The sequence below is a fragment of the Pedobacter chitinilyticus genome (assembly GCF_003313385.1).
In the GTDB taxonomy this organism is placed as follows: Bacteria; Bacteroidota; Bacteroidia; order Sphingobacteriales; family Sphingobacteriaceae; genus Pedobacter; species Pedobacter chitinilyticus.
Genome location: NZ_QMHN01000004.1, coordinates 463,902 through 521,572 on the forward strand (window position 1 = coordinate 463,902; position 57,671 = coordinate 521,572).

49 protein-coding genes and 1 tRNA gene (2 of these 50 cut by a window edge) are annotated in these 57,671 nt (G+C 39.5%); 36 read left to right on the forward strand and 14 right to left on the reverse strand.

Going from position 1 to position 57,671, the window contains the following annotated elements; all coding sequences use genetic code 11:
* From DUT70_RS14680 to DUT70_RS14705, 6 genes are all read left to right on the forward strand, one after another.
* On the forward strand, positions 1–199 hold the 3' end of the coding sequence (locus DUT70_RS14680) for an FKBP-type peptidyl-prolyl cis-trans isomerase (RefSeq protein ID WP_113648097.1). The gene continues 815 nt to the left of window position 1, outside the view; 199 of the gene's 1,014 nt are visible here — the last part of the coding sequence; the start codon falls outside the window, past its left edge; the stop codon is at positions 197–199.
* A gap of 105 nt (positions 200–304) precedes the next feature.
* Positions 305–1,072: a TatD family hydrolase gene (locus tag DUT70_RS14685; protein ID WP_113648098.1), complete on the forward strand. Its 768-nt coding sequence runs from the start codon at positions 305–307 to the stop codon at positions 1,070–1,072.
* Positions 1,073–1,387: 315 nt separating this feature from the next.
* Positions 1,388–1,765 (forward strand): GxxExxY protein, encoded by a 378-nt coding sequence (locus DUT70_RS14690; RefSeq protein WP_113648099.1) that lies wholly within the window; start codon positions 1,388–1,390, stop codon positions 1,763–1,765.
* A 623-nt stretch (positions 1,766–2,388) separates the two neighbouring features.
* Positions 2,389–3,405 carry an asparaginase gene (locus DUT70_RS14695; protein WP_113648100.1) on the forward strand — a complete coding sequence of 339 codons (1,017 nt, stop codon included), beginning with the start codon at positions 2,389–2,391 and terminating at the stop codon, positions 3,403–3,405.
* A gap of 226 nt (positions 3,406–3,631) precedes the next feature.
* A complete protein-coding gene (locus DUT70_RS14700; protein ID WP_113648101.1) occupies positions 3,632–5,047 on the forward strand; it encodes an MBL fold metallo-hydrolase in 1,416 nt (471 codons plus the stop codon).
* Positions 5,048–5,178: 131 nt separating this feature from the next.
* Entirely contained in the window at positions 5,179–6,156 is a 978-nt protein-coding gene (locus tag DUT70_RS14705; RefSeq protein WP_113648102.1) for a YpdA family putative bacillithiol disulfide reductase, read from the forward strand.
* A 97-nt stretch (positions 6,157–6,253) separates the two neighbouring features.
* On the opposite strand, the gene DUT70_RS14710 is transcribed toward DUT70_RS14705, so the two are convergent.
* A complete protein-coding gene (locus DUT70_RS14710; protein ID WP_113648103.1) occupies positions 6,254–7,333 on the reverse strand; it encodes a TlpA disulfide reductase family protein in 1,080 nt (359 codons plus the stop codon).
* Between the two features lie 389 nt (positions 7,334–7,722).
* Between DUT70_RS14710 and DUT70_RS14715 the strand changes: the two genes are divergently transcribed.
* From DUT70_RS14715 to fabG, 4 genes are all read left to right on the forward strand, one after another.
* Positions 7,723–8,598, forward strand: coding sequence for a carbon-nitrogen hydrolase (locus DUT70_RS14715; RefSeq protein ID WP_113648104.1), 876 nt, complete (start codon positions 7,723–7,725; stop codon positions 8,596–8,598).
* 154 nt (positions 8,599–8,752) lie between these two features.
* Positions 8,753–9,106 (forward strand): four helix bundle protein, encoded by a 354-nt coding sequence (locus DUT70_RS14720; RefSeq protein ID WP_113648105.1) that lies wholly within the window; start codon positions 8,753–8,755, stop codon positions 9,104–9,106.
* Positions 9,106–10,224: an agmatine deiminase family protein gene (locus DUT70_RS14725; RefSeq protein ID WP_113648106.1), complete on the forward strand. Its 1,119-nt coding sequence runs from the start codon at positions 9,106–9,108 to the stop codon at positions 10,222–10,224. Before DUT70_RS14720 ends, DUT70_RS14725 begins: the two co-directional genes overlap by 1 nt.
* Positions 10,225–10,310: 86 nt before the next feature.
* A complete protein-coding gene (gene fabG, locus DUT70_RS14730; protein ID WP_113648107.1) occupies positions 10,311–11,054 on the forward strand; it encodes a 3-oxoacyl-[acyl-carrier-protein] reductase in 744 nt (247 codons plus the stop codon).
* Between the two features lie 46 nt (positions 11,055–11,100).
* Here fabG and DUT70_RS14735 read toward each other — a convergent pair whose 3' ends face one another.
* Entirely contained in the window at positions 11,101–11,838 is a 738-nt protein-coding gene (locus DUT70_RS14735) for a L,D-transpeptidase family protein (protein ID WP_113648108.1), read from the reverse strand.
* A gap of 496 nt (positions 11,839–12,334) precedes the next feature.
* Between DUT70_RS14735 and DUT70_RS14740 the strand changes: the two genes are divergently transcribed.
* Both DUT70_RS14740 and DUT70_RS14745 read left to right on the forward strand, forming a co-directional pair.
* Entirely contained in the window at positions 12,335–14,419 is a 2,085-nt protein-coding gene (locus tag DUT70_RS14740; protein ID WP_113648109.1) for a hypothetical protein, read from the forward strand.
* A gap of 2 nt (positions 14,420–14,421) precedes the next feature.
* The gene (locus DUT70_RS14745) at positions 14,422–15,033 is read left to right on the forward strand and encodes a trimeric intracellular cation channel family protein (RefSeq protein ID WP_113648110.1); all 612 of its coding nucleotides are present in this window, start codon (positions 14,422–14,424) and stop codon (positions 15,031–15,033) included.
* A 359-nt stretch (positions 15,034–15,392) separates the two neighbouring features.
* Here DUT70_RS14745 and DUT70_RS14750 read toward each other — a convergent pair whose 3' ends face one another.
* The 3 genes from DUT70_RS14750 to eno all read right to left on the reverse strand — a co-directional run bounded on the left by DUT70_RS14750 (position 15,393) and on the right by eno (position 17,639).
* Entirely contained in the window at positions 15,393–15,893 is a 501-nt protein-coding gene (locus DUT70_RS14750) for a hypothetical protein (RefSeq protein ID WP_113648111.1), read from the reverse strand.
* 40 nt (positions 15,894–15,933) lie between these two features.
* Positions 15,934–16,233, reverse strand: coding sequence for an FtsB family cell division protein (locus tag DUT70_RS14755; RefSeq protein WP_113648112.1), 300 nt, complete (start codon positions 16,231–16,233; stop codon positions 15,934–15,936).
* Between the two features lie 110 nt (positions 16,234–16,343).
* Positions 16,344–17,639 carry a phosphopyruvate hydratase gene (eno, locus tag DUT70_RS14760; RefSeq protein ID WP_113648113.1) on the reverse strand — a complete coding sequence of 432 codons (1,296 nt, stop codon included), beginning with the start codon at positions 17,637–17,639 and terminating at the stop codon, positions 16,344–16,346.
* A 430-nt stretch (positions 17,640–18,069) separates the two neighbouring features.
* On the opposite strand from eno, the gene DUT70_RS14765 reads away from it, so the two are divergent.
* The 5 genes from DUT70_RS14765 (at position 18,070) to DUT70_RS14785 (ending at position 21,211) form a co-directional block, all read left to right on the forward strand.
* The gene (locus DUT70_RS14765; protein WP_113648114.1) at positions 18,070–18,417 is read left to right on the forward strand and encodes a hypothetical protein; all 348 of its coding nucleotides are present in this window, start codon (positions 18,070–18,072) and stop codon (positions 18,415–18,417) included.
* A 50-nt stretch (positions 18,418–18,467) separates the two neighbouring features.
* Positions 18,468–19,031, forward strand: a complete 564-nt coding sequence (locus DUT70_RS14770) for a YeeE/YedE family protein (RefSeq protein WP_113648115.1) — start codon at positions 18,468–18,470, stop codon at positions 19,029–19,031.
* 2 nt (positions 19,032–19,033) lie between these two features.
* Complete coding sequence (locus DUT70_RS14775; protein ID WP_113648116.1) at positions 19,034–19,468, forward strand: DUF6691 family protein; 435 nt, start codon at positions 19,034–19,036, stop codon at positions 19,466–19,468.
* Positions 19,468–20,205: an SDR family NAD(P)-dependent oxidoreductase gene (locus DUT70_RS14780; RefSeq protein WP_113648117.1), complete on the forward strand. Its 738-nt coding sequence runs from the start codon at positions 19,468–19,470 to the stop codon at positions 20,203–20,205. Before DUT70_RS14775 ends, DUT70_RS14780 begins: the two co-directional genes overlap by 1 nt.
* A 544-nt stretch (positions 20,206–20,749) precedes the next feature.
* A complete protein-coding gene (locus DUT70_RS14785) occupies positions 20,750–21,211 on the forward strand; it encodes a hypothetical protein (protein ID WP_113648118.1) in 462 nt (153 codons plus the stop codon).
* Between the two features lies 1 nt (position 21,212).
* Here DUT70_RS14785 and DUT70_RS14790 read toward each other — a convergent pair whose 3' ends face one another.
* A complete protein-coding gene (locus tag DUT70_RS14790) occupies positions 21,213–21,899 on the reverse strand; it encodes an RluA family pseudouridine synthase (RefSeq protein WP_113648119.1) in 687 nt (228 codons plus the stop codon).
* Between the two features lie 207 nt (positions 21,900–22,106).
* Positions 22,107–22,922 carry a 3-methyl-2-oxobutanoate hydroxymethyltransferase gene (gene panB, locus DUT70_RS14795; protein WP_113648120.1) on the reverse strand — a complete coding sequence of 272 codons (816 nt, stop codon included), beginning with the start codon at positions 22,920–22,922 and terminating at the stop codon, positions 22,107–22,109.
* Between the two features lie 342 nt (positions 22,923–23,264).
* Between panB and carA the strand changes: the two genes are divergently transcribed.
* From carA to DUT70_RS14825, 6 genes are all read left to right on the forward strand, one after another.
* Positions 23,265–24,377, forward strand: a complete 1,113-nt coding sequence (carA, locus tag DUT70_RS14800) for a glutamine-hydrolyzing carbamoyl-phosphate synthase small subunit (protein ID WP_113648121.1) — start codon at positions 23,265–23,267, stop codon at positions 24,375–24,377.
* Positions 24,378–24,611: 234 nt separating this feature from the next.
* The gene (locus tag DUT70_RS14805; protein ID WP_113648122.1) at positions 24,612–25,376 is read left to right on the forward strand and encodes an ABC transporter ATP-binding protein; all 765 of its coding nucleotides are present in this window, start codon (positions 24,612–24,614) and stop codon (positions 25,374–25,376) included.
* Between the two features lie 40 nt (positions 25,377–25,416).
* Entirely contained in the window at positions 25,417–26,508 is a 1,092-nt protein-coding gene (locus DUT70_RS14810; protein ID WP_113648123.1) for an ABC transporter permease, read from the forward strand.
* Positions 26,509–26,572: 64 nt separating this feature from the next.
* Positions 26,573–27,133, forward strand: a complete 561-nt coding sequence (locus tag DUT70_RS14815) for an NADPH-dependent FMN reductase (RefSeq protein WP_113648124.1) — start codon at positions 26,573–26,575, stop codon at positions 27,131–27,133.
* Between the two features lie 130 nt (positions 27,134–27,263).
* Positions 27,264–27,337: transfer RNA gene (locus DUT70_RS14820), tRNA-Pro, on the forward strand.
* A gap of 270 nt (positions 27,338–27,607) precedes the next feature.
* On the forward strand, positions 27,608–28,630 hold the full coding sequence (locus DUT70_RS14825; RefSeq protein WP_113648125.1) for a site-specific integrase: 1,023 nt from the start codon (positions 27,608–27,610) through the stop codon (positions 28,628–28,630).
* A gap of 446 nt (positions 28,631–29,076) precedes the next feature.
* Here DUT70_RS14825 and DUT70_RS14830 read toward each other — a convergent pair whose 3' ends face one another.
* Positions 29,077–29,754: a GNAT family N-acetyltransferase gene (locus DUT70_RS14830; protein ID WP_113648126.1), complete on the reverse strand. Its 678-nt coding sequence runs from the start codon at positions 29,752–29,754 to the stop codon at positions 29,077–29,079.
* A gap of 160 nt (positions 29,755–29,914) precedes the next feature.
* On the opposite strand from DUT70_RS14830, the gene DUT70_RS14835 reads away from it, so the two are divergent.
* Both DUT70_RS14835 and DUT70_RS14840 read left to right on the forward strand, forming a co-directional pair.
* On the forward strand, positions 29,915–31,021 hold the full coding sequence (locus DUT70_RS14835) for a sensor histidine kinase (RefSeq protein ID WP_113648127.1): 1,107 nt from the start codon (positions 29,915–29,917) through the stop codon (positions 31,019–31,021).
* The gene (locus DUT70_RS14840; protein WP_113648128.1) at positions 31,011–31,763 is read left to right on the forward strand and encodes a LytR/AlgR family response regulator transcription factor; all 753 of its coding nucleotides are present in this window, start codon (positions 31,011–31,013) and stop codon (positions 31,761–31,763) included. The genes DUT70_RS14835 and DUT70_RS14840 overlap by 11 nt, the downstream gene beginning before the upstream one ends.
* A gap of 189 nt (positions 31,764–31,952) precedes the next feature.
* Here DUT70_RS14840 and DUT70_RS14845 read toward each other — a convergent pair whose 3' ends face one another.
* Positions 31,953–32,762, reverse strand: a complete 810-nt coding sequence (locus tag DUT70_RS14845) for a universal stress protein (RefSeq protein ID WP_113648174.1) — start codon at positions 32,760–32,762, stop codon at positions 31,953–31,955.
* A gap of 487 nt (positions 32,763–33,249) precedes the next feature.
* Between DUT70_RS14845 and DUT70_RS14850 the strand changes: the two genes are divergently transcribed.
* Genes DUT70_RS14850 through DUT70_RS14860 form a run of 3 tightly spaced genes read left to right on the forward strand, consistent with a single transcriptional unit; the run spans position 33,250 to position 38,968 of the window.
* Positions 33,250–34,362 carry an efflux RND transporter periplasmic adaptor subunit gene (locus DUT70_RS14850; RefSeq protein WP_113648129.1) on the forward strand — a complete coding sequence of 371 codons (1,113 nt, stop codon included), beginning with the start codon at positions 33,250–33,252 and terminating at the stop codon, positions 34,360–34,362.
* Between the two features lie 35 nt (positions 34,363–34,397).
* Positions 34,398–37,553 (forward strand): efflux RND transporter permease subunit, encoded by a 3,156-nt coding sequence (locus DUT70_RS14855; RefSeq protein WP_113648130.1) that lies wholly within the window; start codon positions 34,398–34,400, stop codon positions 37,551–37,553.
* A 2-nt stretch (positions 37,554–37,555) separates the two neighbouring features.
* A complete protein-coding gene (locus DUT70_RS14860) occupies positions 37,556–38,968 on the forward strand; it encodes an efflux transporter outer membrane subunit (RefSeq protein WP_113648131.1) in 1,413 nt (470 codons plus the stop codon).
* A gap of 345 nt (positions 38,969–39,313) precedes the next feature.
* Here the strand turns inward: DUT70_RS14860 and DUT70_RS14865 are convergent, their stop codons facing one another.
* Entirely contained in the window at positions 39,314–40,273 is a 960-nt protein-coding gene (locus DUT70_RS14865) for a bifunctional helix-turn-helix transcriptional regulator/GNAT family N-acetyltransferase (protein WP_113648132.1), read from the reverse strand.
* Between the two features lie 287 nt (positions 40,274–40,560).
* Here DUT70_RS14865 and DUT70_RS14870 point away from each other — a divergent pair, with 287 nt between their 5' ends.
* The 3 genes from DUT70_RS14870 (at position 40,561) to DUT70_RS14880 (ending at position 45,217) form a co-directional block, all read left to right on the forward strand.
* Positions 40,561–42,546: a DUF1800 domain-containing protein gene (locus tag DUT70_RS14870; protein ID WP_113648133.1), complete on the forward strand. Its 1,986-nt coding sequence runs from the start codon at positions 40,561–40,563 to the stop codon at positions 42,544–42,546.
* Between the two features lie 8 nt (positions 42,547–42,554).
* Positions 42,555–43,826 carry a DUF1501 domain-containing protein gene (locus DUT70_RS14875; protein WP_113648134.1) on the forward strand — a complete coding sequence of 424 codons (1,272 nt, stop codon included), beginning with the start codon at positions 42,555–42,557 and terminating at the stop codon, positions 43,824–43,826.
* A 134-nt stretch (positions 43,827–43,960) separates the two neighbouring features.
* On the forward strand, positions 43,961–45,217 hold the full coding sequence (locus DUT70_RS14880) for an alkaline phosphatase family protein (RefSeq protein ID WP_113648135.1): 1,257 nt from the start codon (positions 43,961–43,963) through the stop codon (positions 45,215–45,217).
* A 433-nt stretch (positions 45,218–45,650) separates the two neighbouring features.
* Here DUT70_RS14880 and tnpA read toward each other — a convergent pair whose 3' ends face one another.
* Entirely contained in the window at positions 45,651–46,112 is a 462-nt protein-coding gene (gene tnpA, locus DUT70_RS14885; RefSeq protein ID WP_113648136.1) for an IS200/IS605 family transposase, read from the reverse strand.
* 111 nt (positions 46,113–46,223) lie between these two features.
* Here tnpA and DUT70_RS14890 point away from each other — a divergent pair, with 111 nt between their 5' ends.
* Positions 46,224–47,813 carry a S10 family peptidase gene (locus DUT70_RS14890; protein WP_113648137.1) on the forward strand — a complete coding sequence of 530 codons (1,590 nt, stop codon included), beginning with the start codon at positions 46,224–46,226 and terminating at the stop codon, positions 47,811–47,813.
* 585 nt (positions 47,814–48,398) lie between these two features.
* Positions 48,399–49,364 carry an acetyl-CoA carboxylase carboxyltransferase subunit alpha gene (locus tag DUT70_RS14895; protein WP_113648138.1) on the forward strand — a complete coding sequence of 322 codons (966 nt, stop codon included), beginning with the start codon at positions 48,399–48,401 and terminating at the stop codon, positions 49,362–49,364.
* Positions 49,365–49,730: 366 nt separating this feature from the next.
* Here DUT70_RS14895 and DUT70_RS14900 read toward each other — a convergent pair whose 3' ends face one another.
* Complete coding sequence (locus DUT70_RS14900; RefSeq protein ID WP_113648139.1) at positions 49,731–52,850, reverse strand: glycosyltransferase family 117 protein; 3,120 nt, start codon at positions 52,848–52,850, stop codon at positions 49,731–49,733.
* A 378-nt stretch (positions 52,851–53,228) separates the two neighbouring features.
* On the opposite strand from DUT70_RS14900, the gene DUT70_RS14910 reads away from it, so the two are divergent.
* From DUT70_RS14910 to pth, 3 genes are all read left to right on the forward strand, one after another.
* Complete coding sequence (locus DUT70_RS14910; protein WP_113648140.1) at positions 53,229–54,170, forward strand: ribose-phosphate pyrophosphokinase; 942 nt, start codon at positions 53,229–53,231, stop codon at positions 54,168–54,170.
* Positions 54,171–54,250: 80 nt separating this feature from the next.
* The gene (locus DUT70_RS14915; RefSeq protein WP_113648141.1) at positions 54,251–54,832 is read left to right on the forward strand and encodes a 50S ribosomal protein L25/general stress protein Ctc; all 582 of its coding nucleotides are present in this window, start codon (positions 54,251–54,253) and stop codon (positions 54,830–54,832) included.
* A gap of 142 nt (positions 54,833–54,974) precedes the next feature.
* Positions 54,975–55,535, forward strand: a complete 561-nt coding sequence (pth, locus tag DUT70_RS14920) for an aminoacyl-tRNA hydrolase (RefSeq protein WP_113648142.1) — start codon at positions 54,975–54,977, stop codon at positions 55,533–55,535.
* Between the two features lie 6 nt (positions 55,536–55,541).
* Here the strand turns inward: pth and DUT70_RS14925 are convergent, their stop codons facing one another.
* Together DUT70_RS14925 and DUT70_RS14930 are read right to left on the reverse strand one after the other, a co-directional pair.
* Entirely contained in the window at positions 55,542–57,131 is a 1,590-nt protein-coding gene (locus DUT70_RS14925) for a response regulator (protein WP_113648143.1), read from the reverse strand.
* 10 nt (positions 57,132–57,141) lie between these two features.
* Positions 57,142–57,671, reverse strand: the 3' portion of a protein-coding gene (locus DUT70_RS14930) for a CheR family methyltransferase (RefSeq protein ID WP_113648144.1). It continues 292 nt past the right edge of the window; the window shows 530 of its 822 coding nt (coding positions 293–822); its start codon lies beyond the right edge, outside the window; it ends in the stop codon at positions 57,142–57,144.

The following is a 57,671-nucleotide window of genomic DNA, read 5'->3' on the forward strand; positions in this document are numbered from 1 at the left end:
AGGTGGTAAAGTAACGGCTATCATCCCTTCTAAATTAGGATACGGCGAGCAAGGCGGCGGCCCAATCGGACCTTTTAGCCCATTGGTATTCGAGATTGAAGTTATAGATGTGATTAAACCAAAGGCAGGTGCTACCCCTCCTCCAGCGCCAGTTGCCCCTACAGCAGGTCACTCTGCGAATGATGGTCATAAGCACTAATCAAAATATTGAATAACATAGAAAGCTGTCCTTCGGGGCGGCTTTTTTTATGCCCAAGTTTTTCTTCCCCTAACAACAAACCAACCAATCAGCTATCTTTGTGCCATGTTACTTACCGATACCCATACGCATCAATACTACGAGAAAGATTTAGATAAACGAGCAGCACAAATGCAGCGCTGTTTTGAAAATGGCGTAAAACGTCTGTTTTTGCCCAATGTAGATGTGGCTTCCATTGCTATGATTGACGAGATGACAAAAACTTATCCCGAAAACTGTTTTGCTATGGCGGGGCTTCATCCCTGCGATGTAAAGGAAGGCTATCAAGACGTGTTGGCAGAAATTTACCAGAGCATTGCTGGCCGAGAAATCTATGCCATTGGTGAAATTGGTATTGACCTTTATTGGGATAAAACAACATTAGCTATTCAACAGGACGCTTTTAAACAGCAAATAGAATGGGCTAAACAATTGGATTTGCCATTTGTGATTCATTGTCGCGAAGCTTTTGACGAAGTTTTTGAAGTGTTGGAAGCGTGCAGACACGATAAAATGTGTGGTATTTTTCACTGCTTTACCGGCGATTTGGTACAGGCCAACAGAGCCATCGACCTCGGGTTTTATTTAGGCATTGGCGGCGTGCTTACCTATAAAAAAGCTGGTTTAGATTTAGTTTTGGCTGATGTTCCTATAAAGCATGTCGTACTCGAAACAGATTCTCCATATTTAGCACCTGTTCCTTTTAGAGGTAAGCCAAATGAAAGTAGCTATTTGGTGCATATTGCTCAAAAAGTGGCTGATGTTTACGGAATAAGCATTGAAAAAGTAGCTGAGGTTACGACAGAGAATTCCAGAAAAATATTCGGGATTTAATCTTTGCGTTCTTCGCGTCGCTCTTTTATTCTTTGCGTTAATCTTGTTTTTCTTCGAGGTTAAATTTTACCGCAAAGGTTTTTTTAAGTTTTCGCAAAGAATCGCAAAGATGAAATTGAGAAAAAGAGTAGGTTGATTGTTTGGGAAACGTAGTCTTCGCATTCATAGCGTAATTCTTAATTTCTTAGCAGTTAAAACTTATTTTTCTACATATCTAAATTTCTAACTAAAACACGTTGAGTCTCTCGTAAAGCATCATAAAGTTTTTTATTAATCAACAAAAAGCTAAATTTACTTACCTAACTATGAAATACTATGGAAGTAAATGAGCTATCAAATGTTGTAATCGGTATGGCTATTGATGTGCATTCAGCACTCGGGCCAGGATTGTTGGAGAACGCTTATCAAGAATGCCTCTTCTATAAAATTCAAAAAGAAGGTTTCTATGTTGAGAAAGAAAAACCAATACCCTTGGTGTTCGAGGGGATGAGGCTAAACTGTGGCTATAGAATTGATATTTTGGTTGAAAACAAATTGGTTTTAGAACTGAAAAGTGTAGAGAAACTTTCGGACTTACACCTCGCTCAAACGCTTACTTATCTTAGATTAGGTAATTTCAAATTAGGGCTCTTGATGAATTTTAATTCTTATCTACTGAAAGATGGATTAAAGCGTGTGGTTAATAATCTTTAGTTTTCGCATTCTTGGGATATCTTTTTTATTCTTGCAGTTAAAATCAAATAAAAAAGGCTTTCTAATTGAGAATAAATTTACCGAAGATTTTTTGAAGTTTCGCAACGTGCCGCAAAGGCTGGATTGGAAAGTAGGGTAGATTAATTCTTAGTAATTCTAGTCTTTGTGTTCTTCGCATAACTCTTACTTTTCTTTGCGGTTAAATCCTATTTTTCTTGACAGTTAGTTTTTTACCGCAAAGTTTTTTGAAGTTTTCGCAAAGGGCCGCAAAGGTAGGGTTAGAAAGTTGAATCTCAAGAATTTTAGTCTTTGCGTTCTTAGCGTATCTCTTAATTTCTTTTCGGTTAATAAATTTCTCCTACCTCGACACAACCAATTGCTAGTGTTTTGTGCTTTAGAGCATTTGTTTTTGGTTCCTCCTGGTCGCTTTTAGTTTCTTTTATCTGAACTAATACCACTAACTGCCTATAACCAGTTACGGATTTCTGCATAAATAACCCATCTGTTTATGCATTTCTCAATCTATTGTCCAAATAGTTAATTATTTGATAAATATTTTTTGTGATTTAAAAAGCTGTGCGATTGTTGTTTAATTTGTAAAACAAAACCATAGCTGTACTTTAATGACCAAGATACTTATCATCTACACAGGTGGAACCATAGGAATGGTAAATGATGCTGCAACAGGCGCCTTAATTCCATTCGATTTTGAGCAGATTAAAGATAATGTTCCCGAGCTTGCTCGATTGAACTACCAGCTATCCGTACACTCCTTTAATCCAATTATTGATTCGTCTAATATGCATCCCAGCCACTGGAATGTGATTGCAGAACTGATAAGGGATAATTATGAAGAATTTGATGGCTTTGTGATTTTACATGGTTCAGATACCATGTCTTTTACGGCATCTGCATTAAGCTTTATGCTTAAAAACTTGGCTAAGCCAGTCATTTTAACAGGTTCTCAATTGCCTATCGGAGAAATTAGGACTGATGCCAAAGAAAACCTGATTACTGCCCTAGAAATTGCAGCAACCAAAGCAAATGGAAAAGCGGTAGTGCCAGAAGTATGCATCTATTTTGATAATCAGTTGTTTCGAGGCAATAGATCTATCAAATTCAATACGGAAAAATTCGAAGCCTTTCGTTCGCCCAATTATCCAATTTTGGCCGAAGCAGGGGTTCAACTGACCTTTTTTCATAAAGAAATTCTTCCTGTTCCCACCGAACCTTTTTATATCCAAACTAAATCTGATGCGAACATTGGTGTGCTGAAAGCTTATCCTGGAATGACGGAGGAAGTAGTGATGGCTGTAACGAAGTCGAAGGTAAAAGCCATTGTATTGGAAACTTTTGGGTCAGGAAATACGACTACGACAGAGTGGTTTGTTAATGCTTTGGCAGATGCGATCAAAGATGGGAAAATTATTGTCGATATCTCGCAATGTTTAAGAGGGTCGGTGCAGTTAGGTATGTACGAAACCAGTAGCGAGCTTAAAAAAATGGGTGTGCTAAGTGGTTATGATATGACTTTTGAAACAGCGGTAACCAAGTTGATGTATCTTTTGGGAGCTGATTTAAGTGCCGAGGAAATTAGACGACAAATGGAAACCCCTATTGCGGGAGAGTTGACAAATTAATTGCCTTCTCTGTGTTTTAAGATGTTTTGAAGTTTTTAATCCTATTGACAGCGAAAGTATGTCTTTTTTGAACATCAATCTTCGGACTTCATTCTATTAGCTTTTCTGACTCTCAAAAAGTAAAACTTCTGCAATTATGACCATCATCATTCGATAAACAAAGCATTAATCTTATTTTTGTTTAGGATTGGCAGGCAAATTGCCCATCCAACTTATACTTATAAAAATGAAGATAGAACAAATTTACACTGGATGTTTGGCCGAGGCGGCCTATTACATTGAGAGCAATGGCGAAGCAGCCATTATTGATCCGCTCCGAGAAGTAGCGCCTTATTTAATAAAAGCATCCCAAAACGGTGCTAAAATAAAGTACATCTTCGAAACCCATTTCCATGCCGATTTTGTGTCAGGTCATGTTGATTTGGCCGAGAAATCAGGAGCGACCATTGTTTATGGGCCTACTGCAACCACTTCTTTCGAAGCACATATTGCTACCGATGGAGAACAGTTTAAAATAGGTGACTTAACCATTACCGCTTTACATACGCCAGGTCACACACTCGAGTCAACCACTTATTTATTGACCGATGCGCAAGGTAGAAATCATTGCATCTTTACAGGGGATACCCTTTTTATTGGCGATGTAGGTCGACCAGATTTGGCACAAAAAGGAACGCTTACCATGGACGACTTGGCAGGTTTACTTTATGATTCGCTGAATGAAAAAATCAAGCCGTTAGCGGATGAGGTAATTGTTTACCCTGGTCATGGTGCTGGGTCTGCTTGTGGTAAAAATATGAGTAAGGAAACCTTTGATACTTTAGGCCACCAAAAGCAGGTAAATTATGCACTAAAAGCGGCAACCAAAGAGCAGTTCATTAAGGAAGTGACCGATGGTATTTTGCCACCTCCACAATATTTTGCCAAAAATGCAGCCATGAATAAAGGTGGGTACGAAAGTATCGACGAGGTTTATGAAAAAGGACTTAACCCGCTGTCGCCTCAAGCTTTTGAAGATTTGGCGAACCAAAGCGGTGCATTGATGCTAGACACACGTGATCCACAGGTTTTTGCACAAGCTTTTGTACCGAATGCCATCAATATTGGTTTAAATGGTCAATTTGCACCTTGGGTAGGCGCATTAGTTCCAGATTTAAAGCAAAATATTTTGTTGATTACCGATGAAGGTAAAGCGGAAGAAGCGATTACCCGTTTGGCACGTGTAGGTTACGACAATACCATTGGGTATTTGGAAGGTGGTATTCAAGCATGGAAGGATGCAGGAAAGCAAATCGACCAAGTAACTTCTATTTCTGCAGCCGAATTTGAACAAGCTTACCAAGAAGACCAATCTATTTTAGCATTGGATGTGCGTAAGCCGGGAGAATACGAATCGGAGCATTTAGAGTTTACACATTCTCGTCCGTTAGATTATATTAACGATTGGACTCACGAAATAAACGACGATAAAGATTATTATATCCATTGTGCGGGCGGTTATCGTTCCATGATTGCAGCATCTATCTTAAAAGCTCGTGGTATTGATAAGGTGATAGATGTAGCAGGAGGTTATGGTGCGATTAAGAATACATCGTTGAAAAGAACCGATTTTGTTTGCCCAAGCAAGCTGGCGAAAGCTTAAGCTATTTCGTCATTGTTAGAGGCTAAGCCTCGTAGGTTTAAAACGGCGTAATCCTGAAACCTACGAGGTTTTTTAGCAATTGCAATAAAACAAGTCCGCCGTAATCAAGTTTAATTTAAAAGAATCATCACTTGGCTAAATCAGATACACAACATTTCGAGGTCTTAATTATCGGTGCTGGACCAATAGGTTTAGCCTGTGGAATTGAAGCACAAAAGGCAGGGAAAAGCTATGTCATTATCGACAAAGGTACTTTAGTGAATAGCCTTTACAATTATCCCGTGTTCATGACTTTCTTTTCTACTTCTGAACGGTTGGAAATAGGAGGAGTACCTTTCGTAAGCATTAGTCCAAAGCCAAACCGAAATGAAGCGTTGGAATACTATAGGCGTGTAACGGAAAAATTCCAGCTGAATGTAAGGTTGTTTGAAGAAGTGTTGAGCTGTAGAAAAGAAGATGATATATTTCAAATAGATACTTCTAAAGGAGTTTACACTGCCAACTATGTCATTATTGCTACTGGCTTTTATGATGTTCCCAATTTGATGAACATTCCTGGTGAAGATTTGCCGAAAGTTATTCACTATTATAAAGATCCACATTATTATGCTTTTAGCAAGGTTTTGGTCGTTGGAGCCAATAATTCATCCGTGGATGTTGCTTTGGAAACTTTTAGAAAAGGTGCTGAAGTAACTATGGTCATCCGTGGTAATGATATGGGCCCGAATGTGAAATATTGGGTGCGTCCTGATATTAAGAACCGTATCAAAGAAGGATCTATTAAAGCTTATTTCGAAAGCAATTTGAAAGAGATCAAAGAACAAACGGTAATCATTTCTACACCAGATGGTGAAGTGGAAATTGAGAATGATTTTGTGGCTGCAATGACAGGCTACCAACCTAATTTTAAGTTACTAGAAAAATTGGGGGTTACCTTAGATGAAAACCAAACGCCAATCCATCATACAGAAACGATGGAAACCAACCTTTCTGGTTTATATTTAGCTGGTGTGGTTTGTGGTGGCATGGACACCCACAAGTGGTTCATTGAAAACTCCCGTATTCATGCAGAGCAGATCATGAAGGATATTGTTGCTAAAGCTAGCTAACATTTTCATTTATGTAGGCCTTCTTTGCTGTCATTCAGAGCGCAGCGAAGAATCTCATAGTTCTAGGATTCTTCGCTCTGAATGAAAAAGCATGATTCTAAGGCAAAAGGTCTGCTAATTTAGCTGTAAGCGCTTTTCCTCGAAGGTTCTTTGCGATAATAATGCCATTCTCGTCAATAAGGAAGTTGGTAGGGTAGGCATTAATGCCATAAATTAAACCTGCTTCATTTTTATCCCCTTTTAAGTCGCAGACATTTTCCCAAGGGAGCTTGTCATCTTTGATCGCTTTTAGCCATTGCGCTTTATTATTGTCTGCAGCAACGCCCAAAATTTCAAATCCTTTTGCTTTGTAAGCGTTGTAGGTTTTCACCAGTTCGGGATTTTCTTCTCTGCAAGGACCGCACCAAGAACCCCAAAACTCAAGAAGTATGTATTTCCCTTTAATATCTGATAACTTTACTTTTTTTCCGTCTGTATTTGCCTGTTCAAAATCAGCGTATTTACCACCAATTTTCACCTCTTGGCTTAGTGTCAAAAAGCTGTTGATATTTTTTGCATAAGTGGTTTTTTGAATGGAAGGTGTAAATAACTGATAAATGTTTTTGGTTTTTTCTTTCCCCCAAGTAGTCGAATATACATCCGTAATATTAGCAATGATTAATGAATTGGGATGGTTTTTTGCGTAATTAAAGTAAGCAGTGTATTCTTCGTGCTTAATATTTGCAATTTGTTTTCGAAGCTCGCTTTTAAGGCTAGGGTCTGTAGTTTTACTGAAAGCGGTTCTTAGACTGTCTTCTTTAAGGCCAATCGGTTGAATTATTTTTTGGATTTCTTCGTTCTCTGTTTGTGTAGCCGAGCCTTTGATGATTCCTTTTTTGAACTCTCCACCTTTAAGAATCATCGTGATGTTTTTGTTTTCAAGCCAGAAAAAGACATAGTTGGTATAATTTTTTGTAAGCAATACTACTTGTGTTGCGGGCTCGGCAAGTTTGCCTTTTAAGGTGAATTTTCCGTTTGCCACTTGTGTAGAATCGATCATGTCTTGAGGAGAACTTAGTTTTAAATAAAGCCAAGTCCCGTTTTCGAGACCTTCAACAGTGCCTTCAATTTTGAAGTTTTGGGCAAATGCGATAATGTTGGCAAATAGTAGGAATGTGAGTACGATGGTCTTATTCATTTTAGAGGTTTTTTATCTTAAAGAAGGTTAATGGATAAAAATGTTGCACGGCTTTCTGTCTTTCCATAAAAATATGAAATAGTTTGGGTTTGATGTAATAACGGTTGTCATATAAACGGGATTGCAGCGAAAATACTTTTTGTGGTGGTGCGAGGAGAGAAACCCCATAGGTTTTTAAAACCTATGGGGTTTGAGCAATGCGGGTGACAAAAAGATTGTAGCGTAAAGCCCGGCTTTCGGGAGTGCTTTGTACAGGCTTTGCTTTTCTAAAAAATATCGACGTTTTTGCCTAACTTTGCGGCTCGAAAATGGTTTAAGGTATAAGGTTTAGGGGATAAGGTTGGACATCATGTCTCAAATCTGATATCCTAATACTCAAATCTAAGAATATGAGCAAAGTAAAAGTAGGCATGGTGCAGATGAGCTGTACCGCAGATAAGCAAGAAAATTTAGATAAAGCTATTGTGAAAGTAAGGGAAGCGGCTGCAAAGGGCGCTCAAATTGTGTGTTTGCAAGAGCTTTTTACGTCATTGTATTTTTGTGATGTAGAAGACTATGATAATTTTGATTTAGCGGAAGCCATTCCAGGTCCTTCTACCGATGCTTTGCAAGTAGTGGCTAAAGAATTGGGAGTGGTGATTATCGCTTCGTTGTTCGAGAAAAGAGCTCAAGGTTTGTACCACAATACTACTGCGGTTTTAGATGCGGATGGTAGCTATTTGGGTAAATACCGTAAAATGCACATCCCTGATGATCCTGCTTATTACGAGAAGTTTTATTTTACTCCTGGCGATTTGGGTTACAAGGTTTTTCAAACCAAGTTTGCTAAAATTGGCATCTTAATTTGTTGGGACCAATGGTATCCTGAAGCCTCACGTATTACCGCTTTAATGGGTGCCGAAATTATGTTTTATCCAACAGCTATTGGTTGGGATACTACACAGGACGAAGAGACGAACAAAGACCAATACAATGCTTGGCAAACCATCCAACGTTCGCACTCGGTAGCTAATGGCTTACCTGTAATTAGTGTAAATCGTGTAGGTTTTGAGCAAGAAGGTCGTATGAAGTTTTGGGGCGGTAGTTTTGCAACCAACGCACAGGGCAAGTTGCTATACCTAGCTTCACACGATAAAGAAGAAACAGAAGTGGTAGATATTGACCTTACACAAAGTGACTATATCCGCAAACATTGGCCTTTCTTAAGAGATAGAAGAATTGATTCTTATCAGCCGATCACGAAGAGATTTATCGATGAAGATTAGTGGTTAGCCGGGAAGTTTATAGTTAGGAAGTCGGAAGACTATAGTCAGGAAGTCCGAAAGATTATAGTTGGAGAGTTGGGAAGATTATAGTTGGGAAGTCCGAAATAGTTTTTCAAGACAAAGTTGTATCTTCATTTCATCTAAAATACAACCTATGTCATTTAAATTTGAAAAACTAAAGGTCTGGCAAAAAGCTTTGGACTTAGCTGACGAAATTAACCAACTGACTAAAACATTTCCTAGAGAAGAAATTTATATCCTAAACTCACAAATAAAAAGAGCTGCAGACTCAATTTCACTAAATATTGCAGAAGGAAGCACAGGGCAAAGTAATGCTGAATTTATAAGATTTCTGCGTTACGCATTAAGGTCTAATATTGAAGTTGTTGGTTGTTTGCATCTCGCTAAAAGAAGAAAATATATATTAGAGGACCGTTTTGTTGAACTTTATTCTTCTTGTGAAGAAGTGCTAGTGATGATAAATGGTCTTATAAAATCATTAAAGTAATGTCTGATAATATTCATCATAAATCTGATACTCATCTCCATCACACTAAGTCTTCCAGACTTTCTGACTTTCCGACTTTCCAACTTTCTGAAACACCAAAGGCAAAAGGCTATGCGTTTCCTGCGGAATGGGCTAAGCACGAGGCAACGTGGTTAAGCTGGCCGCATAAGGAAGCTTCGTGGCCTGGGAAAATAGACACCATTTACGAGCCCTATTGTCTGTTCATTAAGGCGGTTGCCAAAGGCGAAAAAGTACGAATTAACGTAAAGGATGAGGAAATGAAAGCTTTTGCTATTTCGCAATTAGAAAAAGTGAGGGCTGATTTGAATCAAATTGAGTTTTATTTTAACGAAACCAACGATGCTTGGTGCCGTGACCATGGTCCTGCTTTTGTATTAAAGGGAAATGAGAAAGCGGTGGTAGATTGGGGTTATAATGCTTGGGGAGATAAATATCCTCCCTACGACTTGGATGATGTAGTGCCGACCAAAATTGCTAAGCATTTCAACTTGCCTTTATTTACGCCTGATATTGTAATGGAAGGTGGTTCGGTAGAGTTTAATGGTGCTGGAACTATTTTAACGAGCGAAGCTTGCTTGCTGAACGAGAACAGAAACCCTCATTTAACCAAAGAGCAAATAGAAACCTATCTGATGGAGTTCTATGGCGCATCGCAGATTTTATGGGTGGGCGATGGCATTGTAGGCGATGATACCGATGGCCATATTGATGATATCACTCGTTTTGTAAATGAAGATACGGTGCTAACGGTTGTCGAAAGTAATCCTTTGGATGAAAACTACTTGTTGTTGAAAGAGAATTTGGAGCGCTTAAAGGAAATGACTTTGCTAGATGGTAGAAAGCTGAACATCATTGAGCTGCCAATGCCGTCACCAGTGATTTATGAAGACACCAGATTGCCTGCCTCATACGCCAATTTTTACATTGCAAATGCTGCGGTAGTGGTGCCAACCTTTAGAGATGTAAATGATAAAATTGCTTTAGATATTATACAAAAAGCATTTCCAGACCGTGAGGTAATTGGAATTGATTCTACAGATATTATTTGGGGCTTGGGCAGCTTCCATTGTTTAAGCCAACAAGAACCAGCTGTTTAGTTAGTAGTTTGCCCAAGCAATTAAGCAATACAACAATTGAACAATTTGTTAACTTTATAAGATTAAAACTTTACAACATTTCATAAATGAAATTACTAGAAGGAAAAACAGCACTGGTAACAGGTGCATCAAAAGGAATAGGTAGAAAAATTGCCGAAGAATTTGCGAAGCAAGGTGCTAATGTTGCTTTTACCTATTTGTCATCAGTAGAAAAAGGACAAGCTTTGGAGCAAGAACTGCAAAGCTTTGGAACCAAAGTAAAAGGATACCGTTCTGATGCTTCTAAATTTGACGAAGCAGAGCAATTAATCAATGATATTGTAGCTGATTTTGGAACTATTGACATCGTGGTAAACAACGCTGGTATTACTAAGGACGGCTTGTTGATGCGTATGAGTGAAGAAAATTGGGATGACGTAATGAACGTTAACCTAAAATCGGTATTTAATGTAACCAAAGCTGCCTCTAAAGTGATGATGAAAAACCGTAAAGGTGTTTTCATTAACATGAGCTCGGTGGTAGGCGTACAAGGTAACGCTGGACAAGCCAACTACGCAGCTTCTAAAGCGGGAATTATTGGTTTTACCAAATCAGTAGCTAAAGAATTAGGTTCACGTAATATCCGTGCTAACGTAGTTGCTCCAGGTTTTATCAAAACTGAAATGACCGAAGTATTAGACCCTGCAGTAGTTGCTGGTTGGGAAAAAGATATTCCATTGAAACGTGCTGGCGAAACGATAGACATTGCTAATGTTTGCGTTTTCTTAGCATCGGATATGAGTGCTTACGTTACAGGACAAACACTTTCTGTTTGTGGCGGAATGCTATAATCAAAGCGTTAAAGAATAAAGGTAAAGTCCCGCACATGCGGGACTTTTATTTTACCACATAATTTCCACCAACTTGTCTCACCTTAGGCAAGGTTTTATGTTGCTCAAAATGCAGATAACCTGTTTGAAGGATTTTCCATAGTGCCAAGTTCTGAGGATATTTGGGTCCGTATTTTTCTAAGTTTGCCTTAGTCATTCTAAACGGAAAGATATTGACAGGAATTTGAGTCTGCCCTTGGTCTTTAGCTTCCATTGCCAACAAATACACTTCCTTAATTTTATCATCCGTTAAAGGGATACAACCTACAGTAACACAATCTCCATGGATATAAATATCTCCCCCAGTTTTTCGGTCTTTTCCCGTTCTTGCCTTATCAACTCCATTTGGATAATCTACACCTAACGACAAATGGAAATTACTCATTGGGTTAAATACATTAATGTAATAATAACCTTCTGGAGTCTGTAAGTCGCCTTCCACAATCTTTGGACCCAATATCCCCGAGCGTGCACAAAAAGGGTAGGTTTTAAACAAACTAAAAGTAGATTGATTTTTTCCTTTTAACCACAACTCTACCTTGCCCTCACCTTTATAAGCAGCAATGTACAATTGGTAGCCTTTATCAAAGCCAGCCTGTTTTAAATCCTTTTCTAAAGATGCCCATTTTAAATCGTAAGCGGCCTTAACCCGTTCAAATTTTAGTTGCTGTTGTTTAAAGCCTTTTTGCGCAGAGGTAGAAAAACTCATGAGGATAACTAAAGTAAAAGCAATTATTGATTTCATTTATGTCTGTTGATTTGTATGCAATTTACAATTTTAGTTGTTTAGTTTGCTGAATGGTTGGATGTTTAGCCTTTAGCCTCCACACTGTTCCCCATTATATATTTGTCGCTCATTTCGAGCCTAAGCGAGAAGTCTAAATTTATCTTTGGAAGCGCAATAGTCTAGCTGCTATCCTCCGCCAGTCCAGCTTTACGCTCCAATCTTTTTGACCGCTTGCCTGTCATTCCGAGGAACGAGGAATCTACTTCTGATGTGCAAAAACTTACAGATTCTTCTCCCGAAACCTCGGGATAAGAATGAAAGTAAAAGAACAAAAAGTATTTCCGCTGCAATCTGGGCTATTGAACCAAAAACATTACACAGCAGTTCCAAACCTTTGCTCCCTGTCTCTTCAATCTTTAGTCATTGCTCCTTGTTCTTTATTCTTCAATCCTTGCTCTTTTTCACTTTTCCCTTTTAATTTTTGACTTAATGTAGCATCTTTACGGTTAAGCATATGGCAAATTTCCTGTCTTTTTCAACCTTTCTTATTTTTATCGGCTGTGTTGGCCTGGGCGTCCTATATGCATGGATTTTGTATGGGACTAACAAAAGCCTGGGTAAAAAAACTCGTAATACTTTAGCCTTGGCCAGAGCTTTGGCAGTAGCCATTCTTGCCTTTTTACTATTTGCACCTTTAGTGCGCAGGGTTAGCCATACGCCCGAAAAACCAGTGATTGTTATTGCAAATGATAATTCCATATCGGTTAAAGCGATACAACCTACTGGTTTTAATGCCAAAAAATATGAAGAGGATTTAAAAGCTTTGGCTGCCAAGCTTGGAGAAAGATATGAAGTGAAAACTTATACTTTCGGTGATAGCGTAAAATCGGGATTTGAATTTACAGGTACTCATCAGGTGACTAACGGAACAACATTGGTCAATCGTTTAAATGATGAACTTTTGAACCGAAATGTAGGTGCCATCATCATCGCCAGCGACGGTATTTTCAATAGGGGAGGGAATCCTTTATACGAACTCAATAAGATTAAAGCACCAGTTTATACCATCGCCCTTGGCGATACCATTCCAAAGAGAGATGTGTTAGTGGCAAATGTCAACTACAACAATATCGTTTATCTGGATAATGAGTTTACTTTAGATGTACAGGTACAGGCTTTTGAAAGTAGGGGAGAAAACACCAAACTATCGGTGCTGGAAAACGGTAAGCAAGTAGCCGAACAAACCATTGACATCAACAATGCTAGTTTTGTAAAGGATGTACAAATCAAACTAAAAGCCAATAAGGTTGGCGTTCATGCCTATACCATTAATCTTGCTACGGTTAAAAACGAAATTACCACGAAGAACAACAGCCAAACTATTTTTGTGGAGGTGATGGATGGTAGACAGAAAATTTTGTTGGCATCAGCCTCGGCACATCCAGATTTGGCTACTTTAAAACAAGCCATCGAGCTCAATCAACATTATGAAGTAACCCTTGCTTTGACGGAGGAACTGGAAAAAGTAGATTTGTCCAAATACAGCCTGGCAATCCTTTATCAACTGCCAGCATTAAACTATTCGGCAAGCTCGTTAATTAGCAAATTGCGTGAACAAAAAATAGCAACGTGGTATATTGTAGGAGCACAAAGTAACCTTTCGGCTTTTGGTCAAGTCCAACAACAGGTAAGTTTTGCCAGAGCTACTGGAAGCTTGCAGGAGGTGTTTCCTTATTATCAGGAGAATTTTACTAGCTACAGCCTCAATACCGAAGCGTTAAAACAGCTTGAAACGTATGACCCTCTATTGGTCCCTTTTTCAAATATAATGATTAAGGGAAATTACGCTGCGGTATTGAACCAACGCATAGGCAAGGTAAATACACAAAGTCCGATGTTGTTTTTTGCAGAGGATAACGGAAAGAAAATGGGCTTTTTAATTGGTGAAGGACTTTGGAAATGGAAGTTAGAGGAAGCCAAAAATGAAAATAGCTATCCCTTGGTAGCAGAGCTGATTTCTAAAACCGTACAATATTTATCTGTAAAGGATGATAAAAGAAAGTTCAAGGTTTACACCAGCAAAAGTACTTTCGAAGAAAATGAGAGCGTAGTGCTTAACGCTACTTTGTATGACGATGCTTTTGAGCCCGTAAACAATTCCGAAGTAAAGGTGCAATTGAAAAATACCGAAGGAAAGGTTTACAACTATACTTTTTCAAAAATGGGTAGCGGTTATCAGTTAGATGCGGGAAATTTACCTCAAGGCAACTATTCGTATATCGCCTCTACCAGTTTGGGCGACAAAAAATATACCGCCAATGGTGCATTTTTCGTAAATGCAATGATTAGCGAATATCAACAAACTACGGCCAACCATCAGTTGTTAAACACCATGGCCCAACAAACACAGGGCAAAATGTATATGCCTGCCAACTTATTGGATATTGCAAATGAGCTCGAGAAAAGCGGGCAGGTAAAAACCATTACTTATGAGGATAGAAGATATGAAGAGATGATTAACCTCAAATGGATTTTTGCCCTTATCTTACTTTTGTTGAGTGCAGAATGGTTTTTCAGAAAACGTAACGGCGAAGCATAGGCATGAATATTGACACCACCGACGTCATTGAGGTATTGGGTACCATCTCTTTTGCCATATCGGGCACTTTTGCGGCGGTACAAAAGCGTTTGGACCCTTTCGGAGTACTTATCATTGCTTTTGTAACCTCTATTGGCGGTGGTACCGTGAGGGATTTGTTGTTGGGTGATACGCCTGTAGCCTGGATGCGGGATGTAAACTACTGTCTACTTATATTAGTCACTTCTATTCTGACTTTGTTTTTCAAACACCACATTAAGAAATTTAAGGTGACGTTGTTTTTATTCGATTCCTTGGGTTTGGGCCTATTTACTTTGGTGGGCGTTCAAAAAGGAATAGTTTTTGGTTTGGAACCAGGAATGTGTATTGCCTTGGGAACCATTACGGGTTGTTTTGGCGGGATTATCAGAGATACGCTGTTAAATACCATTCCGCTCATTTTTAGAAAAGAAATTTACGCCACAGCCTGTATTGCAGGTGGGGCTTTATATTTTGGCTTGCTTTATTTCGGCCTCGCAGCAGATATTGCCAAAATTGCGGTGATTGTATTCATCGTTACCCTTAGAATTTTGGTGGTAAAGTATAAGCTGGCCCTGCCAAGATTTGGGTATTAGTGCAGTTCTTTCAATTTCCACCTTGTGGAGAACCGTAGCTCAACGAAGTTAAATCTTAAATATAAAAGTAATTTGCCTATAGCAATTCCAAAGGTCTCTCTCCCGAAGGCTCGGGACTGGCACGGTCGAGGTGACGACATAGGAACGGTAGATGACTTGAACAGAAATCTGAAGGATTTCAATCCTTATAGCACAAATGTTACAACTCCTACAGAATCGAATCAGCATTAATCAGTTTTTTATAAAGATTTGACCTTTTCGAGGTCTTAAAAAGAGATAGGATAAAGTCCAAAGATCTCTCCCGAATGCTTGGGATCAAGCTTAGGTGAAATGACGGAGGGTATGCTTGGGCAGAAGATTTACGGATAAAGATATTCCTTCAGCTTGCCATTTTCAGCGGCATCATATAACTGCCACAATTCCTTAGACCAAGTTTTTTTATCACTTTGTTGGTACAAGTAGGGCAACGCTAATTGCATAGCACCTAAAGCTTGTTCCTGTTTTTGCTTTTCGGTTGGATGCGCTAGGGAAAATTTTGTTAAAGCAGCCATATACATTAACAAAAAATCAGCATCAGCATTGAAGAAACTGGTTTCCCTTTCCTCTAAATAAAAAACATAATCAGGAGTACCATTCATCCAATCTACCAAAAACTTGCCCGCCTCATTCCTAGATTTATTTTTCTTTTGCAAAGGTGTTTGGAAAAGATAATCTACTACTTTAATCACAGTAGACTCTGCATGCTTGTAACTTGCTCGTTTGTTTAGCTTAACATTTTTAAGGTTGGGAAGTTCTTGCCCGAAGCTCGAGGCGGCTTGAAAGCTGCAGAAAAGGAAAATAAGTAAGAAGGTTTTCCTCATGAGGTTTGGAGTATTTTAAGACTAAAATAGCAAAAAGGGATTACTTTTTTGCTTCTTCCCTTACAATTACAAAAACATCTTCATTTGCTTTTTTCATGAAGTATTTTTCGCGGGCAAATTTTTCGGCACTGTTTAAGTTGCTGTCCAATTCCTTTAGGTCTTTTTTTACCAAGGCAATTTCTTTGGTGTAGAAATCTTTCTCCTGTTGAAGCTTTTTAACCTGAACGCTATACTCGTATTGTGCTATGATATCGTTTTTGTCAAAAAACAACATCCAAACTGCAAATGCAGCAATGGCAATAAAATACTTGTTACGGAAAAGGTCTATTAATCGCTTCATATGCTACAAAGATAGCTTAAAATAAAAAACATCCGAAGTTTTTAAATCTTCGGATGTTTTACAAATGGAGTTTTCAACTTGTTAACACCTTATTGATGTTGAGTTGATTTTTATTTTTTAGCGAATTTGAAGTTCTTGCCGATGAATTTCGCAGCATCACCAAGTTCTTCTTCAATACGCAACAATTGGTTGTATTTTGCAATCCTATCTGAACGAGAAGCAGAACCAGTTTTGATTTGTCCACAATTTAAAGCTACTGCTAAATCAGCAATGGTTGTGTCTTCAGTTTCACCAGAACGGTGGCTCATTACCGAAGTATAACCGTTGGTTTGTGCCAAGCTTACTGCATTAATGGTTTCTGTTAATGAACCAATTTGGTTTACTTTTACCAAAATTGAATTTGCAGTGTTGGTATCAATACCTTGTTGTAAACGTTTAACGTTAGTTACAAATAAATCGTCACCTACTAATTGAACGCGATCACCAACTTTGTCGGTTAAGCTTTTCCAGCCATCCCAATCGTTCTCATCCATTCCATCTTCGATAGAAATAATTGGATATTTAACGGTTAAATCTGCTAGATATTTAGCTTGTTCTTCGCTAGAGCGGATTACACCTGTAGCGCCTTCAAATTTAGTATAGTCGTATTTTCCGTCTTTGTAGAATTCAGAAGAAGCACAGTCTAATGCTAGGCAAATTTCCGAACCTGATTTGTATCCAGCTTTTTCGATGGCTTTTAATACCGTTTCGATGGCATCTTCAGTTCCTTCAAAAGTAGGTGCAAAACCACCTTCGTCACCCACAGCAGTAGATAAACCTCTATCGTGCAAAATCGCTTTCAAGTTATGGAAAACCTCAGTGCCCCAACGCAAAGCTTCAGAGAAAGAAGGAGCGCCAACAGGCATAATCATAAATTCTTGGAAAGCAATAGGTGCATCAGAGTGTGAACCACCATTGATGATGTTCATCATTGGAATTGGCAATGTGTTCGCATTAACACCGCCAATGTAACGGTATAAAGGTTGACGGCTCTCTTTTGCAGCAGCTTTAGCTACCGCCAAAGAAACACCTAATATGGCATTAGCGCCCAGATTTCCCTTGTTTTCGGTACCGTCTAGGTCTATCATTAACTTGTCGATTAAATTTTGCTCAAAAACATCTACTCCCTGCAAAGCTTGGGCAATTTTGGTATTTACATTTTCTACCGCTTTTAAAACACCTTTGCCTAAGTAGGTCTTCTTATCTCCATCACGTAATTCAACCGCTTCATATTGGCCAGTACTTGCGCCAGAAGGAACAGCTGCACGACCCATAAAGCCGTTTTCTGTCATTACTTCTACTTCAATAGTTGGATTTCCTCTAGAATCGAGGATTTGTCTTGCATGGACATCGATTATTAAACTCATTTTATACTTGTTTTGAATTAAAATTACCCTTAGTGTAAAAAGTACAATTAGCTAGGGGTTTTTCAAAGTTATAACATTTTTTAAACTTACCTAATCAATTGGTTATATTTTTTGTGGGAGCAAAGGGTATAAAAAAGGCAGCTACCCTAAAATAGCTGCCCAATGCATAGGTAGACGAAAACTACTGAATATCACCTTTCTATGTGAATTTGAAGGTGTTCAAATTGCTGATACAACTTGTATGTTTTGCTCGTCTTTAAATGGTTTGGCAACAGTTGGAGAACTGTTGATACTACAAAGGTCGTTTTATTGAAAAGACTACTCGTATGTTAATCGTTTATAAACGTTTATATTCGAATAAACCCAGCTACGGCACAGCAGGACCAAAATTTATTCGTAGTTTTATTAAATGTAAAAAGCCGATAAGCCTATGATTCGATTTTGCTTAGATTGCCATACCGAAATTAAAGGCCGTGCAGACAAGAAGTTTTGTGATGACCAATGTAGAAACAACTACAACAACAGACGCAAAAGTGTGGACGGCGAGTTTGTAAGGAAACTAAATCAGATTTTAAATAAGAATAGAAAACTTTTACGAGAAGAAATTGCTAACGGACAATCGAACGTGAAGCGGGAAACCTTGGCCAAAAAAGGATTTGATTTTGATTATCATACGCACTATCATCTTAGTGACGCAGGTAAAGTGTATATTTTCTGTTATGAATACGGATATACCTTAGCTGGCGATGATGAAGTGATTCTCATGAAAAAGGAATAATTCTTCGTGATTTGAGGGGTTTGCTAACTTTGTTAAAAATTACCTCAATTATGTTTGAATTGATTAGACAGCCCTGGCCCTGGTATGTAGCGGGGCCTTTGATTGGGCTTACTGTTCCAGCTTTACTGCTGTTAGGGAATAAATCGTTTGGCATTAGCTCTTCGTTAAGGCATATCTGTGCCGCTTGTATCCCTGCCAATATTTCATTTTTTAAGTACGATTGGAAAAAGGAAGCATGGAATTTATTCTTTGTGGCTGGTATTTTGGTTGGTGGTGTTGTTGCTGCCCATTTTTTGGCCAATCCCAATCCTGTACAGGTTCATCCCAAGCTGGCTAATGAACTGGCCTCTTATGGGGTGGATAATTATAACCAGCTGGTTCCAATACAATTGATGAACTGGACTTCCTTATTTACCTTAAAGGGGTTTTTGCTGATGGTTTTCGGTGGTTTTTTGGTGGGCTTTGGAACCCGATATGCTGGGGGCTGTACCAGCGGCCATGCCATTATGGGGCTGTCTAATTTGCAATGGCCCTCATTAGTGGCCACTATTTGTTTTATGGTGGGCGGTTTTATCATGGCCAACTTATTATTGCCAATTATTTTATCGTTATAGGTATGGAACATAGAAGGTCAAAAGGTTGGGGCAATTTGAAGTATTTGATACTGGGGACATTGTTTGGGATGGTTTTTGTAAAGGCTGAAATAGTGAGCTGGTTTAGGATACAGGAAATGTTCAGATTGCAATCTTTTCATATGTACGGCGTAATTGGAAGTGCCGTTGTGGTTGGAATGTTGTCGGTATTTATCATCAAGAGATTTAAAATAAAGAGTTTAAGTGGTGAGCCAATTACCTTGCAGCCAAAGCAATTTAATAAAGGGCAAATATATGGTGGCCTATTATTTGGTTTTGGATGGGCGCTTACTGGAGCTTGTCCTGGGCCGCTATTTGCACAAATTGGAACAGGCGCCACGGTGGTTGCAGTAACTTTGTTGAGCGCTATTGCTGGCACTTGGTTTTATGGTTTAATCAAAGAAAAATTACCTCATTAATGGAACAAATTTTAATTATTACTGGAGGAAGTAAAGGTATTGGTAGAGGTATTATTGAAGCTTATTTGGCCAAAGGCGTACGTGTTTTTTCGATAGCACGAAGTGTGGATGCGGAACTTAGTGCTAAAGGCGTTACTCAAATTTCGTTTGACCTTACCAAAACAGAACAGGTGGAGCAGCAGCTTGGGGCTATTTTTGAACTATTGAATGCAGATGAAATTGTTAAAATTACTTTGGTAAACAATGCTGGTACTTTGGGAGAAATAGCGCCACTTGAGAAACTGGAGGCGAAAGTGATTGAACAGGTATTTAAACTGAATACGGTAGTGCCGTATATCTGTAGTGCGGCTTTTGTTAGGCTTACTCGTGAAATTTCTGCAGAAAAATCTATCCTAAATATTAGTTCGGGTGCTGCATTGAAGCCTTATTACGGTTGGTCTACTTATTGCGGTAGCAAAGCAGCGTTAAATATGTTGACGCAAAATTTGGCCTTGGAACAACAAGACCTTACTAATGGGGTAAAGGTATTGGCTATTGCGCCTGGAGTAGTAGATACTGATATGCAAGCGCAAATTCGTAAAAGTGATAAGGATGATTTTAAAGAAGTGGAAAGATTTGTAGCGTTGAAAGCAGATGGAGGGTTAAATAATGCCGCTGCGGTAGGAGAAAGCATTTATCAAATGGATCAGGACAAAACCATTGCCAGCGGTTCGATTTTAAGGGTAGAGGGTAAATAACGTGAATTCCAGTTAAGGAAATGCTTTCTACGCATCATAACAGGTTTTAGGCCAAAAAAATCAGTTTTTACTACTATGCATGGTTCTGTCGCTTCGCGGACAAACTTTTATCAAGTAGTTTTTATTGTTTTATTTGTCTTGATGCTTTCGCAGGCTCAGGTTTCCTGTAGATGAAAGAAGTATGCAAAAAAATCCACGGCTGCACCCTGTTCTATTAAAGGAATAATTAAGGCCAATTGGTGCATGCCGAACAGGCCAAGGCCGATTTTAATAGAACGAAGAGGCTTTGCTGAGGCTGGAGATAATGAAAAATTACAAAACGCTTCCAGACTCATGTTAATATGAATTTAGTTGGCGGCTAGAGCATGGTGTCTGCTGGCTCCCTCCGATTTGTCAGAGAGAGTGCGTGACGGAATTCCCCTCTCCCAGAGGGGTGCCCAACGGGCGGGGTGTTTATTGCCATAAGTACAACCCTGAAATTAATAAACCCCAATTGAAACATTTTACGGTTTTTGATGTTCTGTTACCACTAAAACTGAGATAAATGATGAAAGTTGTTATTGGACTATCAATGCTCGCTTGCTTAGGTGCATGTACGCAAACGACCAAGGTTACTGGCGATAAGGCGAAAACAGATTCGGTGGCAAATATTCCCGTGGCAGAACAAACATGCTATGCTTATATTAAAGGCAAAGATACCGCTGAACTTACTTTGATTACAACAGGTATAGTTTCAACTGGAGAGTTGAAATACAAGTGGTTTGAGAAAGATAAAAATATAGGGACGATTGAAGGCGAGATGCATGGTGATACCTTAATTGCGGCGTATACTTTCGATTCTGAAGGACAAAAGTCGGTAAGACAAGTAGCCTTTTTGAAAAAAGGGAACCAGTTTTTAGAGGGCTTTGGTGACGTGGAGGAGAAAGACGGAAAAACGCTTTTCAAAGATTTGAAGAAGCTAGATTTTAGTCCATCGATGGTGTTTGAAAAGGTAGCCTGCAAATAGCTTAAAATTTCTCGAATTTTTCCCAAAAGCCATCTTTAGGTAGCTTGGCAAATATTTTTACGGGCTCTTTTTTTACGGGATGTATAAATTCCAATTGGCGGGCGTGCAGGCAAATACTGCCTTTTTTGCTTCCTCGTGGATAACCGTATTTATTGTCACCTACAATAGGGCAGCCCATGTTAGAAAGTTGAACCCTAATTTGGTGCGAACGTCCAGTAAGTGGATTTACCCTTAATAAATAATAGCCGTCAAGCTCGGTTAATAATTGATAATCTAGTTCGCAGTATTGGCTTCCTTTTACTTGGTGGTCGTAGGCGGTTACCACATTTTTCTTAGGATTTTTAATGAGCCAATCTACGAGTTTTCCTTGTGGTTTGGCAGGTTTTTTTCGCACTACAGCAAAATAAGTCTTTTTAATTTCGCGGTTTTTGAAAATGGCGTTCATCCTATCTAGTGCCTTGCTGGTTTTGGCAAATAGGATTAATCCGCTTACGGGCCTGTCTAAACGATGTACTACTCCTAAAAATGCACCTCCCGGTTTATCGTATTTGGCCGCAATGTATTTTTTAACTTGCTCATCCAGAGGCTCGTCGCCAGTTTCGTCAACTTGTACAATATCTCCAGCTCTTTTATTAACGGCAATTAAATGATTGTCTTCGTAAAGGATGTCTGCGTCGGTAATGGCCATTTTAGTGGGTAGTAGTTAGTTTTTAGTAGTTGTGTTTGTGGTCTAAACCCGATTGAAGTGGAAACACTTTTTGTCGTATCCTTCGACAGGCTCAGGATGGCAATAACAAAAAGGTTGGAACAAAAAGCGGGACTGATTTTACCGATAAGCATTAAACCTACTTTTCAAAAAAGTCTTTTTTCTTTGCTCCTTTATCCTTTCTCCAATCTAATATTGTTCTTTTTCGTTAGGGAAATCGTTCGCTTTTACATCGCTGATGTATGATTGTGCCGCTTCTTTGATGCCTTCGTACAGGTTAAGGTACTGGCGTAAAAAGCGAGGTCTGAAACCTTTGGTTAGGCCAATCATGTCATTTACCACCAATACTTGACCATCGCAATGTGGGCCGGCGCCAATGCCAATGGTAGGGATTTGTAGGCTTTCTGTGGCTTCTTTGGCCAGTTTAGCGGGGATTTTTTCGAGTACAATGCCGAAACAGCCAGCTTGCTCTAGGGCCAGCACATCTGTTTTAAGTTTGTTGGCTTCGGCTTCGTCTTTGGCTCTAACGGTGTAAGTTCCAAATTTATAAATGGACTGTGGGGTAAGTCCCAAGTGCCCCATTACAGGAATGCCAGCGGTAATGATGCGTTGAACGGATTCAACAATCTCAATGCCGCCTTCGAGTTTTACGCCATGTGCGCCTGATTCTTTCATGATGCGAATGGCCGAGTTGAGGGCTTCTTTTGAGTTGCCCTGATAGGAACCGAAAGGTAGGTCGACTACTACAAAGGCTCTATGTGCGCCACGCACCACTGACTGGGCGTGGTAGATCATTTGATCGAGGGTAATGGGCAAGGTTGTTTCGTGTCCGGCCATTACATTAGAGGCCGAGTCGCCCACTAATAAAACATCTAGGCCTGCGTCATCTAATATGGTGGCCATAGAATAGTCGTAAGCGGTAAGCATGGCAATTTTTTCTTTGCGCTGCTTCATCTCTTGTAAAATATGCGTGGTTACACGCTTTATTTCTTTGTTTACCGACATGATTTTTGTTTTAGTGCACACAAAATTAGGGTTTATTTTTTAAAAAAGTGGTTAGTCACTAGTGGCTAGGGGTTAGGTACTAGGTATCAGTTATATAGTGCTTATTATCTGTTGAATGACTGATCAATTAATCCATTTCAACGATTAACCGATTAGCGATCTTTAGGCTTCATAAATTTTTTGAAAAAAATCTTGAAAAAAGCCATGTAAAAGACATACCTTTGTACTCCGAAATGAGAGAGTTCAAACAGCAGGTTTTATCATCTAGGAAAAGCGGCATGTCCGTTAAAAACTCTCTTTCTTTATTGTCTTTTTTTATCCCCAATTTTTATTGTAATTTAAATGACTAACTACACTAAGTTACCAGCGATTTTGTTATTAGCCGATGGCACCGTATTTTATGGCAAGGCTGCTGGAAAAATAGGAACTACTACTGGTGAGATCTGCTTCAACACAGGTATGACAGGTTATCAGGAAGTTTTTACGGATCCTTCTTATTTCGGGCAAATTATGGTGACTACCAATGCACATATTGGTAATTACGGTATGCACCGCGATGAGGTGGAATCTGACGGAATTAAAATTGCGGGTTTGGTCTGCAAAAATTACAACATCAACTATTCAAGAAAGCAAGCTTCGGAATCGATCCAAGATAGTTTCGAGAGTGAAAACATTGTTGGTATTTCTGATATCGATACACGTGCTTTAGTGCGTCACATCCGTAACAAGGGAGCAATGAATGCCATCATCTCTTCGGAAATTACAGATTTGCAGGAGTTGAGAAAGAAATTGGAAGAAGTACCGCCAATGGATGGTTTAGAGCTTTCGTCGGTAGTATCTACCAAAGAGGCTTACTACTATGGTAATCCTGAAGCACCAGTTAAGGTAGCAGCTTTGGATTTAGGGATTAAAAAGAACATCCTTCGTAATTTTGATGACAGAGAGATTTATGTAAAGGTATTCCCTGCTAAAACTACTTTCGAAGAAATGAATACTTGGGGTGCTGATGGTTATTTTATCTCTAACGGCCCTGGTGACCCTAGTGCCATGCCTTATGCGATTGAAACCGTAAAAGCAATTTTGGCTGCGGATAAACCATTATTCGGAATTTGTTTAGGTCACCAATTGTTGGCAGAAGCTAACGGTATTGGTACCATGAAAATGTTTAACGGTCACCGTGGTTTAAACCACCCAGTAAAAAATATTATTAAAAATCACTGCGAGGTGACTTCTCAAAACCACGGTTTTGGTGTGATTCCTGAAGAGGTTAAACAATCGGACAAAGTGGAGATTACCCATATTAACTTGAACGATGACTCGATTGAAGGTATCCGTGTGAAAGGCAAAAAAGCTTTCTCAGTACAGTACCACCCAGAGAGTTCACCAGGTCCACACGATTCTCGTTACCTTTTTGATGACTTTTTAAGCATGATTAAGGGCGATTTAGTTTGGTAATAACTGGCTAAAGGGTAGAAGGCCAAAGTTGATAAGGCATTTTACCATATCAAATAATAAGAGGATGTTTGTTGAAGCAAGCATCCTTTTTAGTTTGAAGGAGTTCCCCCAACAACTATGCGACCAAAAACTAAACTACCAATCACCGAGTTAATTCATCATTTCATCCTCATAATTATTCCAATTAGCGGAAAAACATTTAGCGTTTAGCGCAAGCTTCTTACTTTTATATTGATGACAGACAGAAAAGCAATTATTAGCGTAAGCAATTTGGTAAAGCATTACGACGACTTCAAAGCGGTGCAAGGCCTTTCGTTTGAAGTTTATGAAAACGAAATATTTGGTTTGCTAGGTCCTAACGGTGCTGGTAAAACTACCACCTTGGAAATTATAGAGACCTTGCGCAGCAAAACCAGTGGTGAGGTTACTGTTGATGGTTTGAATATTGATACGAATGCCAGTGCCATTAAGCAAATTATTGGTGTGCAGTTGCAAGCCGCAGGTTATTATCCAAACTTGAACTTGGTAGAGCTATTGGAACTTTTTGCAGGTTTGTATGGTGCCAACATTAGCCCAATGGAGATGTTAGCCAAAGTGAACTTGCAGGAGAAGGCCAAAGCAAAATATAAAGAGCTTTCTGGTGGACAGAAACAGCGGTTTTCTATTGCTACTACACTCATTAATTCGCCAAAGATTATCTTTTTGGATGAACCTACTACAGGATTGGACCCGCAGGCCCGTAGAAATTTATGGGATTTGATTAGCGAAATCCGTAACAGTGGAACTACCGTAGTATTAACCACGCACTATATGGATGAGGCGGAACAGTTGTGCGATAGGGTAGCCTTTGTGGAGGCGGGAAAAATAATTGCCTTGGATACGCCTGATAAACTGATCGATAATTTAATTGCCAGCGGTTTTGAACGCAAAAAAGAAGTGAAAGCTGCGAATTTAGAAGATGTTTTTATTAGCCTTACAGGCAAGGAGTGGAGAGAATAATAAGAAGTAAAGAGTTTAAAGTAATAAGTTAAAATAGGATATGTCCCAACCTTATAATCATACAAAAGCTACCTTGGCATTGGCCAAAGCAAGTTTCAGGTCTATTACACGTAGTCCTTCGGCAGTGATTTTTACACTCGCTTTCCCTTTGATATTCATTATCGTGTTTGGCTTTATCGGTGGTGGCGGAATAAAGCTGGACGTAGCGGTAGCACCTGGTTCTGATTTGAATAATCCAGTGATTAACGCCTTGGAAAAAACAAGTGTGATTCGCTTAACCAAAAATGACACGCAGGAAAATATTGATAAAAGCTTGGAGAAAGGGGCTTATGATGCACTGATTAGCGTAGAGAAAAATCCCAACGGTTTACCGGCTTATTTTACCAATGTAAAATATACTTCGGCTTCGTTAACCAACGGTAATGTCCTACGGTCGGTGCTGAATGATATTGCCCACCAATTAAACACGGTGAACCAAAAACCAGCCGTTACCGAAATTAGAGCTACTACTGTTACTGGTCGATTACACCGCACCATTGACTTTATTTTGCCTGGACAATTGGGCTTTTCATTGTTGAGCACAGGCGTTTTTGGTACGGCGTTCATCTTTTTTGCTCTAAGACAAAACTTGGTGATCAAACGGTTTTTTGCCACGCCTGTTAGACGTTCGAGCATTGTTTTGGGCGAAGCGATTGCCCGTATCGGCTTTGCTTTGTTGGGCGCTTTGTTCATTATCCTGATCGGCCACTTCTGCTTTAATTTTACTTTGATTAACGGAGCGCTTACGGTATTGAACATGTTGGTGTTGGCCACTATAGGGGTCATTGTTTTTATGGGTTTTGGTTTCGTAGTCTCTGGCTTGGCTAAAAGTGAAAGCACCATTCCGCCTATTTCTAACATCATTACCTTGCCACAGTTTTTATTGTCGGGTACTTTCTTTTCCATTAATGCATTTCCAGCTTGGTTGCAACCTATTAGTAGGGCCTTGCCTTTAACTTATTTAAATGATGCCATGCGTAAGGTAGCTTTTGAAGGAGCTAACCTTTGGGATGTAAAACAGCAAATCTTAATTATGTTGCTTTGGGGCATCGGAATTTATGCCGTGGCGGTAAAAACTTTTAAGTGGGAGTAAGTTTTAGCAAACAACCCACGAGATATTTGGTTAAATTAGCTGTCTACTGTTAATTCAAATTCAAATGTCGAAAATTGCCATTATCTCCGCGAGTGTTAGAAAAGGCCGCAAAAGCCATAGTGTCGCCTTGTACTTTAAACGTTATTTAGAGGAAAGACAACTGGGTGAAGTCACTGTCCTAGATTTAGATGCTTATGATTTCCCACTTTTTGAGGAAAGATTGCGCCTTATTGAAAATCCTACGGAACAGATGTTGTCGTTTGCCAAGCAGATTGAAGAAGCCACTGGGGTAATTATTGTAACTCCAGAATACAATGGTGGTTATCCTGCTAGTTTAAAGAACGTAATTGATTTGTTATATAATGAATGGAAACGTAAGCCTGTAGCTATTGCAACGGTTTCGGCAGGAGCTTTTGGCGGTTCGCAGGTGATTACTTCGCTGCAATTCAGTTTGTGGAAAATAGGCGCTTTAACGGTTCCAGCTATGTTCCCTGTACCTACTATTGATAAGACCTTTAATGAAGAAGGTGTACCTGCTGATGCAGAGGCGATGGATAAGAAAGCAGGGGTTTTCATCAACGAGCTGTTGTATTGGATCAAGGCGAAACAGGCAACAGAAGCTTGATTTTAGTTTTTAGTGGAGATAATTAAAACATTTTTTAAAATGGTTTGCATCGTGTCTTAAAATGTTTATCTTTGCAACCTCATCAGGAAACCCTCGGGTTAAATGATAAGAAAAAAGGTGATACCACCATCGGGGTGTAGCGTAGCCCGGTATCGCGCCACATTTGGGATGTGGAGGTCGTAGGTTCGAATCCTGCCACCCCGACTTATTAGATGTCGAAATCTAGCAAAAACCCTCTAAATATTAGTATTTAGGGGGTTTTTCATTTTTAGTCAAGTCAATTGAAGGCATAAAATAGCATGTAATTTATGCCCTATTCTACACCCTGTTTTAATCTTGTATTATTGTCTCTGGTTTGATATAAAAATCTGTTTATCAATTGTTTAATTATTAATTGACCCCGTTTGATGTTTTTTGACATCGCATTTGAAAATGCCCCAAAATAGGGCATAAAATGGGCACAGAAAAAGAGGTATGAAGACACAGAACACATTCTCTGTATCGTTCTTTCTGAAAAAGGACAAGGAAAAAAATGGCGTAGCTCCATTGTATGTAAGAATTACGGTAAACGGAGGCCACGCGGATTTGGCAACCAAGCGTAAGATGCCTGTTGGAAAATGGGACCAAAAGTCCCAAAGTATGTCGGGGAAAACCGCGGAGGATAACTTGACAAGAGACGAGATCAGGTTGTTGGGTATAGAGATTAGTTCCGCCTATGAGGAACTGAGAAGAGACAGGGGAGAGCTGACTGCCGAAGCGGTAAAAGCAAAAGTTGAAGGGACTGAAATAGCTCCCTACACCTTGATGTTCCTGATCGATTACCATAACGAGGAACTCAAACAATTATTGGAAGAGGGAACGATGAAAAACTATCGGACTACCAAGCGGTATCTCACAGAGTTCCTGATTACCAAATGGAAAAAAAAGGATATCCTGCTAAAGCACGTAGATAATCTTTTCATAACGAACTTTGGACTTTTCCTTTCGAACAGAAAGCCTGATAAAGGGCAGCGTCCTTGTTCGAATAACTCCGTGATGAAGCATATGGAACGCCTCAAAAAGATGATAGGGATCGCTTTGGAGAATAAGTGGATTAGAGAAAATCCATTTCAGCATTTCAAAAGAAAGATGATTACCAAGGACCGTAACTGTCTAGATACTTACGAACTGGATAGGTTGAGGAATTTAGAATTGAGAAAAATAGGTGTTGGTACGGTAAGGGATATGTTTCTGTTTGCTTGTCTAACAGGGCTTTCTCCATGTGACATTACAAGGTTCAATAAAGATCATATCACAAAGGATGTTAATGGTGAATATTGGATCGAGATGTACAGGCAGAAAACAAAACGTTTTACGGAACGCAAGTTCAATGTGCTTCTTTTGCCGGAAGCTTTGGAGATCATTTCAAGGTACAAGCGTAATCCAGCTGCTTTAGCCAATGGCACTGTATTCCCCTATTATACTAATCAAATATTGAACAGATATCCTCCAATATAATAAGTATTCGCCACCTTCATCTTTCACCTGTAATGGTTACTGGTCATGAGCTTACTCGGTAAGCCTGTAATGCACCACTATCAACGTTTTAACCTCAATTTTAATAAAAAAATACAGCTTTGAAAAAAGGCGAAATTTATCATGACAGATTAGTGCCGCATCTTTTATCAAAAACATGCGCATGTTTTGCTAAAAACTACGTTAGGTTTTACCCAAAACTACGTTAGGTTTTCCCCAAAAGATGCGCATGTCTTAAATTTTCATCTAGCATGGCCCTAAAAGAACAAAATGCGGGTGTTAAAAATTTAAAACCTTCCAAATCTAGACCATACGCTTAAAGCTGTTGCTAAAGTATTATTGTTTGAAAGATAAGAATGGAAAATTATTGGTTTCTTCATTATAGTAGAACGAATCATAAAAACCCTGTGAATTTTTATGGAGCTTTTTTATTTGCGGCTGTAATTCCAAAAACTTATTTTTCGTCTAGTAACTAAACCCAGTTTTTCATAAAGTCCAATAGCACCCACATTTTTTTCGGCCACGTGTAAAAAAGGAATCTTACCTTCTTCAGCTATTTGGTTGGCCACAAAAGCAACCAATTGTTTGGCGTAACCTTTGCCCGAATGTTCTGGATGAGTCACTACCGCACTGATTTCTGTAGCATTCGCCATTTTCATTCTTTCGCCCGTTACAGCAACCAATTGATCATTTTTAAATATGCCGTAGTAATTCCCTAAATCAGGAGTTTTGTCTTTAAAGTAACCTGGTTGTACGAGGTTAACTAATGCTATTAACTCCTTTTGATAACTATCGTTTAATGGAACAATTTCTTCTTTCAATTCTAATTGGATAGGTTCGTGAAGTACCATTTGATTACACACTAACTCATTCTTCAATCGCAAATTTTGTGGGTGTGCGGAAGGTTTGTTCCCTACAATGAAGAAATCATTCGTTAAGTCGGCATATGCTTGTAGCGCATCTGCATTGATCTCTTCATGATTAAGTGCTCCAAATGGGCAGTACTTGGGGTCATAAAACTTAAAACCTTCCAAATTAAGGCAATGTGCTTGATGTGTAGTTGTTAACGAATTCCATACAGGATTATCTAAGGGATTGGCTTCCATTTTTAAAGATTTGATAAGTCCACTAACGTATCTAAAACTGATCTTTAAACCATCGGATTATTCGCTTTAGTCCGAAATTTTTACACTTCGGTGAGAAAAACTGCCATCAGCACTTTTGGAAGAGCTACCTTTGTAGCAGCAAAACACTACAAATCAATAAATGCCACAAACCGAAAGGACATTTTTAAGCAACAAAGCAAAACGAGCCGTTTTTGTACCCTTAGCCTTCGTGCTTTTTTATCTGGTTTCCTTTTTATTAGACCCCTACGCTACCTTTTGGCAGGAGTATTTCCAGAGAAGTTTTTGGAAGCTCTTAACAGAATGGATCGTATCCTTGGTGTTCTGTTTCTTGGTGTCCGAAGCCTCCATTTTTATCCACTCGCGTTTAAACAGAACACTGCCCTGGACAGACCAACCGTTAAAACGCCTCATGACCGAAGCACTTTTCAATATGCTGGCAGTGATGGTGGTCATCTTTCTCGATATTGCTTTCATCGTGTTCATCGAAAAAGAACACTTGGGTGATCCCTCTACCGAAGATATTAAAAACCTGATGCAATGGGGTGTAGTGAGTACCATGATTTCCTTTACGCTCATTGCAATTAACACGGGAAGTTACCTGGTGGCCAACTGGAAAAACTCCGAAATGAGTTTGGCCCAGCATAAGTTAAGAGAGTCGGAATTGAAGCAGGCTTCTGTAGAAGCGCAGTTGAATGCATTAAAGCTACAGTTAGATCCTCATTTTATCTTCAACAGTTTAAGTATTCTTTCGGAACTGATTTTAGAAGACCAACAGTTGGGTTATGAATACTCCGAACGGTTTTCGAGAGTGTACCGCTTCTTGCTTGTTAACTCCAAAAAGAACACCGTCTCTTTAGAAGAGGAGCTTAAGTTTTTGGATTCCTACATCTTCCTGATTAAACACCGCATAGGTTCGGGCATTACCTTTGATATCGATGTGGCTTCGCAAAGCAAATTATTGTATTTGCCTCCGCTAACCCTACAACTACTCATCGAAAATGCACTCAAGCACAATTCTACCAGTAAAAATAGCCCCCTAAATATCAAAATATACACCAAAGAAACGTCTGTTTTGGTGGTAGAGAATTCCTTATCTTTAATAGAAAACCAAAATTTGAGGTCTTTTGGTATCGGGCTGCCCAATATCATGAATAGGTTCCAGCTTTTGCAAGGGAAACTGCCCGAAATTGTGAAAGACGCAGCGACCTATAAAGTAATTATTCACCTTATGGATTATGAACAATAACATCCTTATTATTGAAGACGAAAAGCTAAATGCTGATCGTTTAAAGCGCCTCATAGGGATGATTAGGCCACAAGCTAATATCCTCGCCGTTTTAGAAAGCGTACAGGAAACGGTCGATTGGTTGGCAAATTCGCCCATGCCCGATTTGGTGATGATGGATGTAAGACTGTCGGACGGTCTAAGCTTCGAGATTTTCGAGAAAGCAAACATCACCTGTCCTATTATTTTCACCACGGCTTATGATGAGTATGCCGTTAAAGCCTTTAAGTACAACAGTGTTGATTACCTGCTGAAACCTGTGGAGCACGAAGAATTAGCGCTGGCTTTGGATAAAGTAGAGCAAAACCATTCCTTCAGTAACCAGCAGTCTATTGAAGATTTGGTGAGGTACCTTAAACCTAAGGAGCATCGGAGCCGATTTTTGATTCCTTTTAAAGATGGTTATAAAGCCGTATCGGTAAGCGATGTATATTATTTCTTTTTAGAGTTTAAGGTAACCAAGGCAAGGTTGCAGGACGGTACTGAAGTGGTGCTGCCACATACGATGGAAGAACTGGACCAACAATTGGATCCACATCAGTTTTTTAGAGCCAACAGGCAGTGTATTATTCACGTAAATGCCATAGCCCAACTGCACAACCACTTTAACGGTAAAATAAAGGTGGCTTTAAAAAACAGTGATATGGAAGTGATTGTGAGTAGGGAAAAGGCGGCGGCTTTAAAGCAGTGGATGGATTGTTAATTAGGGAATAGGAATTAGGAGTTAGTGGCTAGTAGTTAGTTCATTGGTTCATTAGGAAAGCTATAACCTCCCTATCCCCGTCATTTCGACGATGAAGGAGGAGAAATCTAACACTTAATAGCTTTATGCTAGATTTCTCCCTATGGTCGAAATGACGGCTTACTTCTTACCAATAAAATGAACGTCCTACTACAAAGGAAGTGAAAGTAGCGGCACGCTATTTCCCGAAGCCATGACCCTGGTTTTACTTTTTCGTAGTAAGCTATCCCAAAAACCATGGCGGTAAGGAACCATCACTAATAAATCCGTTTGCGAGGCGATGATTTCATCTTCAATGGCTTTAATGATCTTCGAAGATTGTACCTGTTTGTAGAAATGGTCAACCTGTGCCAATGAATGATCTACCAAATTGAGCTCTTCGCTATTTGAAAGGTCCTCCGCTCTTTGTCTCACATGGAAAACTTCCACAGTGGCACCAAAATCTTTGGCCAACACCTTTACATCATTCAATATTTTGGCATGTACACCTCGGGCAATATCGCAAGCAAAAAGAATGTGCTTAATGCCTTTGTACTGCGCTTGCAGTGGTATCGATAAAGTCGGAAACTTTAACCTATCAATCACTTGTGTAATGGTATTCCCCAACAAGTCTTGCTCCAATGATTTTTCTGGCATACCCATCACCAACAAGTCTGCGCTGTGCAAATGGATGCAGCCTACTAGTTCTTCATAAAAATCACCAGACGCAAAATGAATATCGGTTTTAATATGGTAAATGCCGCTAATCAATTCGGCAATCTCTTTCAGTTTATCACGTCTCCAAGTCGAAATCTTATCCATTTCACTGCCTGATACACGGGCATTCATGGCATGGATAGAAGTATTGTAAAGGTTGTAAAGCACCAGCTTATAACCTCTTTCGGCAGCTGCGGCAGCGGCATAAGTCATGGCATGATCTGCTTCGGCCGAAAAATCAGTAGCAACAATAATCGTTTTCATTTTTTTAGCATTGAGAAGATTAAGAATAGGAAAAACCGCCAGCATGTTCAATGTCTGGCAGTTCCCATCTGTGTGTAAATGGATAAGTTTAAAACAGAAACTGGAACACCAATGGCGTCGATTTCTCTGTTGTTGGGCAATATAATTTAAGGCGAATGCCTCTCTACGATTAAATTTTTCATCATCATCTCTCTAATAAAGTTCCTGACTACGTAAAAGTAAAATGACTTGACTTCGCTTGATATTTTAAGTTTCCGAAACGGAAAAATTGACTGCTCAAATGAAGACGTTTACCTACTGAAATGTATAGACCTGAATTAACGAAGAAGAACAGGTATCGGCGTCCTTGGCTACTGTAGGGCCGTTAAGACGTTTGGGTCGAACCCGTTTTCACTTCGGATGCCAATTTATCCGTTTCGGTTATTTTTACCCCTTTAAGCTCTTAAAATCTGCTTTCTTTTGCACCGAAAATTTAATTGAAAATAAAATGTTACAAAAGAATACTACAAAGAGAGAATATTGGCTGGTATTGCTAGTCGCTATCTTGCTTTCTGCCTGCGGGCAACCTCAGCAAAGTTTTGAGATGCCGCCAGTAAATACAGATTTCATGACGCTTGGTTTAGCCGATGCTTCTATAGAGAAACGTTACCCTGGGATGATTGAAGGAACGGTGAACGTGGAAGTAAAAGCGCAAGTAAGTGGTTATTTGGAAACCATTTACGTGAAAGAGGGTGACTATGTAAACAAAGGACAATCCTTATTTAAAATTAAGGGAGACGTTTTTAATGAGCAGGTGAACAATAGCCAAGCGAATTTGAAAGCGGCATTGGCGGCACAAGCAAATGCTAAAATAGAGGTAGAGAAAATCAAACCTTTGGTAGCCGAAAAAGTAGTTTCGGATATCCAGTTAAAAACGGCACAAGCCAATTATGATGCCGCTGCTGCGCAAGTGGCACAAGCTAAAGCGGCCTTAGGCTCTTCGCAAATTAATGCTGATTTTGCCATCATTAAAGCACCCGTAAGTGGTTACATCGGCAGGATTCCTAACCGTATTGGTAATTTGGTAACACCAGCAGATGCAGCTCCGTTGACCACCCTGTCTGAAATCAATCAAGTATTGGTGTATTTCTCCATGAGCGAAGCTGATTTTATTGCCTTTAACCAAGATCGTAAAACAGATGCGGGCATGAATGCCGTGAGCCTAATTATGGCTGATGGAAAGCCTTATGCCCACCAAGGTAAGTTGGAATTGGCCAGTGGTAACATCGAAAGAAGCACAGGAAGCATTGCCTTAAAAGCAGTTTTTCCTAACCCAGATAAGTTATTGCGTTCTGGTGGTGCAGGTCGTGTTATCATTACTAAGAAATTAAAAGATGCTTTGACATTGCCAATGGCCAGTGTAAAAGATGTACAAGACAAGTTCTTTGTGTTTACCCTTGCTGATAGTAATAAGGTAGCCATGAAGGCAATTGAAATTCTTGGCAGGTCTGGCGACAACTACATAGTAAAATCAGGTGTAGCCAAAGGCGAAAAAATTGCGATCAACAGTATAGATGACTTGGCCGAAGGCGTAAAAGTAGTGCCAACGGTTGCTAAATAACGCATCAAAAATTACATCGTTTTAAAGAGTATTTTATGTTAAAGAGAATTATAGATAGGCCAGTATTGGCTACGGTAATCTCTGTAGTGCTGGTGATTTTGGGGATCATCGGACTTACGAGGTTGCCAGTAACAAGGTTCCCCGATATTTCGCCGCCAACGGTTACCGTTTCGGGAAGTTATCCGGGAGGAAATAGCGAGTCGGTGATCCGTTCGGTGGTAACGCCATTGGAAGAGCAGATTAACGGGGTAGAACAAATGGAGTACATCAAATCAACCGCTAGTAATGATGGTTCATTTTCCATTTCGGTTATTTTTAAGCAAGGTGTTAATCCCGATCAGGCTGCAGTAAACGTACAGAACAGAGTACAACAAGCTACGCCCATTCTTCCGCAAGAGGTAATCCAAATGGGTTTAACCACCTCTAAGCAGCAAAATAGTATGATTATGATCTTCGATGTGTACACCGAGGATAATAATAAGTATGATGAGACTTTCCTGCAAAATTACATCAACATTAACATGGTGCCTCAAATTAAAAGGGTACCAGGCGTAGGGCAGGTACAATTGTTTGGGGCAAAAGACTATTCCATGCGTGTTTGGCTGAACCCGCAAAAGATGGCCAATTATGGTTTGATCCCTTCGGATATTAACACAGCTATTTCACGTCAAAGTGTGGAGTCGGCTCCAGGTAAATTAGGTTCCGAATCTGATGCACCACTGGAATACGTAATGCGTTATAAGGGCAAGAAGAACCAGACTACGGAGTACGAAAATATCATCGTGAAACGAAATGGTGGAGAGTTGGTGCGCTTAAAAGATGTGGCCAGAATTGAATTTGGTTCTATTTACTATGGTGGTAATAGTACCTCTAACGGTAAAAATGCCGTAACAGCGGCTATATTGCAAACCACAGGCTCCAATGCAAATGCCATTGAGATTGGCGTAAATGCCGAGTTAGAAAAAGCAGCTAAGTCATTTCCTCCAGGCATTAAGTATGGCAAGTTAATGAGTACCAAAGAGCGTTTGGACGAAGCGACCAGTCAGGTGAAATCTACTTTGATCGAAGCCTTCATTTTGGTGTTTATTGTGGTTTTCCTATTCTTACAAGATTTCCGTTCGACCATTATTCCTGCCATTGCGGTGCCAGTAGCCATTATTGGTACGTTCTTCTTCTTGTTGGTGTTTGGCTTTACCATTAATATCCTTACCCTATTTGCCTTGGTATTGGCCATTGGTATTGTGGTAGATGATGCGATTGTGGTGGTGGAAGCGGTACACAGTAAGATGGAAGGTTCTAATTTATCAGGGAAAGAAGCGACGCATACTGCCATGGGCGAAATTACTGGAGCGGTAATCTCCATTACTTTGGTGATGTCGGCAGTGTTTATACCTATTGGTTTCATGACAGGTTCATCTGGTATTTTCTATAAGCAATTTGCTTATACCTTAGCCATTGCCATTATCATTTCGGCGGTAAACGCTTTAACACTTACGCCAGCGCTTTGTGCTTTGTTATTGAAAAATAATCACGCAGGTGAACATGCTAATCAGCCAGCGGAACGTGGTTTCAAAAAACGTTTCTTCACCGCATTTAATGCTGGTTTTGATAACCTAACCGGTCGTTACATCAAAGGACTTCGTTTCTTGATTAAAAAGAAATGGTTGGGAGCAGGCTTAACTGTAGGGATTAGCGCTATCGCGATTTTCTTAATGGTAAGCACTCCTAAAAGTTTTGTGCCAATGGAAGATGATGGCTTCATGGTATTTAGTTTGAGCATGCCTCCAGGTACCGCTTTAGATCGTACCACAGAAGTTGCCAAAAAAATTGATAACATCTTTAAAGGAAACGAAGCGGTAGAAAGTGTGGCAAACATTACAGGTTTCAACATTTTGTCAAACAGTGCCAGTCCAGCTTATGGATTAGGTTTCGTAAAACTGAAGCCGAAGAAAGAGCGTGGAGCCGTACAAGATATTGATCAGATTACGGCTGCTGTTTCTGCACAGTTAGCAGGGATTAAAGAAGGTTCGGTAATGGTATTTAGGATGCCTCCCGTAGAGGGTTATGGCGTAACCAACGGTGCCGAAATTGTATTGCAGGATAAAACAGGTAAAGATGCCGCTGCCTTAAAAGCTATGGCTGATAAGGTAATGGGACAAATTATGCAACAACCAGGGGTGCAATATGCTTACACTACTTTTCGTGCAGATTTTCCGCAATTCGAGATCGAAGTAGACGAAGATAAAGCCAGCCAAATGGGCTTGAACGTGAGCGATATCATGCAAACCATACAGGTTTATTTTTCTGGAGATCAGAGCTTGAACTTTACCAGATTTGGTAAGTTTTACAGAGTGAGCGTAAAAGCTGATGGTGTTTTCAGAGCTGATGAAGATGCGTTCAACGAAATCTTTGTGAGGAATGACCTTAATCAAATGGTGCCTGTAAAAGGATTGGTGAGCTTGCATAAAGTTTACGGACCAGAGTCGATGAGTAGATACAATTTGTACAATGCTTTAACCATTAACGTAATGCCGCTACCTGGAACAAGTAGTGGCGATATCATGGACAATTTAGAGAAAAACGTATTGAGCAAATTGCCTTCGGATTATGGCTACGAATGGACAGGATTAAGCTTAGAGGAGAAATCTTCCGGGGCACAAACCTTAGTGATTTTATCACTTTGTTTACTATTCGTGTACTTCTTATTGGCAGCACAATACGAGAGTTACTTGTTGCCATTAGCAGTACTATTATCTATTCCAACAGGAGTTTTAGGTGCTTTTGGAGGAATCAAAGCCATCGGTTTAGACAACAACATTTATGTCCAGGTAGGCTTGATCATGTTGGTAGGTTTGCTGGCCAAAAACGCCATCCTAATTGTGGAGTTTGCTGTGCAACGTAGAGCTTCGGGATTATCGATTAAAGATGCGGCAATTGATGGCGCAAAATCGAGGTTAAGACCAATCATCATGACTTCCCTCGCTTTTATTGTGGGGATGATTCCTTTGATGATTGCTACTGGAGGTTCGGCCATGGGAAATAGATCCATCAGTACTGGCGCAGCAATCGGGATGCTAACTGGAGTAGTCTTTGGGGTATTTGTTATTCCATTGCTGTACATGCTGTTCCAATTTTTACAGGAAAAGGTGTCGAGTAAAAAACCATTACCTCAACCTGAATTAAATCATTAATTATGAAACGAGTTTTAAATTATATCATCGTTTGTGCGGTAGTGTCTGTGGTTTTGTCATCTTGTGCGGTAGGTAAAAAATACCAACGTCCAGATTTGGCCACCCCTGATACCTATCGTACTACAATGGCCCTTACTGGCGACACCGTGCTGTTGCCGTGGAGAGCCTTTTTTAAGGACCAGCAATTGGTAACCTTAATCAATCAGGCACTGGAGAAAAATAAAGACGTAGCGGTAGCCGTGTTGAACATGGAGCAATTAGAGCGTTCTTTTAAGCAAGCTAAACTTGGTTTATTGCCAACTTTAGATCTCAGTGTAGGAGCTTCGAGAATCTACCAGTCTAAAAATTCATTGAACGGTTCACTTAGCCAACAATTTGTGGGGAGTAGTTACCTAGATGATTATAGTGCGACCCTATCTCTATCGTGGGAAGCTGATATTTGGGGCAAAGCAAAAATGCAGAAAGATGCCGCAAGAGCGAATTACTTTATGCAAAGGGAAAACCTTTCGGCCCTAAAAACCAGAATTATTGCTCAAGTAGCGCAAGCATATTATAATTTGCTGGCGCTCGATGAGCAATTGAAAGTGGCAGAGCGAAACATTGTGTTAAGCGATAGTACTTTACGAATGATCCAATTGCAGTTCCAAGCAGCACAAGTAAATTCTTTAGGTGTGGAACAAGCCGTGGCGCAGAAAAAAACGGCCGAGCTTTTGATTCCATTAGCGAAGCAGAATATTGCGATCCAAGAAAATGCCCTAAGTATTTTATGTGGTGATTATCCTAAAAAGATAGCCAGAAACTTTGCTTTTAAAACGGCAGATATTGGTGAGGTTTTCCCTGATGGTGTACCTGCAAAACTGTTGAGCAGAAGACCAGATCTAAAAGCGGCAGAATATGCGGTAGTATCGGCCAATGCCAATACTGGATTAGCTAAAGCAGCCATGTACCCAAGCCTTAGCATTACACCGTCCATTGGTGCTAACTCTTATCAATTTAACAACTGGTTTGATTTGCCTGGCTCATTGGTGAAAAACATTGGCGGTAACCTTGCCCAACCCATCTTTAGAAAAAAAGAGTTGAGAACGAATTACGAGGTTGCCAAATTGGAGCAGCAAAAGTCAGCCGAGCAATTTCGTCAATCGATGATGCTTGCGGTAGGCGAAGTTTCAGATGCCATGGTCAAATCAAGCCATGCTACAGAGCGAATGGTTTTAATTGGCGAGAAGAAAGTTGCCTTGGATAAAGCAGTTAAAAATGCATTGCTATTATATCGTAGTGGAATGGCCACTTATTTAGAAGTGATTGTTGCCCAAAATAACGCTTTGCAAAATGAATTAGATGTTATATCCCTTCAAAAAGAAAAAGCAGATGCAAAAATCGAGTTGTATCGTGCCCTTGGAGGAGGAGTAGAGTAGTTTGTTGAATAGTTGTTAGTTGATGGCCCGAGCTATGGATGTAGTTCGGGCCATTTTTTTATCATGTATCTTTATAACACTCCTATACCGTCATCTCGGCCCCATGGGAGAGATCTAGCAACGCTATCTTTTAATCCTATATATTTAACCTCATAGAGGTTAAATATTGATAAATATAACCGACTAATGTTGATGCGACTCTGTAGGAGTCGTATGACTTTTGCACGATTGTGCTATAATTATTGAAATCCTTCGGGATTTAGTTCTGGTTACCGTTGCTACCGTCATCTCGATCGCATGAGAGAGATCTAGCGACTTTGCTCTTTAACCACATATTTTTCAACCTTAATTATCCAGCACCAACTCCATCTGTATGTTGGCACGGGCATAAGGAGTTGCCCTGCTCACCACCTTTTTAAACCCTAATTTATGATACAGGCTAATAGCGGGTTTAAGCAAAGTATTGCTTTCCAGATACAATTTTTTACCTCCTAGTTCTTTAGTAGCCTTTACAATGGCATTGCCCAGCAGCCAACCGATATTTTTCCCCTGTGCCTTTGGCGAAACCGCCATTTTTGCCATCTCAAAATCGTAATCAGGATCATCCATTTTAATCAGTGCGCAAACCCCAACAGGCTCATCCTTGTAAAGCGCCACAAATATTTTTCCCCCTCTATCTAAAATATAAGTTTTTGGATTATCCAGCGCCTTATAGTCGGCCGCTTCCATGGTGAAATAAGTAGAAATCCATTCCTCATTCAGCGCTTTAAAAGCAGACTGATACTTGGCTTCATACTCCACAATACGTACATCCTTGCTTTCTCTCAATTTTTTTTCCTCATTTACCCTACGCAAAAGCGATTTGTGGTCTAATAAAAATTCCCATTCAGCAATGGCCTCCCAAAGGTTGTGTCTAGCTTCTGAGGTAAGGGTTTCTACGGCTGCTTCTACATCTACCAACTGCACTTTTAACTTTTCCGAAAGCTGTTGGCCCTTTTCACTCAACTTCACTACGTTGGTACGCTTGTCTGCCGATTTTAAATTCGAAGCAACCAATCCCGCTGCAGCCATTTCCTTTATGATCTTGGTTACAGATGGCTGAGAGTGCCCAATCTCTTCCGCAATCTCGGTGATGGTTTTCTCGGTGTCTTCAATAAGAATAAAAAGCACTGGAAACCATTTTGGCGATAGTGGTAAATCATATAGTTTATAAATTTCAGTAGCGTCATCTGTAAACCTTGCGGTCAGCATTCTAAGTCTGCTACCCAGGGCCATTTTACCTGTTTTATCAAAAAAGCTCTTCATTGTATATCTAATTACATAACTGGTTATGCAAATATAGTTATTAATATTTTTCAAAACATTATTGTTGTACAATTTTATCTTATGAAGCTATACGATGTTACCTTGTTTGACGTCCTAATTGCTTTTCCATCTCAAAATCGATAAGTTCAACGTAGAAAAACTAAAAAAATAAACTGCTGTTTTATAAGTGTTAAGGCATCTTTTGTGAGTTTTAAGAAAAAAAGTCAAAAGCTAATTAATCCTTTCTAAAACTCACCATGTCTTAAAGAGGAACTAGACCAAAAGATATGAAAAGTAATATTCGCAATTTTTACTTATGCGTAATTTTATTCTGTTGCGCCATCGTATTCTCCTCATTTGTACGGATAATGGGGGCTGCCGACAAAATTGCTATGCCTTACAAAAAGGCTGGGCTGACCACCGAGCAAGCTGCTGCTCACCTATTAAGTCGTTTTACTTACGGCGCCGAACCTGGACAAGTAGAAGAGGTTACCAAAATGGGCTTGGAAAAATGGCTTAAAAAACAATTGGAAGGCGATGCAGACGATAAAGAATTGGATCAAATGCTTGCTAAATATGATGCCATTAACTTAACCAATAGTGAAGTAGAGGACATTTTCCCACAAGGGGCCAGAATTAATCGCTGGGCCATAAGAGATGGTTATCTCCATAAAGACTCACTGAACAACGGAAATAATAAAGCACAACGTGAAGCCATTCAAGCATTCATGAAAGATAAAGGCTACCGCCCATTGCAAGAGTTATACAGGCAGTTCATCAGCCAGAAAATATTAAGGGCTGCTTATGGCCAAAACCAGTTGAGAGAATTGATGACCGATTTTTGGTTCAACCACTTCAATGTAGCCTTGAATAAAAACCAATGTGCCAGTTTTGTACCAGCTTACGAGCGTGATGTCATTAGACCAAATGTATTCGGGAACTTCGAAAATATTTTATTGAAAACGGCTAAATCTCCAGCAATGCTGATGTATTTGGACAACTTTTCAAGCTCTGGCGTAAATGTACCCATGGAAGATCAAGAAATGATGTCGATGGCAGATGGTAACCAATTGAATGCCGAGCAGAAAACAAAGAATAAAGCTCGAATTAATAAAATCAAACAACAAATCCAACAAAAGAAAAAACAAGGGGGCTTAAATGAAAATTACGCTCGCGAGGTGATGGAACTTCATACCCTTGGCGTTGATGGCGGATACACACAAAATGATGTCACCCAAGCAGCTCGGGTACTTACAGGTTGGACCGTAGCACCTCTCGGAAAAGAAGGTTATGGTGCAGGGAATAAAAATATCATTGAGCGCTTAGGAAATGGGGGACTAAAAGATAAAGGGTTTGTATTGGATGGCGATTTCTTCTTTAATGCCAATAGACATGATAACGGAGAAAAAGTGGTGTTGGGCAAGAAATTTCCAGCTGGCGGTGGTTACGATGAAGGAGTGGAGTTGTTAAAAATGTTGGCCCATCATCAATCTACAGCAAAATTTATCTCCAAAAAATTGGCAGTACGATTTGTAAGTGATGTCCCTCCAGCTTCGTTAGTTGATAAAATGGCCAAAACTTTTACTTCTTCCAAGGGAGATATTAAAAGCGTGCTGATTACGATGGTGAATTCACCAGAATTTTGGTCAGAAGACTCACTTCGTGAAAAAACAAAATCACCATTTGAATTGGCCATGAGTGCGGTACGTAGCTTGAATGCGGAAATTACCCAACCTTACGAGCTGTACACTTGGATCAATAGAATGGGTCAGCAAATGTATTATTATCAAGCGCCTACAGGTTTCCCAGACAACGGCCAATATTGGATCAACACAGGTTCACTATTAAATAGAATGAATTTTGGATTGGCATTAGCCTCACAAAGAATTCCAGGCGTTAGCCTGAACTTAGCCGCGCTAAATAATCATAAAGAACCTGAAAGCGTAGAAGCAGCTTTGCTAACCTACAGTAAATTGATTATGCCAGAAAGAGAGCTGGGACAAACGGTAGCGAGATTAAAACCTATGCTTAATGATCCTAACTTGCAGCAAAAAGTAGCTCAAGCAGCGGAGCAAAACAGTGCAAATAAGCAAAATAATGAAATGGCCGATCAGCAAATGGATACAAAGCCAGAGAAACGAGAAAAGATGAAGTTGGGAAATGGCAAAAAAGCTATCGAAAATCCTACAATCAAACAACAAGCAGGTAACAATACCATGCTGGCACAAGTAGTAGGCGTAATTATTGGTTCACCAGAGTTTCAACGTAAATAGTTAAAGATATGGTTTCTAGAAGAGGATTTTTAAAAGCAGGTGGACTAGCTCTATTTGGAATAGGGTTGGGAGGCATTCCTGGGTTTTTAGCCGATGCAGTAGCAAGTACGGTAACTCCGTCATTGTTCAAGAAAAGAAAAATTTTAGTGTGTATTTTCCAAAGAGGAGCAATGGATGGCTTAATGGCGGTGACTCCGTTTACCGACAATTTCCTAAAAGCAGCAAGACCTTCATTGTTTATGACGGCAGCCAAAGGAAATGGTAATGATAAACCGTTGATTGATTTAGATGGTCGATTTGGATTGCACCCTTCAATGGCAGCCTTTGAACCTATGTTTAGAGAGAAAAGATTAGGCATTGTACACGGGATTGGGTCACCTAATAATACCCGTTCACATTTTGATGCACAAGATTTTATGGAATCTGGTACGCCATTTAAAAAAGGGACTACCAGTGGTTGGCTAAATAGAGCAGTAGGTTTATTGGGACATGATGCCGCTACACCATTCCAAGGCGTAAGTATTACCTCATCGTTGCCTAGATCATTTTATGGTGAAAATCCAGCAGTAGCTATCAGAAATTTATCAGATTTCAATATCCAAATGCGAGGCAATGTGGCTGGTGCAAAAATGGCTTCTAAAAGCTTTGAAGATTTGTACGATCAAACCTCGTCTAACTTATTGAAAAACACGGGGAAAGAAAGCTTTGATGCCATTAAAATGCTTCAAAAAACAGATGTGAGAAATTATAAGCCAGAAAATAATGTGGTTTATCCAACTACCGCTCTCGGAAACTCTTTAAAACAAATTGCACAGCTGATCAAAATGGATGTGGGAATGGAAGTGGCATTTGCTGAATCGGGAGGTTGGGATACCCACTTTAATCAAGGTAAGGATACAGGTGTTTTTGCTCGTAACGTAAACGATTTGAGCAATTGCATGATGGCATTTTGGAACGACTTAGCAAAATATCAGGATGAAGTGACGGTAATGACCATGACAGAATTTGGTCGTACGGTAGCTCAAAATGGTACTGGCGGTACCGATCACGGACGTGGCTCTTGCAACTTTATTTTAGGCAACAGCGTAAACGGTGGTTTGGTTCATGGCTTGGTTAATCCTTTATCTAAAGATAATTTGGAAGATGGTCGTGACTTAGCGGTAACTACCGATTTTAGAAGTGTATTTAGTGAGGTGGCCGATACCCATTTGGGCATTGCCAATGATAAAGTGCTATTCCCTGATTTTGATGGTAAGAAAATTGGGGTAATGAGAGCCTGATAAAAAACTAAGAAGGGATCAACATCGCATAATAAAACGAGGCCCAAGAGTATATTCTTTTGGGCTTTTTTGTGCAACAAATAATTTGCAAGGCTTGTTGTAATTTGAGCTATTTTTGTCAAATAAAATCAGAGATGAGAAAGCCTATATTATCCCTTCTTTTGTTGATTTGCTGCTTGCAAAATCTGTTGGCGCAAGATCTTTCACAACAAATACAGCCAAACCGACAAAATAGTGAACTACAGATCAAAAATCCGTATGTGATTTTTATCTCGGCTGATGGTTTTAGGTATGATTATGCGGAGAAATATCAGGCGAAAAATTTACTGGCATTGAGAGAAAAAGGAGTAAAAGCAATTTCAATGAAGCCTTCTTTTCCATCCGTTACCTTTTCAAACCATTATACCTTGGCCACTGGGATGTATCCTTCTAGGCATGGAATTGTAAATAATTCATTTTACGATCCCAACAAAAAGGAACTTTACGTTAAAACAGATCGTAGTGCCATTAAAGATAGTACTTGGTATGGCGGCGTGCCCATTTGGGTGCTGGCAGAGCAACAAAAAATGCTTTCGGCAGCATTTTATTGGTTGGGTTCAGAAACGGCTATTTTAGGAATAAGACCAACGTACTGGTATAATTTCAATACTAAAATCCCGATGGATGTACGTATGGAAGTGGTGAAAAACTGGTTGTCGTTACCAGAGGAAAAACGGCCACATTTGATTAATTTCTATTTCCCAGAAGTTGATGTTGCAGGTCATCATTTTGGCACCGACTCAAAGGAAACAGCCGATGCCGTTAAGTTAGTGGATGACTGCGTAGGTGAAATGGTTAAACTCACCAAAGAAGTTGGACTGGACGTGAATTTTGTTTTTGTTTCAGATCATGGCATGACCAATGCTGATAATATCAATACGATGCCTCTGCCACCAATGATTGATAAAGAAAAATTTATTGTGCCTAATGGTGATGCACTTTTGCAAATCTATGCCAAGGACAAAAAAGAAATCAAGTCACTCTATCAAAATTTGAAAAAGGAAGCGGTTGATTATGACGTATATCTCACCAATAAAATGCCGAAACGTTGGCATTACCGTGCAAAAGATAATAAAGATAGTAGAATAGGGGATATCATCATTATCCCACATTTACCTAAAATCTTTAACCTAACAGGAAAACCTACTACAGTGGGAAAACATGGTTTTGATAATGACATGCCCGATATGCAGGCGGTTTTTTATGCCTGGGGGCCAGCTTTCAAAGAAGGATTGACTATTAATTCGTTCGAGAATGTACATGTCTATCCCTTATTAGCGAAGATTTTAGGCTTATCCTTTGATCACAAAATAGATGGAGATATTAAGGTGTTAGCGCCTATTTTGAAATAACGTTTTTGGGAATGTCACCCCTTTCGTAGGTTCACCAGTTGTTCATCGTTCGTCATCTAGACTGCAGCCTATACCGACACTTCGTTAGCGTAACCAGAATCTTCGGGACAGAGATTTTTCAATATGCTAACTTCACATTATGTTTTCTAAATGTCACCCTTTCAGGGTTGATTTAGCATTCGCTTATATGTTAAGTTATAAATATTTTACCCCTTCGGGGTTTCCAGCGATAGTTTATCAATCGTCATCTCGGCAATTTGTACCAATTCATCAATATTCTAATAATAATCTCGTCCTTTCAGAGCCTCCTTCCCAATAAGTTTCGGATATAATTTAATGATATCCCAATAAAACCCGAAGGGTTGACATTCTTATAGCTCACGGCCATGCCACCCATAACCCCGAAGGGGTGAAATAAATAAAAAAACATCTGTCATTCAATCCAATCGAACAAATATTTTTGATCATGAGCAATTTCATATTTTTTTAAGAAATCGAAATATTCCTCTTTGAAGCTCTTTTTCCGATGATGCTCTTCCTGATTTAAGATGTAATTATACACACGATCAATTTGCGAATGGCCATAAGAAAATGCACCGTAACCCTCTTGCCATTGAAATTTGCCTTTAACCCATCTTCTTTCATTAACAAACTTCGACGAATTGTTTTTAATGTCTCTTACTAAATCAGCAATAGCCATAGAAGGTTTCAAGCCAACGAAACAGTGGATATGGTCGGTATAGCCATTAATGATAATCGCTTTTTGGTCTTTCAAATTGATGATGCCAGCGATATAGCTGTACAATTCATTTTTCCATGCAGCATGAATAAGATTTTCACGTCCTTTCACAGCGAACACAACGTGTATGTATATTTGAGAATAAGTTCCAGCCATGGTAGTAGATATTCTCCAATTTAATAAAAATGAGTAACATTTTAGTGTGGTTTAGGTGATTACCTTTCACATTGCAGATATTTATTCCTACAACCTTTAAACCTTATAAGAATGAAGAAAACCATTACCATCGCTAGCTTAGCACTGGTGCTTTCAAACGCAGTATTTGCCCAACGCCCACAATCGGCACAAGGAGGTAACTCCCAAAGAGGAGCTACCCCTGCAGCAGCAAATGCACAAGCTCCAAAAGAAGAGCCTACCCCAAGAGTAAACAATAATATTGCTTCCAGAAATATTGTTCCAGAAAGTGCTGTGGTGACCAATCACACCGTAACCATCAATGGAAAGGCAGTGCCTTACAAAGCTACTGCAGGAACTTTGCCGGTATGGGACGAAGAAGGCAAAACACTTGCAGGATTATTCTACACCTATTACGAGAGAACTGACGTTTCAAATAAAGACAGCAGACCTTTAGTCATTTCATTTAACGGCGGGCCAGGTTCAGCATCCGTTTGGATGCATATTGCCTACACAGGCCCTGTAGTACTTAATATCGACGATGAAGGCTACCCAGTGCAGCCCTATGGTTACAAATACAACAGCACTTCGATATTAGATGTGGCCGACATCGTTTACATCGACCCTGTAAATACGGGTTATTCCAGAGCAGTAAGTAAAGATGTACCGACCAATAAATTTTTCGGAGTAAGAGCAGATATCAAATACCTGGCCGAGTGGATCAATACCTTCGTTACCCGTACCAACAGATGGGCGTCTCCAAAATATCTAATAGGCGAAAGCTATGGCACTACTCGTGTTTCTGGCTTAGCGCTAGAATTACAAAGCAATCACTGGATGTATTTAAATGGTGTAGTTTTGGTGTCGCCAACAGAGTTGGGAATCGAAAGAGGTGGCGTAATGGATGCAGCCCTACGCTTGCCTTATTTTGCAGCAACCGCTTGGTATCACAAGGCGTTACCAGCAGATCTGCAATCTAAAAAACTTACTGATATGCTGCCCGAAGTAGAAACATTTACCATTAACGAGCTGATGCCTGCCATGGCTAGGGGAGGATTCATCTCTGCCGACGAAAAAAAGAAAATGGCTGCTAAAATGGCTCGTTTCTCAGGACTTCCTGAAAAAGTCATCTTGCAAAACAACCTTAATATTTCTACCAATCTATTTTGGAAAGAATTATTGAGAGACAAAGGATTTACCGTGGGTCGCTTGGATTCGAGGTATAAAGGTATAGACAAATCTGACGCTGGAGATCGTCCTGATTATAATGCAGAATTGACCTCGTGGTTGCATTCCTTTACACCAGCCATCAACATGTATTTACGTAATGAACTGAACTACAAAACCGATTTAAAATATAATATGTTCGGTCCCGTAAACCCTTGGGATAGAACTGGCGATAATACTGGCGAAAACTTAAGAGCCGCCATGGCTCAAAATCCATACTTGCATGTTTTGGTACAATCGGGCTATTATGATGGTGCTTGCGATTATTTTAACGCCAAATACAATATGTGGCAAATGGATCCAAGCGGTAAATTGAAAGATAGAATGAGCTGGGAAGGTTACGAAAGTGGTCACATGATGTATCTCCGTAAGGTAGATCTAGCACTTGGAAATGATCATATCCGAGAGTTCATCAAAAAATCAACGCCAAAGCAAGGACAATCTGCTAAGTTTTAATTTTCGAAGCGCAATGCTTCTACAACGATAAACGGTAGTCCCGCTTTTCGTTACAATCTTTTTGTTTTGCCTTCTTTGTCATTCCGAGGAACGAGGAATCTACTTCTGATTTGCAGAGCCTAACAGATCCTTCACTTACGTTCAGAATGACAAGTAAAAACAAAAAGTATTTTCACTTCAATCGGGGCTATTTTACTACACCTTTGCAACAGCAAATGGATGATTCGAAACCTCGTAGGTATTTAAAACCTACGAGGTTTGTTTAAAGCTTAATAATTAAAACCCAACTTTGAAAATCAGCCTATTTTTCTTACCTTTTGAAATAAAAGGAATAAAATACTAACTACTAACCCTGATGAAAATATTTAGGACATTTATCAGTTTAGTTGTCGCTATTTACGCTGCGGTTAGAGGCGTTGAATTTGTTCAGCAAGAATCCAACACCATGATTTTATTTGGGGTATGCTGTTTGCTTTTAGCAGTGGGATTATCCTACATTTCAGTAAGATCATTATTTCAAAAAAATTGAGCATTAAATTTTATTGTTAATTGTTTGCAGATAAATGCTTAATTTTACCGCCCCATATGCAACAACTGAAAACATCATTTGATTTCGAAAAGCCTTTGTCAGATTTGTACCAACAAATTGACAAGGTGAAGCAAATAGCCGATAAAACCAAGGTTGATATGTCGGCAACGCTGGCAGAGCTTGAAGAAAAGGCCGAGCAAACTAGCACCGATCTTTATTCAAATCTTACTGGTTGGCAAAAAGTTCAAATGTCTCGCCACGCTGAGCGTCCCCAAACATTGGATTATATCAATGCCATCTGCGACGATTTTATTGAGCTTCACGGCGATAGAACTGTAAAGGATGACAAAGCCATCATTGGTGGTTTTGCGACCATTGACGGACAAACCGTGATGATCATCGGTCACCAAAAAGGTAAAAACACTAAAGAGCGTCAATACCGTAATTTTGGTATGGCCAATCCCGAAGGTTATCGGAAAGCCCTACGTTTAATGCGTTTGGCCGAGAAATTCAATAAACCCGTAATTTCGTTTATTGATACCATGGGTGCTTACCCTGGTTTGGAAGCCGAAGAACGCGGACAAGGTGAGGCAATTGCTCGTAACCTACTAGAAATGTCAGTGCTAAAAGTGCCAATCATTTGCTTTATTGTAGGTGAAGGTGCTTCTGGTGGAGCTTTAGGTATTGGTATCGGCGATAAGGTATACATGCTTGAGCACACTTGGTATTCTGTAATTTCACCAGAATCTTGCTCTTCTATTTTATGGAGAAGTTGGGATTTCAAAGAGAAAGCTGCAGAATGTTTAAAGCTTACCTCAGAAGACATGTTCAAAAACAAGTTGATTGACGGAATAGTGAAAGAACCACTTGGTGGGGCACATCAAAATCCAGAAGAAATGGCAGAAACTTTAAAAGCCCAAATTTTGGACGATTTAAAAAGCCTTAAAAAGATGGATTCTGAAAAACTAATTGCTAAAAGAATTGATAAATTCTGTGCAATGGGTGTCGTAAACGAAGGATAAAAAATCACATATATTTAAAAAGCACAATCAGAAACGGTTGTGCTTTTTTTATGGATACAATTTTAGGTGCAGCAATATCATTAATGGAGCATAATCGTTCCTTCCCGTCATTTCGACCGTAGCGGAGAGATCTTTGGACTATGCCATAAGCTATACTGTTAAAGCACTTTGTCATTCTGAGCATAGCGAAGAATCTTAATGTAATTGTAAGGAGATGTCTCGTATCCTCGACATGACAGCAATTTTCAACGGTAATATTCAAAACACCTCTTTTGTTTGTTTCAAGAGAAAAACATCTGAAATCCCAAATAAACAAAAAGCCGCTTTGAATTACTCAAGCGGCTTTTTGTTTTAAAAGATACCATCTTATAGTTTCATAAAATCTGGAGGCAACTCCCCAAAGTATTGGGCAAAACCACCATGACTAAATAGAGATTTAATTTGAGTCTCTAAATCCTTAGCTAGTTTAGGCTGATTGTACTGCGTAGCAACCTTAGCCATTGGCATTAAACCGTAGAACAAACCTATTTGTACAGGCTCTTGACCTACCAATCTGCCCTTGCTCTTCGTCACATCGCCTAGGTAGGTAATCTCTTTGCCAATATAATCAGCATACTTTTTGATTAATTGGTTGGCCTTTTCAGTCTCACCCAAAGTATAAAGATTTTGTGCCATGGTTGCCGCACCCATCGAGGCACGCATGCTGTAAATCTTATTTGGAATCACTTCATCATATCTCTTCATCACCTTTTTAGCGTCTTCTAATCTACCAGCCTTAATTAGCTCCGTAGTTAAGCTGTTGAAAATGTTATTGAAGATAGAAATATCATCAGCAGATTGAATGTCTAAATACTTCGCATTTTTAATGTTGCCCCATTTGAATTTATTCATCACATGGTCATACATTGGATCCAAGTTTACGGGTTGCTCAGACTCGTCTCTTTTGGTTGGATCTAAAGGCAATAATCTTAAAGCCAAACCTTCGCTATATAAATATTTATCCAATCCATTAAATTGGTTTGAAGGTACCGTACTCGCAAAATAAATTGGACGTTTCCAGTTGTTGTGAGCCAAAATATCAAACATTGCCAAAGTTCCTTTGGTTACATAATCCTTATTGAAGGTCCACTCTAAGCTAGGAACAATATCTCCCGCACGGTTAGCTGGTAAAGTTTTGGTGTTAATTACGTCCTGCGGATTTACGGTTAACTTAAATTTCTTTGTTGGAATAAAATTGGTGGTGGTGCCGTCCTGTAACGGAAGTTTATCATCAGCATCATCAGATAACAATAAATCTACAATCTGTTTTAATTCAACAGGCTGTGCAATGCCCATCTCTTTAGAGTACATCACATCTCTTACGCCAGAAACATATTGTTTTTCTGTCATTGAAATTGGTAAAGCCTCTGATTCGTGCACCTTGCGCTTCATACCGTTGATATACCAATCTGTATCAAATAAACTTAAGTTCACCAATCTAATATCAGGTCTAATACCTTCCACCTCTTGTGCGTACCAAAGAGGGTAGGTGTCATTATCGCCGTAGGTAAACAAGATGGCATTAGGCGCACAAGATTCCATGTAGCTAATGGCGATATCTCTAGCTAAGGTTTTGGTTGAACGATCGTGGTCGTTCCAGCCTTCTTTGGCCATCAATACAGGTGCAATCAATAAACCAATTACACTGGCCACGATAGCGCCTGTTTTGGGATCTATTTTTTTAAGTAGCCATTCTCTAATGGCAATAACCCCTAAGCCAATCCATATGGCAAAGGCGTAGAAGGAACCTACATAAGCATAATCCCTTTCCCTTGGTTCCAAAGGTTTTTGGTTAAGATAAAGGACAATAGCCAATCCTGTAAAGAAAAATAGGAGACCAATGATTCCTGCATCTTTAGGATGACGGCCAAAATGCCAAACAGCACCAATCACACCTAAAATCAACGGAAGGAAATAGAAACGATTGTAGGAGTTACTTTCTTTAATTGATGGAGGTAAATTGGTCTGGTCGCCGTACAACATCGCATCAATAGGTTTCAAACCGCTAATCCACTGGCCCTCATAAGCACTACCTTGACCTTGCTCTTCGTTCTGGCGACCAGCAAAGTTCCATAAAAAGTAACGCATGTACATAAAACCAACTTGGTGACGCATAAAGAAGCCTAGGTTGTCGATGAAATTAGGAAAGTGGTCATCGCTCATGCCCATCATGTCCTTGTAGTACTCGATATGCCTTTCCTCATCGCTATACATACGAGGGAATAAAACTTCGTGTTGCAGCCTGCGGATACTGTCTGGGAAAGTTTCATTCTCACCATAGATACGCTTACTCTTGATCCCCGAAACCTCATATTTAGTATCCCCTTTGCGATAAGACTTACCTGTTTCTACATAAATAGGAGAGGAACCGTCATCCTTGTATTTAGGAATAGAATTATAGTTAGGACCAAAAAGCAAAGGTCTATCTCCATATTGCTCGCGGTTCAAATAGCTTAAGAAAGAGAAAGCATTATCCGGATCACTGTTGTTTAAATTTGGTTTTGCCTGTGCCCTAATCAAGATCATGGCAAATGAAGAGTAACCAAAAATGATCAATACCGTTGACAATAGGGCTAAGTTTAAAACTCTTTTTTGGTGTTTAATAGAATATCTGATGCCCCAAACCAAGGCCCCAATCAATAGGATAGCGAAAAATAATACGCCAGTTCCAAAACCCAAACCTAAAGTGTTTACAAAGAATAAATCGAAATAGGCACCAAAAGAAACAAGATATTGGATAATGCCGTATTGTACCACCGCTAAAATAAGGATGCCGATGCCCAATGTTTTGAAAATACCAGGGGTAGTAGGCTTCTCTGCCTTCTTGAAATAATAAACGAAGGCAATTGCTGGAATAGTTAAAAGGTTAAGTAAGTGTATCCCGATAGATAAACCCATGATATAGGCGATGAACAATAACCAGCGATCTGATTTTGGCTCTTCTGCAACGGCTTCCCATTTTAAAATACCCCAAAATACAATGGCGGTAAATAATGATGAAAGGGCATAAACCTCGGCCTCTACTGCCGAAAACCAAAAGCTATCTGAATAGGTATATGCTAAAGCACCAACTACGCCAGCACCCATAATGGTAATTAAAGTAGCACTTGAAATTTCTTCGCCCTTTTTTACCAATACTTTTTTCGCTAATGCTGTAATGGTCCAAAACAAAAACAAAATGGTTGCGCCACTGGCTACTGCAGAACCAAAGTTCATGAAATAAGCGATTTTAGAAGTATCGCCCATGGCTAATAAAGAAAAAAAGCGTTCGATCATTAAAAATAAAGGAGCGCCTGGCTGATGTACCACCTGCATTTTATAGGCGGACGCGATAAATTCACCACAGTCCCAAAAGCTTACGGATGGCTCTAGTGTTAAAACATAAGTAATAGTGGCAATAAGGAAACAAGCCCAGCCAATAATATTGTTTGTTTTTGAATAGTTCATATTCTGATATGATTTCTTAACCCTTGGTTTTGATGCATTAAAATGCTGCCGAAAATAAAGAAATAGATTGATAAAGAAGTTAGCGATTAATCTTATTTAACAAAAAATAACTAAATCTAATTGAGTATCAGCGAGAGTAAGAAATATTTTAAAATTTTTTGTGCGAGTTATTTGCAAGTTTCAAAAATGTGCGTACATTTGCATTCCCTTTCAGCAACACGCTTGAAAATGGAGATTGTCCGATAGTATAAGGGTAGTACAACGGTTTTTGGTACCGTTTGTCTTGGTTCGAATCCAGGTCGGACAACAAAATCACGTCGGGTTGTGAATAAAACCGCAACCCGATTTTTTATTAACAAGCATTGATACCCGCAAATCATGCCATTGCAATTTAACCCTGTTAAAATTTTTGCTGGAAGTGGAACCAAAGACCTTGCTAGCAAAATAGCTGAAGAATACGGTAAACCGCTCGGTAGTGTTACCTTAAGTAAATTTAGCGATGGCGAATTCCAGCCTTCATTTGATGAGTCAGTTAGAGGCAGTGATGTTTTCCTTGTTCAATCTACTCACCAGCCTAGTGATAATTTAGTGGAACTTTTGTTAATGGTTGATGCCGCTCGTAGAGCATCTGCGCATTACATTACAGCAGTAGTTCCTTACTATGGTTTGGCCCGTCAGGATAGAAAGGATAAACCTCGTGTCGCTATTGGTGCAAAGTTGGTGGCTAATTTATTGAAAGCAGCAGGTATCCATCGCATTATGACCATGGATTTGCATGCGGCGCAAATTCAAGGCTTTTTTGATATTCCAGTAGATCACTTGGATGGAGCAGTAATTTTTGTTCCTTATATCAAAAGTTTAGGTTTAGAAAACTTAACCATTGCCTCTCCAGATATGGGTGGTTCATACAGAGCCAGAACTTTTGCTAAGTTCTTCAATGCTGAAGTGGTGATTTGTGATAAACGTCGTAAACGTGCCAATGAAATCGAATCGATGTCGATTATTGGTGATGTTACAGGGCAAGATATTGTGTTGATTGATGATATTTGTGATACAGCAGGTACGTTGGCTAAAGCCGCACAGCTGATCATGGATAATGGTGCCAAAAGTGTAAGAGCGGTATGTACGCATCCTGTACTTTCTGGTAAAGCATACGAAACTATCGAAAACTCGGTGCTGGAGGAACTGATTGTAACGGATACCATTCCTTTGAGACAAGAAAGCCCGAAAATTAGACAGTTAAGTACGGCTAAACTGTTTGCAAAGGCTATTTCCAGCGTAAACGAGTACGGCTCAATTAGTGAGCTTTTTAGAGTGTAATAAAGGTGAATTGTAGAATTGGTTATTCGGTTAACCGATTTAAACAGTTCCCAATTAAACAATAAATAAATATAAATAACATGAAAACTATCGCTATTAGCGGTTCTCTTAGAGAGAACGTAGGGAAACGCGATGCTAAAGAGCTTCGCTACGAAGGTAAAGTTCCTGCGGTATTGTATGGTGGTAAAGAGCAAGTTCACTTTGCTGTTACCAGAACTGAGTTGAACGATGCTATCTATTCGCCAGAAGCTAACTTTATTGAAATTACACTTGATGGTAAAGCTGTAAAAGCAATCATTAAAGACACTCAATTTCACCCACTAACTGATTTATTGTTACACGTTGATTTTCTTCAATTGTTTGATGATAAAGAAATCACGATGGAAATCCCTGTTAAATTAGCTGGAACTTCTCCAGGTGTTAAAATGGGTGGTAAGTTGGTGCAAAAATTACGTAAACTACGTGTGAAGTCATTGCCTAAAAACATGCCTCAAGTAGTTGAAGTAAGTATCTCTAAATTGGAAGTAGGTAACTTATTCCGTGTTCGTGATCTAGAAAAAGGCGAGTACTTTGTAACTAACACTCCAGAAGATACTATCGTATCAGTAGGAATGTCTAGAGCATTGAAACAAGCAGAAAACGCTGCTAAAGGCGGTAAATAATCTGAAGATTTAGATCTTTCGATTTACAAAATAAGATGGCATTCCATAACGGGATGCCATTTTTTGTGAGCTAACATTTCGCTCGCAACTTTTAACCCATAACTTTTCAACTTTTAACCCATAACTGCTTACCTTTGCCCGCATGAAATTCTTGATCGTAGGTTTGGGCAACATTGGTGCCGAATATGTAGGAACACGTCATAACATAGGTTTTGATATTGCTGATGAGCTGGTTGCTGGTTTAGAGGGTAGTTTTGAACATGGCAGATTGGCCTATCATGCAGAAGTATCTCATAAAGGAAAGAAGCTGCATGTGATTAAACCTACTACCTATATGAACCTTAGCGGCAAGGCAGTGAACTATTGGATGAAAGAACTGAAAATAGCACCTGAAAATGTATTGGTTTTGGTAGATGATTTGGCTTTGCCTTTGGGCAAGTTGAGAATGAAATTGCAGGGCAGCAGCGCTGGACACAATGGCTTAAAAAGTATTGAAGAGGTTTGTGGTGGACAAAACTATGCCCGCTTGCGTTTTGGAATTGGGGATGATTTTCCTAAAGGGAGACAAGCGGAGTTTGTATTGGGGGCGTTTGATAAAAATGAGAAAAAAGAACTGCCCGTGTTAATTAACAGGGCAGTGAGTATGATTAAGAGTTTTGCAACAATAGGCGCGGCTCAAACCATGACCTTGTTCAACAAATAATTTCTCTTATCTTTTTGTGAGTGCACTGATTTTTTCATGCAACACATCAATTTTAAATGGTTTGCCAATAATATCATCAGCACCCACTTCTTTGGCATTTTCTTTATCATGATCAAGTACACCTGCTGAGAAGGAGATGATAGGTGTTTTTTCCTTCCCAGGAATGTGGCCATTTCTAATTTTCTTGATCGCTTCTAATCCATTCATTACTGGCATATAAGTATCCATTAGCACGAGATCGAAATTTTCTTTCTCCAAAGCTTCCAACGCGGCGGCTCCATTGGTTACTACGGTAGTTTGTACCTTCCAGTCGTTCAATATCTTTACAATAAGAAATACGTTAATCGAATTGTCTTCGGCCACTAAAACTTTTAAGCCATTAAGTGGTGCTAATTGCTCTGATGCTTTGTTCACTTTTATTTTTTCTTCCTTTTCTATTACATTATACCATTTGGAGAACGAGAAGGTACTACCTTTTCCGAGTTCGCTTTTTACATCAAGCTCGCCACCTTTTAATTCTGCCAGTTTTTTAACGATGGAAAGGCCCAGTCCAGTACCACCGTAAACTCTGGTGTGTACATTTTCTACTTGTTCAAAAGAATGGAAAATGGTTTCGATATTTTCTTGAGAAATTCCGATGCCTGTATCAATGATTGAAAACTTAAGGAAGGCATTATTTATTTTTTCTTCCAAAATTTCCACTTTAAAAACCACTTCGCCTTCGTTGGTGAATTTGACCGCGTTACTAAGTAAGTTCATGAAAATTTGGTTCAAACGTAGTGAATCGGCCATGATAAATTGAGGCACCCTTTCATCAATCAACAGCTTTAAGGCAATGTTTTTTTCAATGGCCTTAATGTTAAGCAAATTAGCTGCTTTTGTAGCCAAATCTTTAATGTCGGTTTCCGCAAAGTTGATACTGTATTTGCCTGCTTCTATTTTCGAAAGGTCTAAGATGTCGTTAATTACTCCTAACAATGAGGTTGAAGACACATCCAGCAGATTGACTATTTCGTTTTGCTCCTCGCTTAGTGCTCCTCTTTTGAGTAAGTGAACCAAACCGATAATTCCGTTAATAGGGGTGCGTATTTCGTGGCTCATGTTGGCCATAAAATTCTCTTTAGCCCTTTTACCCTGCTCGGCTTCTTCCTTGGCTTTAATTAAATCGGCCTGTATTTTTTCTAACTGTAGATTTTTGGTTTTAATCTCGATTTGTGTTTTTACCAATTGTATAAACGAATCAACCTTGGCCGAAGTGATATAAGGGTCTAGTGGTTTATACAAATAATCCACCGCACCTGCGGTTAATCCTTTGATGGCATATTTAGGCTCTGTAGAAATTGCGGTTACAAAAATGACTAGAATATCTTGAGTGCGAGAGTTGTTTTTAAGAATTTCTACCAATTCAAAGCCATTCATTTCTGGCATTTGTACGTCAACAAGAGCGATGGCAATCTCCTTCTCCCAGCAAATACGAAGGGCATCGTTTGGAGAAGTAGTAGTAATGATATTGATGTCATTCCTATTTAAAAGGGCTTCCAAAGCAATGATGTTTTCTTGCTTATCGTCTACAATTAAAAGGTTTATCTTGCTCATTTTGATTTGCTTAATTAATTTTTTGATAAATGTTGTTCTTCTTGTCCACTGCTTTAAATTTTTTGGCCAGTTGTGGATCTCGGATGGTTTCTTTGCCGCCTAAGCAGAGAAAGCCAAAATTGGCAAGGCTTTCATAAAAAAGGTTGATCACACTTCTCTGCAGCTCTGGATTAAAATAAATCAGCACATTTCTGCAGGAAATCACCTGAAATTCGTTGAAAGGTCCATCAGACACTAAATTGTGCATCGAGAACAGTACATTTTTTTTTAATTGTCGGGAAATAGAGGCAGCATCATATTGCGCAACATAATAGTTGGCTAAGGACTTGCCACCTCCTAACGCAAGGTAGTTTTCGGAATATTGCTTCATTTTTTGCAGGTCATAAATGCCCTCTTTTGCTGTTTCCAACACCTTGTGGTTAATATCTGTACCGTAAAAAAAACTACGGTTATATAAGCCCTGTTCTTCAAACAATATGGCAAAAGAGTACAATTCTTCTCCTGTAGAGCAACCGGCATTCCAAACTTTAATATGTTGGT

Bases quoted from the DNA above. Each gene is read 5' to 3' on its own strand.
- DUT70_RS14865 (WP_113648132.1), bottom strand. From the start codon at position 40,273: ATGAAGAGCTTTTTTGATAAAACAGGTAAAATGGCCCTGGGTAGCAGA.
- DUT70_RS14735 (WP_113648108.1), bottom strand. From the start codon at position 11,838: ATGAAATCAATAATTGCTTTTACTTTAGTTATCCTCATGAGTTTTTCT.
- DUT70_RS14695 (WP_113648100.1), top strand. From the start codon at position 2,389: ATGACCAAGATACTTATCATCTACACAGGTGGAACCATAGGAATGGTA.
- fabG (WP_113648107.1), top strand. From the start codon at position 10,311: ATGAAATTACTAGAAGGAAAAACAGCACTGGTAACAGGTGCATCAAAA.
- DUT70_RS14725 (WP_113648106.1), top strand. From the start codon at position 9,106: ATGTCTGATAATATTCATCATAAATCTGATACTCATCTCCATCACACT.
- DUT70_RS14850 (WP_113648129.1), top strand. From the start codon at position 33,250: ATGTTACAAAAGAATACTACAAAGAGAGAATATTGGCTGGTATTGCTA.
- DUT70_RS14925 (WP_113648143.1), bottom strand. From the start codon at position 57,131: ATGAGCAAGATAAACCTTTTAATTGTAGACGATAAGCAAGAAAACATC.
- DUT70_RS14890 (WP_113648137.1), top strand. From the start codon at position 46,224: ATGAAGAAAACCATTACCATCGCTAGCTTAGCACTGGTGCTTTCAAAC.
- DUT70_RS14700 (WP_113648101.1), top strand. From the start codon at position 3,632: ATGAAGATAGAACAAATTTACACTGGATGTTTGGCCGAGGCGGCCTAT.
- DUT70_RS14835 (WP_113648127.1), top strand. From the start codon at position 29,915: ATGCCACAAACCGAAAGGACATTTTTAAGCAACAAAGCAAAACGAGCC.
- DUT70_RS14910 (WP_113648140.1), top strand. From the start codon at position 53,229: ATGCCATTGCAATTTAACCCTGTTAAAATTTTTGCTGGAAGTGGAACC.
- DUT70_RS14805 (WP_113648122.1), top strand. From the start codon at position 24,612: ATGACAGACAGAAAAGCAATTATTAGCGTAAGCAATTTGGTAAAGCAT.
- DUT70_RS14840 (WP_113648128.1), top strand. From the start codon at position 31,011: ATGAACAATAACATCCTTATTATTGAAGACGAAAAGCTAAATGCTGAT.
- DUT70_RS14900 (WP_113648139.1), bottom strand. From the start codon at position 52,850: ATGAACTATTCAAAAACAAACAATATTATTGGCTGGGCTTGTTTCCTT.
- DUT70_RS14915 (WP_113648141.1), top strand. From the start codon at position 54,251: ATGAAAACTATCGCTATTAGCGGTTCTCTTAGAGAGAACGTAGGGAAA.
- DUT70_RS14810 (WP_113648123.1), top strand. From the start codon at position 25,417: ATGTCCCAACCTTATAATCATACAAAAGCTACCTTGGCATTGGCCAAA.
- DUT70_RS14790 (WP_113648119.1), bottom strand. From the start codon at position 21,899: ATGGCCATTACCGACGCAGACATCCTTTACGAAGACAATCATTTAATT.
- DUT70_RS14690 (WP_113648099.1), top strand. From the start codon at position 1,388: ATGGAAGTAAATGAGCTATCAAATGTTGTAATCGGTATGGCTATTGAT.
- DUT70_RS14775 (WP_113648116.1), top strand. From the start codon at position 19,034: ATGGAACATAGAAGGTCAAAAGGTTGGGGCAATTTGAAGTATTTGATA.
- DUT70_RS14715 (WP_113648104.1), top strand. From the start codon at position 7,723: ATGAGCAAAGTAAAAGTAGGCATGGTGCAGATGAGCTGTACCGCAGAT.
- DUT70_RS14845 (WP_113648174.1), bottom strand. From the start codon at position 32,762: ATGAAAACGATTATTGTTGCTACTGATTTTTCGGCCGAAGCAGATCAT.
- DUT70_RS14880 (WP_113648135.1), top strand. From the start codon at position 43,961: ATGAGAAAGCCTATATTATCCCTTCTTTTGTTGATTTGCTGCTTGCAA.
- DUT70_RS14895 (WP_113648138.1), top strand. From the start codon at position 48,399: ATGCAACAACTGAAAACATCATTTGATTTCGAAAAGCCTTTGTCAGAT.
- DUT70_RS14785 (WP_113648118.1), top strand. From the start codon at position 20,750: ATGATGAAAGTTGTTATTGGACTATCAATGCTCGCTTGCTTAGGTGCA.
- DUT70_RS14755 (WP_113648112.1), bottom strand. From the start codon at position 16,233: ATGAAGCGATTAATAGACCTTTTCCGTAACAAGTATTTTATTGCCATT.
- DUT70_RS14770 (WP_113648115.1), top strand. From the start codon at position 18,468: ATGTTTGAATTGATTAGACAGCCCTGGCCCTGGTATGTAGCGGGGCCT.
- DUT70_RS14750 (WP_113648111.1), bottom strand. From the start codon at position 15,893: ATGAGGAAAACCTTCTTACTTATTTTCCTTTTCTGCAGCTTTCAAGCC.
- DUT70_RS14780 (WP_113648117.1), top strand. From the start codon at position 19,468: ATGGAACAAATTTTAATTATTACTGGAGGAAGTAAAGGTATTGGTAGA.
- DUT70_RS14825 (WP_113648125.1), top strand. From the start codon at position 27,608: ATGAAGACACAGAACACATTCTCTGTATCGTTCTTTCTGAAAAAGGAC.
- pth (WP_113648142.1), top strand. From the start codon at position 54,975: ATGAAATTCTTGATCGTAGGTTTGGGCAACATTGGTGCCGAATATGTA.
- DUT70_RS14870 (WP_113648133.1), top strand. From the start codon at position 40,561: ATGAAAAGTAATATTCGCAATTTTTACTTATGCGTAATTTTATTCTGT.
- DUT70_RS14745 (WP_113648110.1), top strand. From the start codon at position 14,422: ATGAATATTGACACCACCGACGTCATTGAGGTATTGGGTACCATCTCT.
- eno (WP_113648113.1), bottom strand. From the start codon at position 17,639: ATGAGTTTAATAATCGATGTCCATGCAAGACAAATCCTCGATTCTAGA.
- DUT70_RS14765 (WP_113648114.1), top strand. From the start codon at position 18,070: ATGATTCGATTTTGCTTAGATTGCCATACCGAAATTAAAGGCCGTGCA.
- tnpA (WP_113648136.1), bottom strand. From the start codon at position 46,112: ATGGCTGGAACTTATTCTCAAATATACATACACGTTGTGTTCGCTGTG.
- DUT70_RS14860 (WP_113648131.1), top strand. From the start codon at position 37,556: ATGAAACGAGTTTTAAATTATATCATCGTTTGTGCGGTAGTGTCTGTG.
- DUT70_RS14815 (WP_113648124.1), top strand. From the start codon at position 26,573: ATGTCGAAAATTGCCATTATCTCCGCGAGTGTTAGAAAAGGCCGCAAA.
- DUT70_RS14685 (WP_113648098.1), top strand. From the start codon at position 305: ATGTTACTTACCGATACCCATACGCATCAATACTACGAGAAAGATTTA.
- DUT70_RS14875 (WP_113648134.1), top strand. From the start codon at position 42,555: ATGGTTTCTAGAAGAGGATTTTTAAAAGCAGGTGGACTAGCTCTATTT.
- DUT70_RS14720 (WP_113648105.1), top strand. From the start codon at position 8,753: ATGTCATTTAAATTTGAAAAACTAAAGGTCTGGCAAAAAGCTTTGGAC.
- DUT70_RS14830 (WP_113648126.1), bottom strand. From the start codon at position 29,754: ATGGAAGCCAATCCCTTAGATAATCCTGTATGGAATTCGTTAACAACT.
- DUT70_RS14710 (WP_113648103.1), bottom strand. From the start codon at position 7,333: ATGAATAAGACCATCGTACTCACATTCCTACTATTTGCCAACATTATC.
- panB (WP_113648120.1), bottom strand. From the start codon at position 22,922: ATGTCGGTAAACAAAGAAATAAAGCGTGTAACCACGCATATTTTACAA.
- DUT70_RS14855 (WP_113648130.1), top strand. From the start codon at position 34,398: ATGTTAAAGAGAATTATAGATAGGCCAGTATTGGCTACGGTAATCTCT.
- carA (WP_113648121.1), top strand. From the start codon at position 23,265: ATGACTAACTACACTAAGTTACCAGCGATTTTGTTATTAGCCGATGGC.
- DUT70_RS14740 (WP_113648109.1), top strand. From the start codon at position 12,335: ATGGCAAATTTCCTGTCTTTTTCAACCTTTCTTATTTTTATCGGCTGT.